Below are 57671 nucleotides of genomic sequence, written 5' to 3'. Positions count from 1 at the left end.
CTTATCCCACGGCGTCAGAAGATCGCTCAAGGAAATGAGGCAGGCGTCGGCAATGAGGGGCGCCCCCAAAAGAGCGGCACCGGCACTGGCAGCGGTGACGCCGGGAATGACTTCGATGTCAACGTCCGGCGTATCGGCAGCCACTTCGTGCATGATGCCGGCCATGCCGTAGATGCCGGCGTCACCGCTGGAAACGATGGCCACCTTCTGCCCCTCAAGGGCTCGTTCCAAGACCAAGCGGCAGCGAGCCACTTCCTGAGTCATGCCGGTGACGACAAATTCCTTGTCAGGAAAATAGCTGCGAATCAAATCGATGTATGTATGGTAGCCGACGATGCAGTCGCAGCCTTCGAGGACAGCCTTGGCCTCCAAGGTCATGCCCTGTTCAGAGCCGGGACCGATGCCGACGACGTAAATATGTGGTTTCATGAAATCACATCCTTCTAAACATTTAAAAATCGGAGTATATACGATTCACAGGCAACGGCCACGGTGATACCCTGACCGGCCTTTTTGGAAACGACGAGCTTGCCGCCGCCACTTGCCTTGACGGCCGATCGTTCACAGACATTGTCCGTCCCGACGGCCTGTCGGACAAAATCCGAAGCCGTAAACGTGCCCGGCACAGCGTTGAGCTCGTCGGCCGTAAAGAAGCGGATAGGCCATGACCGCTCTTTAGCAAAGGCCAAGAGCCCCGTTTCATCCCGCTTGACGTCGAGGCTGCTGACGTCCGCCACGGCCTCTTTCGAGAGGTTGGCCTCTTTAAGGGCCGATGAGACGGCATTTTCAATAGCCGAGGATGAGGTTCCGCGGCGGCAGCCGATGCCGACATGGAGAATAGCCGGTCTTACCATGACGGAAGTTTGAAAAAGGGACAGGTTCTCTTTCGTCGTCACAATCAACCCCGTTTCACAATCCGTCGTCATGACCAAGCCCGGCGGCAAAGGACCTTCAATGGGAAACTCACTGTACAAGCCAGCCCTTCCCCTTTCCAGAAGACCCGCAGCAAAGGCCTTGGCCTCCGTCAGAGAAGACAGGCGCAGACCGGCCTTTGCGGCCCATTCATCGACGGCAAATAAGGCATTGACGTCGGTTGCCGTCGTAATGACGGCCTGTCCCCCTATGGCCTCAGCCACTTGCCGGGCCCATTCATTGGCTCTGCCAATATGACCGGACAAGATGGGAATGACGAACTGCCCTTTTTCGTCGATGACGATAACCGCCGGGTCCTGATCCTTTTTACGGATAAAAGGCGCAATAGACCGCACGGCGATGGCCGCTGCCCCGACGAAAAGGAGGAGCCGTGCCGATTGAAAAGCCCGGCCCGTTTCTTCCCGCAGAGACGGGTCGAAGGAGACGGCCGGCGGTATGGCAAACTTCGCGAGCGTCGCCTGACGGACCTGCCAGCCATTTTGCTGAAGGAAGGCTGCTGCTCTGCCGCCAAGGGCCGTTCCGGCTTTGGTAAAGGAAAAAACAACTGCGTTCACGACCTGTCCCCCTTCTAAAAAAATCGGTGCCTCTGCAATCCGTTAATATAAACCAAAGATATTATACCATATTTATACCGATATCGGTGTATGGTGTGTACCGATATCGGTATCGCACCCCCTCTTTCCCGGCACATCCTTTCCACCAACGAAAAGCCTGAGATTCTATGTTTTGGCAACAAAAAATTCCGAGCAGCCCGTCGAGGTTGCTCGGAACAAAAAATCTCTTTTTTTATTATCTTTTCCCTAAGGAATCGATTTATTCCTGCCGGATTTTTTCTTACTGCTGCTGCAGCCAGTTCAAGACGTCGTTGTCGCTGGCCCCGCCATTGAAGCGGACACCGGTCTGCCAATCGCCGGTGCCTGCTGCCTTGGCCAGGTTCTGACCGCTGTCACCGAGGGAGCTTGCCGCTGACGTGCAGAAAGGAATGACCTTTTTGCCGCTGAAGTTATGACCTTCCACGAAGGTGTAGACGACATGCGGCGCCTGCTGCCACCACAGGGGGTAACCGATGTAGACCGTATCGTAGGAATCCCAGTCGGCGACGTCGCCTTCATAGGTCGGCCGCAGCTGAGGCTGGGCGTGTTCGCGAACGACGCGGCTGTTGTCGTCGCGGTAGTTGAGGTCGCTGTCGGAATACGGCTCGGTCGGCTTGATTTCAAAGACCGTCGCATTTTCATGGTTGGCAATCGTTTCGGCTACGCGTTTCGTATTGCCCGTTGCCGAGAAGTAGACGACTAAGACCTTTCCTTGAGAAGCGGCAGCCTTAGCCCCGTCCGATGCCGGCTGTGCCGCCGTCGTCCCCGTACTGCCGCAGGCCGTAAGGGTCACTAAGGCGACAGCCATCAATAAACCGCTCATGATTTTTTTCCACATACCAAAATCCCCCTTGTCCGATAATAAAATTATTTATCTAAACCTTGTTTATGGAGCCAGGCTGCAATGGCGTCGGCCACTTCCTCGTTATTGAGGTCGGCCATCATGAAATGGGTGTTACCCTTAATGCCGATGTCGGGCAGGCTGACGACTTCCACATGGCCACCGTACTGATTGACCAGGGCTTCCCATTTTTTGGCCAGATTCCAGCGGACGCGCCAATTGTCTTCGCCCCAATTGGCAACCGTGGTATCGCCTTTCGGGATGTTGTCGCCAAAGTAGACGACGATGGGAATCTTGGTCAGCTTCATGAACTCATCCATAGAAACAGCCGTGCCTCTAGCAGGGAAAGGACTGGTCGTTTCTTCCACAGGCGGAACCATCCCTTCCGGGAAGGGGAAGGTTCCCGGTTCCAAGGCGATGACGCCCTTGACATGAGACGAGGCCATGGCCGTTTCCCAGCCGGGACCGCCGCCGGCCGAATGAGTCATCAAGACGCCGTCGCCGACCTTATCAAAGACAGCCGTCATGGCGGTGGCGATGACATGGCTGTCAAAAGCCCCCGTGTCCGGTGTCATAGCCCGGAAGAACTGGTCCTGTGAAGCGGCGTCTTTGGGGAAGGCTACGTTATCGTTATAATCAGGCCACTGGCCGATGCGGAAGTTGTTGAACCAAAGTTGGTCGTCCGGACGGGCGCTGATTGAAGTCGGGACGGTAGAACGGCCGGCCCGTCCCCGCCGCGGTTCGTCGACGAGATAGGTCTTGTACCGTTTTTCCAAAAAGATATTCTGGAAGCCGTCGCGGCCGTCGGGTGTCGTTTCCCAGGTCTTGGCCGACTGACCGTAACCGTGAAGGAAGACGAGGGCCGTACGGCGGGCATTCTTCGGTTCCTGATAAAAGACGTAGGCATGGTCACCGTGCAGGGTTTCGCCGGCGTTGTTGGTCGGTTCCGTCGTCCCCTTATACTCGCCCGGTGCCGTAACCACGGTCCCTCCGGCCAAAAAACTTCCCTGGTCGACGATAGTCACAGGCTTCATGGCAAAAGCCGAACCGGTAATCAGTGTCGCAGCCAAGATAGCTGCCGCAGTCATTCTCATCTTCATGAGGTACCTCCTTTTAGTGAATAAAATTCGTGAAAATCGGTTCTTCCCGTTCCGGAAGGGCTACACCGGCCTGGCGGGCCGCTTCCTGACAGCGCAGCATATAGGCCATATTACGGCCTAAGACCCGCATGGTATACAGGCCTTCCTTATCCTCCAAGACTTCTTCCGGCGCCGCGCCGTGGACTTCATTCCAGTAGCGCGACGAGACGATAGGCATTTCCTGCAGGGTGAAGTATTTATTCATCTGGTCAAAAGAGACGGTCGTCCCGGCCCGGCGTGCCGAAATGACGGCTGCTGCCGGTTTCAAATAAAAGGCCTTATTGCCGTTTCCGTTGGCTTCGGCATAAAAGACGCGGTCCATGAAGGACGTCATATTGCCGGCCAGAGCCGCATAATGGACGGGTGAGCCGAAGACGAAGCCGTCGGCCGACAAGGCCTTTTCCCGAAATTCATTGACGATGTCGGGAATGACGCAGCGCCCGATTTCCCGGCACTTATGACAGGCCATGCAGCCGCCAATCGGTTTGACACCGATCCAAAAGAATTCCGTTTCAATGCCGAGGGTTTCCAAAGTCCGGGCCACTTCCTGAAGGGCCGTATAGGTACAGCCTTCTTTATGAGGCGAGCCGTTTACCAATAATACTTTCATGGTCATATCCTCTTTCCATCACCTCAACCTGACTCCATTATTATACTATAAACCTTGGTGTCGAGTCCAAGTCAAGGGAACATATGTCTTTTTTATTATAAATTGAAAAATTCGGTCTTTCCGACGAACCGTCGGAAAGCGATCAGCCCCGAACGACCGTACCGCCAAAGACGGACGACATCTGTATCTTATCCAGGGCTTCATCAATTTGGCGTACTTCATCAGCCGTCAGTTCGATGTCCGCGGCTGCCCCGTTTTCTAAGAGACGATTCGGGTTGGTCGTTCCCGGAATAGGTACGATCCACGGCTTTTTAGAAATCATCCAGGCAAGGGACAATTGTGCCGGCGTAGCATTCTTGGAGGCAGCCAGGTCCTGGATCCACTGCAAAAGGGCCTTGTTTTCTTCGATAGCATCGGCCTGGAACTGGGGCATATTCCGGCGGTAGTCCGTATCGGGATCAAATTGAGAATTCGCATCGTACCGAGCCGTCAGGAAACCGTTAGCCATAGGCGAAAAGGCAACTAAGCCGACCTGCAGTTCTTCGAGGACCGGGAACATCTTTTCATACCAGCGGGCCATCATGGAATAGCGGTTCTGTACGGCCGTGACCGGGCAGACGGCATGGGCCCGGCGCAGGGTGTCTGCGTCGACTTCGGACAGGCCCCAATGAAGGATCTTCCCTTCCTTCATGAGGTCAGCCATGACGGCAGCTACGTCTTCGACGGGAACCTTGGTGTCCTGGCGATGCTGGTAGTAGATGTCGATATGGTCGGTCTGAAGGCGTTTCAAAGAGTCTTCGACGGACTTGCGGATAAGTTCCGGACGGGCATCGGGGACGATGGGCTTATTGGGCTCGGGCGACGTCATATCGAAGTGGATGCCGAATTTGGTGCCGATCTGGATGCGGTCGCGGAAAGGCTTCAAGGCTTCTCCCAACAAGGTTTCGTTGGCGTGGGGATCGTCCGGTGTCCCATAGACTTCGGCCGTATCGAAGAAGGTATAGCCGGCATCGACGGCCTTGGCCAATAATTCTGTCATTTCATGGCGATCCTTGGGCTTGCCATAACCGTGACTCATGCCCATGCAGCCTAAGCCGACGGCCGATACGGTAAAATCTTTTCCTAAGGTGCGAGTTTTCATAAAAATCCTTCCTTTCCAAATAAAAACGAAGTGTCATGAAATCGATATAAGCTAAGGTTTCCCCTGATCTCAACCAAGGCCGGTGACGACAGCGACGATTGGCATGGTAACCACGGCAGCAGCCGTCGTCAAGGCAATGCCCTCTACGGAGACAGGATAGGCGTCTTTATTATAAACGGCTGCCAAGAGGGGAATGATGTTCCCTGACGGCGTCGCCAGTGCCGCCATGCAGATGGCCAGTAAATACGTATTATCCACGAAGCGGCCGAGAATTAGGGTCAGGACGATGGGAATGACGACCATCTTGAGGATCGTAAAGGCGATGATGCGGCCGTTTATCATGCACTTCCACGCCGTATCGGTCAGGAAAGAACCGAGGAGCATCATGGCCAAAGGCGCCGTCATACTGCCGAGCATGATAATCGACTGGGCCAGTATATACGGCAGCTCGATGCCGCTCAGGTAAAGGATGATGGCCAGGATGCAGGCGCCCATGCCGGTATTGGCCAAACTCTGCCAACGAAAGGGTTCTTTCTTGTCAGAACTGCCTTTGATGGTCTGAATAACATAAGAGAAAAAGAGAATATTAAAAGGAATCAAGAGGACGGTCATATAAATGAGGGCATCCTTCCCGTAAATGCCGTCGATCATGGGAACGCCCATGAAACCGATATTGGTGAAGATGACCATGACATTGACGATGCCGTAGTGTTTCTTGGGATAGCGAAGGATCCGCGGCAGGATCCAGGCACAGGCCATGAGCAAAACCAGCATGGTCAGGATGACGCCGAAGGCATAGGCCAGTTCCGCCCCTTCAATGCGGGGGCCCTTGCCGGTAACGCCCGATAAGATAATGGCCGGATAAGCGATGTTGACCACCAATTTCGTAATCTGCGGCTGATTGGCCGGCGTCAGGATTTCATAACGACGGGCCAAGGCGCCAACGGCCATGAGCAGGACGAAAATAATCATTTGTTGTAAAATAAGCATCGGTTCCTCATTATCCTTCCTACCAGGCTTCTTCAAAGATGGCCAAGATTTCATCGCCATCGAGGTGCTTGTAGCTTCCCGGCGAAGCGACACAACCGGAAGCTATACGGGGCAGCCAATCTTTTTGGTCGTCCGTCATGCCCAGTTCCCGCAAGGTCGTCGGCAGGCCGATTTCCTTTACAAAATAGGCTAAGGCTTCGACGCCGTCGTTAGCAAGTTCAGCTGTTGTCTTCCCTTCCGGGGAAATGCCCCAAACTTCGCTGGCAAAGCGGGCGAATTTTTCCGCCCCTTCAACTTTAATGTGGCGGTAATAGACCGGCAAGAGGACGGCCAGGCCGCAGCCGTGGTTGCAGTCCGTAAAGGCTCCCAGGGAGTGCTCTAAGATATGGCCTTGGAAATCGCCTTTCTTCCCCAATTTGAGGATACGGTTTTCAGCCATCGTCGAGAGCCAGACCAGGTTGCTGCGGGCTTCGTAGTCTTCAGGATTTTCAATGGCCTTACGAAGGTTGCGGACGACGCTCTTCATGAGGGCTTCATTAATGCTGTCCGACACATTATCAACATCGGGGGCGCTGAAATAGGTTTCCATCATGTGCGTAAAGGAATCAAAGGCGCCGGAAATCATCTGCAGCTTGGGAACGGTGTAGGTATAAAGCGGGTCGAGGAGGGCAAATTGAGCGTTGAGGGCCGGGTAATCGCGGCCGGTCTTAATCTTTACGTCTTCGTTGGTAATGACGGCGCCGCCGTTCATCTCACTGCCCGTCCCCGATACGGTCATGACGATGCCTAACGGAATAGGTTTGACGTCGATGGTGCCGGCCTTAGCCCAAAAATCAGTCCACACGTCACCGTCATAGACGGCAGCCAGGGACACGGCTTTGCAGCAGTCCATGACCGAACCGCCGCCGACAGCCAAGATGAGGTCCACGTCCTGTTCTTTGGCGATTTTCGCCCCTTCGAGGACCTTGGCATAGGTCGGATTGGCCATGATGCCCGAAAATTCGACGACGGCCTTTTCGGCCTTGGTCAAAATCGCCATGATTTCATCGTAAATGCCGGTCCGCTTAATGGAGCCGCCGCCATAGGCCACCATGACCGTCTTCCCGTAATGGGACAAGAGTTCCGGCAAGTATTGACCGACGCAGCCTTTTCCAAAATAGGCTTTTGTACTATTTTCAAAAACAAAGTTTTCCATTTCATCGTCTCCTATCCAATATCTATCTATAAACAGCCAAGAGGCTGTGTAAAAGCAACAAAAAGTATCGAACCTTCCAAAAGGGCTTACAAACGGGGCTGTCCCGGCCTTCACCTCAGGTACAAATTTATCTTATCATTCGGTATTAACTACCGGTCAAGTCTTTTTTGAAAACTTTTTCTAAAAACATGCCTTCGGCCGAAAAGCCAGTTGAAACCTCTGGCAGCCGTTCCTATTCTCTTGTCAGTCGGAGCGGCTTTGAACGCCCTCTCCCGAAACAGGGACGGCAGATGATTTGGGAGAAACGGAAAGATTTTCCTTATGGTCATGACTTCCGAATAGAACTTGAGGTTCGGTGTAAAAATAAGGTATAATAATTATGTATTTTATGTAAAAAAAGGAGACTACACGCTATGTCAAAAAAAATGATGTCTATTGCCATCCTAGCCTCCCTGGCAATGGCCCTGCCCATCGGCGCAGATGCCAAAGAACGTTTTTCCAGCAGCCATGAACCCTTCTCAGCAGAGATGGCCAGCCGATCCGAAATGGACGCCTATCGGAAAGATTTGGACACCTATGTCCGCGACGTCGATAAACAGATTGACGAACTCCTGGCCCGGCGAAGAGACGCCGTCGACCAGTACAATAAGGCCGTCCACACGTACAATACGGAAACCTTCTTCCATCAGGATACCCTGCCTTACTATCCCCATTACCGCCAAGCCGGCCGTCGCGGAACCTACCATCACCACGGCCCGTGCTATGCTGCCCCGCGGGAAAAAACTCCGGAAGAGCGCCAACGCGACCGGATCGACACCTTTATCGACCATATGATGGACTGGGGCGACTGACAAATCGGCGTATCGATTCGTACCGGATAGATACTGATTTATGTATCCGAAATCCGCCTTCTGATTTTTTACGACAAAAAGCCACTGATTTAGTCATCAGTGGCTTTTTCAGATGCCCGTAACCAACGGACCAAGAACTCTATCTGTGGAAAAGGATGTTTCACCGATTCCCCCTGACTCAGTCTCCATGACGGTGACAGAAAGCGTTCCCGCTTATCTAGGGGCCGGGCTCAGCCATTTTTCTCTGTTTGACAGTATGTCCCGGAGGGCCCGACACTTCGACGGTAATAACCGTCGATTCGCCTGTCGGCACCCACTCGATGACCTTTACGGACCCGTTGGGAACTTCTTTCTGCCAGTCATTGAGCCATGACAGGATCGAGGCAAAAGGACCTTCCATCATCAGGGTCTGGCCGTCGCCCTGTCGGGCCTGGTGCCACGACAAGAGGGTCAGTCCATGACTGTCGATCAGATTTGAAACAGCCCCTTCCATATCGACAGCACTCCCGTCCAGCACCGCTGCGGAAGCCGAAAAATCTTTATGGGCATAGACTTGAAGCTGGCTGCGAAGACTTTTCCATGCTGTAAAAGATTGATACGACATCCAAGCATACCCCAGAGAGAGCCCCGCCAATAGTAAGGCCGCCAGGATCCACGACGGTGACCACACCCGCCCTTTAAGAATTTTTTTCATGACAACTCACTTCTAAGGAAAAAGGGACGGCTTCGCCGCCTTTAGGCTGCATACGGGTCACAGCCGCTTGATACCGCCCGCCGGCCTGTAAATAGCTCTGCCATTTTCGGGCCCCGTCGGGAGTCGCTGTCAAGCCTTCGATGACGGCTCCCCTGTCTCGGCCGCTGACCTTGGTGACAACGACCGTATCCGGTTTGGAAAGGGCCAGATCCACGAACAAGACAGGCCAGGAAAAAGACGTCTCCTGCCGTTCTTTGGCCTGTCGTTCGGCCAAGGCCTGCCCCTCTCGGATCCGGTCGTTATGGCCTTTGATTCTCTCTTGGATCGGATAAAGTACCCTTTCATAATACATTTTCTCTTGGGCGATTTGGTATTGAAAAAAAGTTCCGCCTGCCAAAAAGAGTCCGGCCAATCCCAAGAGTCCCAGCGTAAGGGGCTTTCCCCAAAGGCATCGAGGCTGCCGGTATGCCGGCGGTATCAAGTTGCATTTCACGCTCACCACGCTCCCTTACAGCAGAATCAAGGACGCCGTCGCCTGAGACAGTCCATACTGTTCCATGACCTGAGCAACGGCCTTCGACGGCGACAAGGGGCGGCCTTCCGTCTCCCCGTCTTCCTGCCACATAAAAGGTGAAGCCCCTTCTGAAAGAGGCGCACCTTCTTGCAGCTCATAGGCCAGGGGCCGGCCGTTTTGCAGATGTACCGTATGGAGGACCCTTTCATCCCGAAACGATAGGAGGCCTTGCCCCTCCGGTTGGATCCGTCCCAAAAAAGCAGGCAGCAGGTCCAAGGAAGCAAGGACGGCATCGGCATCGACGACGGATTGACACAAAGCCTCGATACAGTCGGCCGGATAGGCGCCGACGATCCAGTCATAGAGCCCGTCTCGATTTTTTTCAGGACAAGCAAGGTCAAAGCCATAGGGCTTCCCATCTTCGTCGAGCAAGCCGGCACCCCGAATGAGTTCCCGGGCTTCGGCCGCATCTGCTGTCGCTAAAGGAATAGGCTTCCATATCATATTCGGTCCGCCGACGACGATATGGATACGCCAGCCGGACAGGCCGTAGCGATCCAGTAACAGCGGCATTTTGGCCCGAATTTCATCGGGAGAATCAAGCCAATCCTTCTTCCATTGCCGCTCACACTCCGTATGCCCTTGACAAAAGGCGACGGGACCATACCATTTGCGTGTTTGTTTTAAAACGCGAATCGTCTGCCCCATCAGCCACAGACAGGCATTTCTGTACTGCCGCATACCCTCACCTCTCAATCCCGATAATGAATCGGCTGCAATTCATACTGACCGTCTTCATGCCGTACTACTTCAAAGAAAAGGCTGCTCGTTTGTTCTAACGATGCCGCTTCATCGACGGCAAGGGCCCGCAAATACCCGCGGTCGCCCTGAACTTCGACAGTGACGGCTTCTCCCTTTTCGGCCAGCTGCGCCGATTGAGGCACGGCCACGGCGTGACGTTGAAAATAAGGAAGTGGATTTTGTTGTACCTCCTGCCATCCTTCTCGGACGGCACTGTCCGCCAAGTAGTGCAGGCGGACTTTCTTTTCATATATGGCAACCATCTGCAGGCTGCTCACGGCCAACAAAGCCGTCGTCATGGCCAGGGACAAGGTCAGGACGGCCATGGCCGTCATCGAAAAAGAAAAGAATCCGTTTCGCATCTTCATCGCCTTCCTTCATTCAACGACGTTACCATAAGCGTAATCGGCAGGGACAGCCCGCTTTCTTCCTCTACGAGAAGAAGGGATACGGCAACGGCCTGCCCTTCTTGAGAAAAGAAGGGCCTTTTGTCGTAAGGGTAAATCAGAATCCGACAGCCCTTGACCGTACCGACACCGCCGGTCAGTGGCTGATACGTCCCGTCATTGAGGCGGACAAAGAGGACGTCCCCGTGCACCAGAAAGCCTTTGCGCCTCCCCTGCGGTGTTGTAAAGCGAATACTGTCGAAAGACACGTCCCATTCCTGACCGTAGACCAATTCTTGGAACAAGGTCGCTTCAATGCTCACGGCCTGACGCAGTAAGGCCTCTTGAATATGGGCCCTTCTATCAAAGCTCACGGTCTGACTCATCAGGGGCAGGAAGGCTGTCACAGCCAATACGACGAAGGTCATGGCCAGCAGCATATCCATCATCATCCAGCCGTTCCTTCGGCGGAATCGGCCCCAGGCGCCGACAGAAAAACGGTTTGCCACCTTCATCGTCCACCTCGACTTCCCATACCGTATACCCTCGTTGCTCGCCATACTGCCGATGCCGGATTCCATAACGATGTCCGGCCACTTCTATCTCATCCGGCAAAGGCAGTCCGGCCTTCCACCGTTCCATGGCCTGACGGCCGACCATGACCGCCTGATAGCGAGAGGCAGCCCGCCGGTGCAGCTCCAGGGCTTGGACGGCAAGGGCTCCGGCGGCAAGCAGCAGGACGGCTCCGATAAAAAAGGCTGCCATGCCGTCAGCCAGGAAGAAAAAGCCGTTCTTCCTACTCGATGCGGATGCGCCCGGTCTGAGCCGCCACGACGATGCGCCGCTCATAGCGCTCATCGTCTGCCGAAACGACGACCACCATTTTATACTTCGGACGGCCGTAAACATCAAACTGCACCACTCCTTTCGTCACCCGTATCCCCGGCGGGTAAGGCCTTTTTTTCTTCACTCGATAGCGATGCTGCAAGACATACCGATCCTCTTGCAGCATCAACTTACAGTAATCTTTACCGACGTTGTTGCCAAGGCTGTGCTGGCGGGCGATTTCCATATCAAAGACCAACTCCCGCACGAGGCCGTCAAGGGCTTGATGACGGCTGAGGGACTGGCTGCTGCTCAGAGCCAAGGCCAAATAAAGGCCGAGGAGGAACACAGCCGTCAACAGGCCTGTCAGTTGAATAAATCCATTGCGTCGTTTCATAAGCCGAGACCGATACGGAGCCACTGAAAGTGAATCTCCTGTGAAAGCCACCAGCCAAAGAGGAGGAAGGGCCCAAAGGGAAGGATGGTCTTCCCCTTTAGGCTCCAACAGAGAAGGGAGATGACCGTCGCGGACAAGAAAGCCGTCACGGTCATCAGCCAGGCCCCTCCCGCCGGACAGCCGATAGAGAGGGCTAAGGCCAGTTTAATGTCACCGCTGCCGATACTGTTCGGCCAGAGGACGTAGAGGAGGAGAAAAAAGAAAATCGTCGCACTGACGGCCATGACCGATGGTCGGACGAGGCCAAGGGCCAAGGACAGGATATTGCCGACTGCCAGGACGACAACGGGAGCATCGGGAATCCAATAGGCTTTGACGTCGGTATAGGTAATGGCGGCCGTAGCCCCAAAAGCCAAGCCGTACCAAAGTCCAAAGAGCTCCATGGCTTAGGTTCCGGCCGGCACGCCTGCATCGGAATCAGAGGAATAATGCTTATCGTTATAATCAGCAGAAACGACGCCATTTTCGATGCGGTACTCTTCTTTATCCGGCGTCAGCGGCTTAAATTGCAGGTACTGCCGTCCTTGGCCGTCCACCTTGACCAGCTCGTCGACAGTCGTCGGGAATTCACCGTGGTCGATTTCATAAAGGGCGGCAGCATTGCTGATAGTGCGGATATCGGCCTGTACCTTGGCTTCCTGTGCCGTCTTCGTTGCCGACGTGAACTTCGGTACGGCAAAGGATGCAAAGACCAGGATGATAGAGACACAGATTAACATTTCTAACATAGAAAAACCATTTCGCATAGTCATGATAAGACTCCTTTCAAGAAGTAACGACGGAAGATGCCATATCGAGCAGCGGCAAGAGCAGCGAAAACATCAAAAATCCCATAAAGACGCCGACAATGATCAGGACAAAGGGCCCCAGCCAGCGCTGCAGGCCGGCCGCCCACCGACGAAGGCGGCTGTCATAATAAACGGCGATGGCCGTTAAGGCATCGTCATATTTCCCGGTCATTTCACCGACGGTGAGCATGGTCTCGATATAGGCCGTGCCATAAGGACTGTCGTGAACAGCCTGGCTGAAGGTCTGTCCCCGTTCCAACCGAAAACGGAGGCAGCGGACGTAGTTCTGAAACGAGAGCGACGGTACGACGGAGCCGGCGCCGGACAGACATTCCAATAAGGGAATTCCACCGGACAACTGGACGGCTAAGATGCGGCTGAAGCGCTGCCAGGCCCACGCCAAAAATAAAGACTGAACACCGGGAACACGAAGGACGGCTTTTTCCATCGCCAACCGATACGTATCGTCCCGCCAGGCCCGCACCAGGAAGAAACTCATCAGGCTTATTCCCAAAGGGATATAGATGCCATGCCGGCGGAGCCAGCCGCAAACCGAAAGGAGGTACTGCGTCCCCTTGGGGACAGCTACGTTCATCTGCGCCATCATGTCGACGAAGACGGGGATGATGAAGAATACGGCACCTGTCATCAAAAGCAAGAGACAGGCCAATAAGAAGGCCGGATAGGCTAGGGCTCCAAAGAGGACGCGACGGTCTTTCTCGGCCCGGGTATAAAAATCAGCCAGGACCTGACAGATGGTATCGAGATTCCCCGTCTGTTCCCCTGCTTCGATGAGTCGGCAGGCCAAGGTGGGAAAAGCCTGGCAACGGCGCATGGCCAGCGATGGACGGATGCCCTGCTCCATGTGAAGAGCCGCCGTATGCAGGGCTTGTCGGCGCTTTTTCTTCATATCCGACGTCAATAGTTTCCAAGCTTGGACTAAAGGGACGCCGCTGGTCAAGAGCATCCCCAATTGGCGAAAGAAAAAAGCCAGGCTTTTCCCGTCGAGGCGCGGCGATGGTGAAAACATCGTCACCCTCCTTTCGTCAAACGGACCAAGGCCTGATCCATGGTCCTCATGCCAAGGGCCGCTCCGGTCTGCATGACCGTCGGCAGCTGATGCTCTTTCCCGCTGCGAATGAGCTGGGAAACCGCCGGTGTACGAACCAGGATTTCCCGAGCCACACCCAAGGTTTCCCCGCAGGCAACCAAGCGCTGGGAAAGGACGGCCTGAAGGACCATGGACAGGCGATGGCGGACTTCTTCCTGCCCGTCGGACCCGTAGGCACTGGCAATGCGGCTTACCGTATGGACAGCCGACGGCGTATGGAGTGTCGAAAAGACGAGGTGCCCCGTTTCAGCTGCCGTCAAGGCCGCATCCATCGTTTCCCGATCGCGCATTTCCCCGATGAGGATGACGTCCGGATCTTGCCGCAGGGCCTGACGGATGCCTTCCTGAAAGGACGGAAAATGGCGGCCCAATTCGCGCTGGGTAATGAGTGCTTTGTCCCCTCTTTCCACGTATTCAATAGGGTCCTCCAAGGTGACGATGTGACAGCGTCGCCGCTCATTAATGCCGTGTAAAATCCGCCACAAGGCTGTCGTCTTACCGCTGCCCGTCGGCCCTGAGACCAAGACCAGCCCGCTCGACAACGTTCCGAGACGGGTCAACAAAAGCTGATCCCGATCTTCCGGGAGGTCTGCCAAAGGATAGAGGAAGCGAATCGCGAGGTGCAGCCCGGCCTCTTCCCGACAGACGTGGAGGCGGCAGCGAAGGGACGAATTCCAGGAAAAAGCCCCGTCACCGTCGCGTTCAGACGACCAGCCGATGGTGTGAAGGGCTCGGTCCATCCCGAAGCGGTCTACGGATTCCATAGAAACCGAGGAAAGCCCTGCAGCTACCCGCATCATAGGCGGCCGTCCCTCTTGGAGATGGAGGTCCGAAGCCCGACCGGCAATGGCCCGTTCCATAAGGGCGGTCATGTCCATAGGCCTCGTCCTCCCTCGCAGACACGGCGAAGTTCTGCTTCGTCAGTCAACCCGCTGTCAAGGGCCCGCTGTATGACTGCCGGTAACAAGACGGCGCCGTCACCTTCTGCCGCTGCCGTCAAGGAGGGAAGATCGACACGCCGCCGAAGAGCGTCTTTAAAACAGGGCCCGGCCGGCACGACTTCACAGAGGCAAAAGCGCCCTTCATAATCCCCGGAAGCTGTCTTACGGCGAACGAGGCGCTGAGATACGATGCCCGTCAAGGCATCGGCAGCTAAGTAGGCCGGAACGCCCATATCGCTCAAGCGGACGGCCGCTTCGACGGCACTCGGCGCATGAAGGGTAGTGAACACGACATGTCCCGTAAGGGCCGCCCGGACGGCAATCTGCGCCGTTTCCCCGTCGCGGATCTCGCCGACGACGAGGACGTCCGGGTCCTGACGCAAGAGGGCCCGCAGCCCGTTTTGAAAGACCATACCGCCTTTTGGCTGCACCTGGCTCTGAGACAGGCCGTCGATCAATATTTCTACCGGGTCTTCTAAGGTAGCAATGCTGAGATGCTCATCGTGAATATGGCGAAGGGCGGCGTAGAGGGTCGTCGTCTTGCCGCTCCCCGTCGGTCCGCAAATCAGGATCAGTCCCTGCCGGCGGCAGACCAGTTTCTCTAAACAGGCCCGGGCTTCGCCGTCCATGCCAAGAGCTGACAACTCCAAGGGCATCCGCTTGCCGTCGAGGATGCGGACGACGATTTTCTCCCCGCGAACCGTCGGCAAGGTGCTGATGCGAAGGTCGAGACGCCGACTTCCCTCATGCCAAACGATGCGCCCGTCCTGAGGCAGGCGCCGATTGGCAATGTCGAGACCGGCTAAGACCTTGATGCGGCTGACGAGGCTGTCAAGGCGCTGGCGAGGCAATTGCCCTGCCGCATGGAGGACCCCGTCTTTTCGCCAGCGGATGCGGACGAATTCATCCAAAGGTTCGATATGAATGTCACTGGCACCGGCCGCGACGGCTTGTTGAAATAAGGCGTTCACATCCATAAAAAAATCTCCTTTCCCTGCCAGCATAGCATGAAAAGGAGATGGTCTAAGGTGATTTAATTGTTTTTTAACGGAAAGGTTTCCGTCCACAGCACATTCTTACCAAGGCTTACCAGCGGCGCCAGACATAACTGACACTGTGCTGAATGACCAGCAGGGCGGGAAATATTTCAATGCGGCCTAAAATCATTAAAAACCCGCAGTATACCTTCGTCCACGCCGGTAGCGATGCCACATCGGTGACACCAAAGAGGGCCATCGTCGAACCGACACTGGAGAGACAGCCGACGGCCATGGCCATGGCCTGAATCGGGGTGACGCCGGCTAAGGAAATGATCAGCATCGATGCAAAAAAGGTCATGATGACTAAAAAAAAGTAACTGAGGACGCGGCTGACAATTTTCATATCGACGGGAACGCCGTCTATTTTCAAAGAAACGACCATATGCGGGTGAAGGGTCCGCTGCAATTCCCGGGAGGTCATTTTAAACAGCACCATAAAGCGCATGACCTTGAGCCCCCCTGTGGACGATCCGATACAGCCGCCGATAAAGGCCAGTAAAAACAGGACATACTTATCAAATTCCGGCCAGGACTCCATCGACGTCGACGCAAAACCACTGGTACTGATAAAGGATAAGACCTGAAAAAAGCCGTAGCGCAGGTTATCCCAGCCATCATAGACGCCGTAGTGCCAGAGGTGAAAGGATACGACGGCACTGACGCCGAGGAACATCATCAAAAAATACCGCAGTTCGGCGTCGTGCAGAAAGATTTTCAAACTGCGCCGTTCCCAGCCCTTCCAGTACAAGAGGAAGTTGCCGCTGGCCAGGAGCATGGAAAGGGCCGCTGCCCCTTCGAGGGCCCGACTGTCATAGCGGAAAAAATCGAAGAGCGAGTCGCCGCCGCTCGTCGACAAGGTCAGAAGGGCTTGATTGACAGCTGCCGTCGGCGAAAGGCCGGCCAGCCAATAGAGAAAGATAGAAAACATCGTAATGGCCAAATAGATGCATCCTACCTTTCGGGCTGCGTCCTGCATACTGGCCACCATAGGACTGAAAGACACGCTTTGATGGACCGATAAGGTCAGGCCGAAACAGCCGCTCACCAAGGGCATGACCGAAACCAGCATGAGGATAAAGTTTAAGCCCCCCAGCCAACCCATGAGACTGTGCCATAAGAGGAGCGACGACGGAAGGGCGGCACCGCCGTCGGCAAGAACGGACGTCCCCGTCGTCGTAAAGGCTGCTGCACTTTCAAAGAAAGCATCGGCCGGCGAGGTAAAGACCCCGGCAATAAGGTACGGCACCATCCCCAACAGGCTCAATGCCAGCCAGACGAGGACCATATACCAGGCACCCTCGCCGGCCCCGACCTGGCGCTTATGATGGCGGCCGCGATAGAGGCAAAAAAACGCTAAGGCCACGGCGGCGATGAGGGAAGGCCCGAAGTATAAGAGTCCCCTTTCGCCCCAAAGAAGGCCGGCTGTCAAAGGAATGATCAGGCTCAGTCCGTTGACCAGGATGATCCTGCCGACGAGATAGAACAAGATATGTCTGTCCATGCTACTCCCTGCCTTTAAAGTACTGCATGACCTTTTGCGAATGTTCTGTCTGACTGAAGAGGATGATGCGGTCGCCTTCCAAGAGGACCGACTGGCCGTTCGGAATGTACGCTTCCCCGTCGCGGACATAGGCGCAGATCAGGCATTCCTTGGGCAGGTTGAGATCCATCAGTCGTTTGCCGATGACCGGTGCCCCTTCCTGGACGATGACTTCGACAGCTTCAGCCTTGGCTCCTTCGAGGAGAGAGACTGATACGACGCCGCCCCGGGCAAAGGCCAGGACTTCACCAGCCGACAAGAGCCGCGTCGATAAGACGATATCGACGCCGACTTTTTCCATAAGTCCGCCGTATTCGATACGGGATACGCGGACGATGGTCTTCTTAGCTCCCAAGTGCTTGGCAATGAGGGCCAGCATCAAATTGAGGCGATCGTCGTCGGTCAGGCAGATGACGACATCGGCATCGGCAATCCCTTCCTGCTCTAAGAGGTCGATATCGGTCCCGTCGCCGTGGATAGCCAGGCCGTCATCCATCAGTTCAGCCACTTGCAGACACCGTTCATGATCCTTATCGAAAATCTTGACCTGGAAGCCTTCTTTATCCAGCATGGGCGCCAAAAAACGGCCCGACCGGCCGGCCCCGATGATGATAACTCGCTCGATGGTCTCGATATTGCTGGGCACAAAATTTTCACTGAATTTTTCAATGGCCTTGGCATCGCCGATAAAATAGGCATTATCGTGCGGATAGAGGCGGTCGTCCCCGTGAGGAATGATCATGCGCTGGTCGCGGAAAATCATGCCGACCAGGACTGACGGCGGCATATTCATATTCTTAAAAGGCACGTTGACCAGCGGCGAATGGCGGGTGATCTTGGTTTCAAACAGACGGACCTTGCCGTTGGCAAAATCTTCGACATTGAGGGCTGCCGGCGTCAGGAGAATCCGGTTGATTTCACGGGCCGTAATCATTTCCGGATTGATGACCAGGTCGATATCAAAATTCTTTTTCAGATAATCCTTGGCCCCGGTCAGGAACTGCATGTCGCGGATGCGGACGGCCGTGTATTTAATGCCGTGTTTCTTGGCTAAAATACAGGTTACCAGATTGACTTCATCCGTCGCCGTGCAAGCGACGAGGAGGTCCGATCCGTGAATATCGGGATCATCCATCGTAACCGGACTGGCACCGTTGGCCAGAATGGTCAATACGTCGAGGGTGTTGCGGACGACCTCCAGTCGTTCTTCATCATGGTCGACGACGACGATATCAAATTGTTCATGCGATAACAGCTCGGCAATGCTGTAGCCCAGCTTGCCGGCCCCTACGACAACTATGCGCAAAGGAAAAACCTCCTCCTAAGAATCACATTAACAGCCCGGCGAAAGACGAAACGTCGGAAAGGGACAGTTGCTATATCTGCCCTCTTTCCCTTCAGCCTAGGCTGTACCGGCCATGGCCAGAAGCGCCAAGATGGGCGTCATCTTTTCGGTATTCATGGTCATGGAAAAGGCCGAACGGACGGCGCCGCTCTGTACGTCGTACCACACTTCTTCATAGGTCATGACAAAATCATAATCCTTGTCCTTCGCTCGTTTTCCCGTAAGGCGGCGGACTAAAACAGCTTCACAGCCCTTATCCCGAGCCGATTTCAAATTCTCTGCCAAGGATTTTCCAGAAGACCCGTATAAGGGATGGATGCGATAGGTCAACTGATCGTCGGCAGCCTGCCTCATATACGGCACATCGCCGGAAAGAGCGGTATCGACGGTCACGGCCAGTGGCAGGACCCACGCAGAAGGAGTCGCCGCCCGGGCCTCATCGGCCGCCAAGGGATGCCCCAAAGAGGCTTCATAGGCCCCTTTAGCATCGTAATAATGGCGCAAAGCCGCATCGGCATAGCCGACAATGTCATGGGCAAAGCGCTGCACCGACGGCGCACTGTCCCATACCGTTTCCTTGGAAAATTGGCTGTATGTCCCATCGACGGTCTGTAAAATGCCCTTCACGGGATCACCGGCCATGACGATGCGGTCCACGTGAAGGAGGGGTTCATACGTCTCATTAAAGGCTGAATTGCCCACTGCCGGCGCACCGAAAGTGACAACCTGAATCTGCGGCAGGCCTTCATCATAGAGGCGGGCTGCCGCCAAGAGGGCCGCTGCCCCGCCGAGGCTGTGGCCGGTCAAAGTCACGTTTTGCGATGCCGCGTCGGCTTTTAAAGCCTGTTTCAGCGTCGTCCCCTTATACGGGGTATCGAGGAGGCTCGTCGTATAATAGGAAAATCCGGCATGGACTTTCCGCAAATCGCCCGTATCCCCCTCTTTATAAGGAATCGAGTGGAGATTCAAGTCGGATTTGACGTCAGCCAAACTTTCCGTCCCGGTGACGGCGACGAACGTGTCCCGGCCCTTACGAGCCAGGCTAAATTTCGACTCGGACTTATCGTCTTTTTGTATCCGAGAGTCAATATCCCAACCGCGGCGGATCAATTCCTGACGGGCAGCTTCACCGGGCTTATCGTCATAAGAGGCCATAGACAGCCAGGCTGACAGGACTTCTCGGCGTGCCTGTTCATATCCTTCCTGCGGCGACGACGCCAGAACCGACAAGGCCGTCAGCACGAAGCAAAGCGATAGGATGAATACTTTTTTCCCAAACATGGCCTTCCCTCCTTTTAGGTCGCCTAAGCCCGCTTTTTATCACGGTGCATACGATAAAATAGAGAATACTTCCCGATTGGGATGATCTGAGGCTTCAAAATAGAGGGTCCGCTTCAATTCCCGCTCCCATTCGGCCTTGCGCTTCTTATCCTTTAAGAGGGCCAAGACGTCCGGATGGGCTTCGATGAGGACGTCGCCGCGAAGCTGGTGATTCGCCGCCATATGACGCAGGCGGCGGATGATCTGGAGGACCACCGTTTCAGCCGAATAGAGGTATCCCGATCCGCCGCAGACGTCGCAGGGATCGAACTGTACTTGGTACAAGCTTTGGCGAGCTTTTTTGCGGGTGATTTCGACGAGGTTCAAAGCCGTCATGCCGAGAACCCGAGTCTTGGTGCAGTCCATAGCCGTTTCACGGATCAAAATCTGCAAAATCTCATCGCGTTTCAAAGGCTGGGCCATGTCGATGAAGTCGATGATGATGATGCCGCCGATATCGCGCAGGCGCAATTGGCGGGCGATTTCGATGGCCGCTTCTTTATTGACGTGAAAAATCGTATCCTGAAGAGTCGTCCCGTTGCCCGTATACTTGCTGCTGTTGACGTCGATGACGGTCAAGGCTTCCGTATGATCGATGACCAAGTTGCCACCCGACGGCAGGGGTACGATGCGTGACATCAGGCCTTTGAGACCTTCTTCGATGCCATAGTGTTCAAAAACCGGCTCGTCCCCTTCGTAGAGGCGGATACGGCTTTGCCACTGCGAACCGGGAAAGACCTGACAGATGCGTTCATAGGCTTCACGGCTGTCGACGACGACTTGTTTGACGTCGGCCGTAAAATGGTCGCGGACCATGCGCATGACCAAATCGGCTTCGCGGTACAAGAGAGTCGGCTTCTTAGCCAGGGCGTAACGCTGGCGGATACTGTCCCACGTCCGCAGCAAATACTGAAGGTCGCCTAAGAGTTCTTCCCGTGATACGCCCTTGGCGACGGTGCGAATGATAAGGCCCATGCCGTCCGGCTTTATTTCAGACACGATGTCGCGCAGGCGGTCCCGCTCCTGTTCATCGCGGATTTTTTTCGATACGCCGATGTAGTCGACGGTCGGCATCAGTACAGCATAGCGGCCGGCCAAACTGACATTGGCCGTCGCCTTCGGTCCCTTAGATCCCTGTTCGTCCTTGATGACCTGGACTAAGACCGACTGGCCGACAGACAGATGCATCTGCTGGATTTCTTCTTTCGTCGCCGCTCGAGGAAACATATCCCCCATATAAATAAATGCATTTTTACGGCGGCCGATATTGACGAAGGCAGCCTGAAGGGACGGCAGAATATTTTGGATTGTGCCTTTATAGATATGATTGACGATATGCATGTCATCGTCGCGTTCCACCGCGAAATCGCGAAGACGACCATCTTCGAGGATAGCCATGCGCGTTTCTTCGGGCATGACATTGCCAACGATCGTTTTCATCGTGTCACTCCTCCTTGTAAATGACTGCCGAAACGTCCTTCTAAGGCCGATTATTTCACCAATAAGACGGCGAAATACCCGGTCGCTTCTGCATCGGCAGCCTGTTCATATATTTTCTCGCCGGAAAGTCCGCAGCGCTCGATCATCGCCGTCCGCTCGAGGAGGCCCAATTCTTTCAGTTCATCCTGGATGGGTCCCAATTTTCCCGACGGTTTCATGATGACCTTACTGCCCGGGAGAGCCAGCAGCTGCCGGCGGTTTTTATGGTTGCCGGGAATGATCAGCAAGGCCTCGTCTTTTTCGCACAACGGCTGCTGCAATTTAGCGGCCACGGCACAGAAGCTGGGCACACCGGGGACGATGGCCGTTTCATAGCCGGCGTCCCGAACGAGGCGGTGAACGTAAATGCTGGTCGCATAGACCGTCGGGCAGCCGAGGGTAATGAGGGCCACGTCCCGGCCTTCATCGAGTTCAGATTGAATCGATTGAGCCGCTTTTTCATGGGCCCCGGCCAGGACTTCATCCTTACGGGTCATGGGAAAATCTAAGGTGATGACTTTTTTCTCGGACAGGCTGAGATCGCTGCCGTCCAAGGCTTTAAGCAAGATATCTTTGGCCGTCAAAGGGCCGCTGCCACTCTTGGGAACGGCCAAGACGGGACAGGACCCGATCGTTTTCAGCGCCTTTAAGGTCAACAACTCCGGGTCCCCCGGGCCGATGCCGACGCAGTACAGTTTACCTTTCATCATAGCCCTCAAAAAGAGACGCCGTCTTGCCGTCGTCTTTACGAACGAAGATTCCCGTCCGCCGGGCCAGCATCATATCGGCATGAACGGGAAGATTAAAGTCCTTTTCAAGGACTTCCCAAACCTGAACGGGTTTGATAGCCCCTTCACTGGTCTGATAGATGCCGACGGTCAGATAGACGTCGCCGTCTTTGACATTCCCATGAATGGCATCGATGACGTGATTTTTGACTTCGATGGTCCGCACGCGATGCTTTCCCTTATGGGACACCTTTTCATAGAGGACCGATGGGGCCTCGTTGAAGCGCTGCAAAATCGCATTCAGCCCGTCTTGGCTGAGGTCTTCCTTCAAAGGCCCCCGCAGGGTATAGACAGCGTAATTGGCAATGGCCATCAACTTCGGCGCCTTAGGGTCGACATAGCGGCCGTCGAGGACGGCAAAACCTTGGGGCGACATGGCGTTCATCCGTTCCATGACGTCGGGAACGGGAATCTTTTCGGCAAGTTCCATGTCGAGATATTCAATATCGGCCGACACACCGACGCCGAGGGCCGAGGCAAAACTGAGTTTCATATGGGGGTTGAAGCCTTCGGAATAACAAATGGGAAGCTTAGCCCTGATGATGACGTAGCGCACGGCCCGGGCAAAATCGAGGTGCGACAAAAACTGCAGGGCCCCGTCTTTCTTAACAGCTAAACGTATTCTTGCCATGAGCGTCCCCTGCCTTTCTATCGATAATCGAAACGCCCAAATTGGGGCAGACACCGCAGCCCGTACAGGACAGACGGCGGCAGTCATGGGTCAGTTCGGCTCGTTCGGCCCTTCTCCATTCCTGCTTCAAATAATTTTTCGCAGCTCCGCTGGTCAGGTGATCCCAGGGCAAGGCCTCATCGAGGCTGCGGTTTCTGGCCGCATAGTAATCTGGATCGATGCCGGCCAATTCAAAGGCCTTCATCCAGCGGTCATAGTCGAACATTTCCGTCCAGCCATCGAATTTACAGCCCAGTTTCCAAGCTTCGTAGAGGACCTTCCCCATGCGGCGGTCGCCGCGGGCAAAGGTCGCTTCCAGGCGGCCCGTCTTGGCGTCGTGGTAGTGGTAAGAAATGTGCTTATCGCGAATGAGTCCCTTGATGTACTGCTGCTTGCGTTCGATTTCCTCAATGGGCAGCTGTCCGAACCACTGGAAGGACGTGTGCGATTTGGGTACGAAACTCGAGACGGAGACCGTCACCTTGCCGTTATTCTTATGGGTCACAGACCGGTATAAGTTCAGGACTTTATAGGCGAGATCGGAAATGCCGGCCAAGTCTTCATCCGTTTCCGTCGGAAGGCCCATCATGAAGTAGAGCTTTACCGTCGACCAGCCGTTTTGGAAGGCATTCTCACAGGCCGAGAGGAGATCTTCTTCAGTGACGCCCTTATTGATGACGTCGCGCAGGCGCTGCGTCCCCGCTTCAGGGGCAAAGGTCAGGCCGCTCTTACGGACCTGCTGGACTTTCTTGGCGATGTCGACGGAAAAGCTGTCGACGCGGAGCGACGGCAGGCTGACGCTGACCTTCTGGCCCTTAAAGGCGTCGAGGAGCTGATCGACCAGTTCCGGCAAACAGGAATAGTCGGCCGAACTCAGGCTCATGAGAGAAATTTCATCGTAGCCCGAGTTGGCCACGATGTCTTTGGCCAGTTTTACCAACTGTTCCGGCGTCTTTTCCCGAATGGGACGGTAGAGCATGCCGGCCTGACAGAAACGGCAGCCCCGGCTGCAGCCGCGGAACAATTCGAGAACGGCCCGGTTATGGACGATGTCGATGTTGGGCACGATCGGTTTGGTCGGGAAAAAGACGTGTTCCACGTCGGCGACGACGCATTTTTCGATTTCGGCCTTGGCTTCCGGTTCCGTCGGCACCAGGGCTTTGAAGTTCCCCTCTTCGTCGTACTCGGCGTCATAGAAGGACGGAACGTAGTTTCCCGGCTGCTGAGCCAGTTCTTTCAAGAGGCCCTTCTTGCCGCCGGGCTTTCCGCCTTCTTTCCAGGCGATGATCGTATCGGCCAAGAGCTGTGTCGATTCTTCCGATTCGCCGAGGAAGAAGATATCGATGTAATCGGCCAAGGGTTCTGCATTATACGCACAAGGACCGCCGGCGGCCACTAAGGGCATATCGTCGCCGCGGTCTTTGGAAAAAATCGGCATTCCGGCCAGATCGAGCATATTTAAGATGTTGGTAAAACTCATTTCATATTGCAGGGTAAAGCCGACCATGTCGAAATCGCGGACGGGCGTCTTCGTTTCCAACGAAAAAAGCGGGTAGCCTTTGGTCCGCATGAGGTCTTCCATATCCGGCCAAGGCGCATAGACCCTCTCGGCAGCCACATCAGGCCGTTCGTTGAGCAGGGCATAGAGGATGCGCAGGCCTAAGTGGCTCATGGCCACTTCATAGACGTCGGGAAAACAGTAAGCAACGGTCAGTTTGACCCGGTCGTGGTCTTTTACGACGCTGTTCCATTCCCCGCCGACGTAGCGGGCCGGTTTACTGACTTTGCTCAATAAAATCGGATCTATCTCCACAGGATGTGACAATTCATTTCCTCCTTCAGGAATCGCTAAAAGATCATCGTCTGCTGACGCATGTAAATACTCAATAAAATACCCATGCCCATCATATTCGTCGTCAAGGCGCTGACGCCGTAACTCATGAAGGGCAGCGGAATCCCCGTGACCGGCATAATGCCGCAGGTCATGCCGACATTGACCAGGATCTGGAAGGCCCACATGGATACGACGCCGGTGGCCAGCATCATGCCGAAGGTGTCCTTACATTCCTTGGCAATCATGATACCTCGGTAGATGAGGATAAAATAGAGGAACAAGAGAAAAATACAGCCTAAAAATCCCAGTTCTTCCCCGATAACGGAAAAGATGAAGTCTGTGTGATTTTCCGGCAAAAAGTTCAATTGGCTCTGCGTCCCCTGGAACAAGCCCTTACCAAAGAGCATGCCCGAACCGATGGCAATCTTGGACTGGATGATGTGGTAGCCGGCCCCGAAAGGATCGGCGTTAGGGTTGAGAAATACCGTAATACGAGACTTTTGGTAGTCCTTCAGAAAGTGCCAGCCCACCGGTGCCAGGACGATGCCGGCCAAAAAGACGTTGCGCAACAGGGACATCTTGATGCGGCCAACAAAGAGCATGCCTAAAGTAATGGCCAAAAAGACGAGACTGGTCCCCAGGTCAGGCTGTTTCAAGACCAAGAGGAAGGGAATCCCGACGTAAAGGCCGATGGGAAGCACCTGCCGCCACTTATTAAGCTGGCCGACGCGGTCGCTGAGAATAGCCGCCGTGCAGATGATCATGATGAGTTTCGAAAATTCTGACGGCTGCAGGGTAATCGGCCCTAACTGGATCCAGCGCTGGGCCCCGAGAGCCGACGTGCCGACGAACATGACCGCCACCAGCATCAGTAAATTAATGACATATAAGGGTTTGCCGTACTTCTTTAACTTGGTATAGTCAAAGCGGCTGAAAAAGATGACGATCATGAAATCGACGACGAAGGCTACGCCTTGTTTAATGACGAAATCATAGTTGATCGCCCCTTTATTGATATGCGTCGCACTGCCGATAATAGCCAGGCTGATGCAGACGATGAAAAAGCTCACCAGGAGCATAACTTTATCTAAATTCTTCCATTCACGTTTAATAAACATTTCCCTCTCCTATCGACGATGATGGCGCCAATTCCGGCATTCCTGCCGGCGGCGCCGCACCGATAAGCCTGATTCGTCAGCGTCTCCGACAGAGCGCCGCGGCAATAGGCTTGTCAGCCCGGCTTCATCAATAGCCGTCCCCTGTTCAAGCCAGTCTGCCGTAGCCGACAAGGCCTTCATGAAAGGCAGGCTGTCTGAGGCTTCGTGAATCAGGCCCTGACTGGCCGCCTGATCGATGCCCTCGTCGTGAGGCAGGATCCCGGCGACGGTCTTTACGCCAAGCGTCGATTTCGCCGAGGCTGCCGAAATGACACCGTCGGCGTAAAAATTATTGAGAATGACGTCGTAGTGAAAACGTTTCTGTTTCGTGCAATACTGCATGACCCGTCCGGCATCGTGGAGTGACGACGGCGACGGTTCGACGACGAACAGAATCTGGTCGGCCAGGGCCGTCGCCGCCCGATAGGCCTCATCGCGGCCCGGCGGGCAGTCGACGAAGGCGTAGTCGTATTCACCGGCCAAGGATTCCAAGACGTAGTGAAAAGACGGCACATCGACCTTTTCCCAAGTCCGCTTCTGACTGGCCGGCAGGACGTCGAGGCCGGGACAGACCGATACCAGGGCTTGCCTGGGCAGGCATTTTCCCCGGGCAGCCTGACTGGCGTCGTAACGGACGGCATCGCCTACGCCAAAAAGCAAATCGAGGTTGCGCAGTCCCATGTCCGCATCGGCAGCCAGCACCCGATAGCCGCGGCGCTGGAGCAGTACGGAAAGAGAAGCTGTAATCAAAGTTTTGCCGACGCCTCCCTTACCAGAAGCAATCGCGATGAGTCGAGACATGGAATTACCACCCTTCTAAAAGTATCCTTAGTTATTGTTTGGGTCAGCCGTCTGGCCGCTGCTGTTGGCCTGATTCGACGCTGCCGGCATACCGCTTGTATTCTTCGCTCCGTCGGCATAAGTACCGATGTGGAAGAATTCTTCCAGCATGGAACGGACAATCGGGCCTGCCGAAACGGACCCGAACCCGCCTTGTTCTACCAATACGGCAATGACGATACGCGGATGTTCATACGGCGCATAGGCGACGAACCAACCGTGGTCCGTACCGCCGAAGTTTTCTGCCGTCCCCGTTTTACCGGCGACCTGGATGGGGAAACCGGCAAACAACGAATCGGCGGTCCCTGATTCTTCCGTAACGTTGCGCATCCCTTCGCGGACAAGGTCCAGCGTCGATTTGGAAACCGACAAGGTCCCTATCTGTTCCGGCGCAAAGATCTTATACGGTGTCCCGTCGAGATTATCGATACGGCTGACGATAAACGGCCGGTACTGAATCCCGCCGTTAGCCACTTCACTGACGATCATCGCCGCCTGAAGGGGCGTAACCAACTGGAAGCCCTGGCCGATAGCGGAGTTAAATGTATCCCCTAAGTACCAGTCTTCGTGGAAGGTCTTCATTTTATATTCTTCACTGGCGACAAGACCCGTCGCTTCGCCGCGAAGGGCGATGCCGGTCTTCTTGCCCATGCCGAACATGCTGGCGTATTTTGCCAATTCATCGATGCCGACGCGGCGGCCCATTTCATAGAAATAGACGTTATCGGACTTGGCCAAGGCTTCGACGAAATTGATCCAGCCCAAGGCTTCGCCGCCGGCGTTACGCATGTCGACGAGCCAGTGGCGCCCGCTGTCGAAGATCATTTCATCAGGCGTGACTTTTTTGAGTTCCAAGGCGGCCGAACCGATAATGAGCTTAAAGGTAGAGCCCGGCGGATATTCACCGGCAATGACCCTGTTTTCCATAGGATGGTTAGGATTATCGTTGATCATGGCCCATTCTTTTTCCGTAATGCCCCGCGTAAACCAGTTGGGGTCATAGGCCGGGCGGCTGGCCATGGCCAGAACGGCACCCGTATTGGGGTCAATGGCAACGGCGGCTATGCCGTGAGTACCGACGCCGTTGGCAATCTGGCGGTCCATAGCCTGTTCCGTCGCTTCTTGTAAATTAAGGTCCAAGGTCAGGTGCATATTGTGACCGGCCACCGGTTCTTTTCGTTCCATTTCCGTGACCGGACTGCCGGCCGCATCGACTTCGACCTGACGGCCGCCGTCCTGACCTCGCAGGAGATCGTCGTAATAGGCTTCAAGGCCGGCCCGCCCGATTTGGGTAATATTGGAGACGCCTTCCACCCCTTCGAGCCGTTTGGCATCTTCTTCGTCGATTTGACCGACGTAGCCGAAAACCTGCGCCGCCATCGTTTTATAGGGATAATAGCGAATCGGCTGGACTTCGACAGAAACGCCGGGCAAGTCGTTGCGCTGTTCTTCGATTTTCGTGACAATATCCTGCGTCAAATCATTGGCCAGGACTGTCGGCACGTAAGAACTCTTTACCTTTTGAATCTTATCGCGCAGCTTGTCTTCCGGTACGTTGAGGATACCGGCTAACTTGGCCAGTTCTTCGTCGCTCATGCCGCCCTTCGGCGGTACATAGGTCGCCATGAAACTGGGCCGGGACCCGACCAGAATCTGGCCGTTGCGGTCATACATGATGCCGCGCATGGCGGCAATGGGGATGGCCCGCAGGCGGTTCCCTTCGGCCAGGGAATGATAATATTCACCGGCAAAAAGCTGTAAATAGATAAGCCGGCTGACGAGAATCACAAAAATCGCAATGACCACCCAGTAAAGATACCGGAAGCGGCCGTCTTGATTTTTCTTTTTTAATAACGCTTCAAGCATGTATCTGTGTCTCCTTTAGTTACCAGCGATAACCCGGAAAGCCATAAAAGGTGTCGGACCGGCGCAGGCGCCAAACGACATGGTCAACGGGCAAGGCCAAGATTCCGTGATAAACGAGTACGGGTATACTGAATTCCAATAAGTACGCCGCCACATTGATGTACTGGCCGGCCAGAAACAGGAAGCCGCAGGTCAGGATGAGACCGGCTTCCGTCGCCCCGAGGACGATGAGCAGGGTCAAGATCCACTGATCCTTATCGATGTTGCGGCCGAGATAGCTGCAAACAAGGGTGACAATGAGATACACCAAGAGGTGCAGGCCAAAGAAATTGCCGATGATGACGTCCTGGCAAAAACCGCCCAAGAGAGCCGTTGCAATGCCGACGCGCTGGCCGTGATGGAGGCCCATGAGGACGACGAAGACGAAAATCAGATTGGGCTGGCTTACACCGTTAAAGATAAAAGGCAAGACCGCAGCCTGCAGGATAAAGACGATGAAGGCTGTGATGATGCAGTTCAATTTCTTCATAACGCAGCGGCTCCTTTAATGCCTTCCACCTTGTCGCGATTCGTCTGCGGAACGAGTTTCGGCGTGACGTCCGGTTTTTCATAAGAGCCGGTATCGGCCGATTTCAAGATGACGAAGACTTCTTCTAATTTCGAGAAATCGACGCCGGGACGAATGACGGCATATTTTACGAAATCATTTTCATTCTGATGGATCGATACGATGGTGCCGATATAGAGTCCCTTCGGATAAATGGAGCCGAAGCCCGACGTGACCAAGGTATCCCCTTCAAGGATATCGGCATCTTTGGCGATATTGACGAACTGCGGTTCCGTCGGCACATTGCCGTTACCGCGGACGACTGACGATACCCGCGATTCCGGCCGCTGAACGATGGCCCCGATACTGGTCCGGGGGTCGGTCATGAGCTGTACCCGAGACGAATGGGGGTAGACGTCACTGATGAAGCCGACGACACCGGCCGGCGTAATGACGGGCATATTCTTTTCAACGCCTTCGCCGCTGCCGACGTCGATGATCATGGTATTGGTCCAAGTACCGTAATCACGGGAAATGACCGAGCCTGCCAACAGTTGATACTGGTTATGGCTCGATTTAAAGTCGAGGAGCGCCCGCAGGCGGTCATTTTCAGCGACGACTTCATCGTAGTCGACGGTCCGGCTTTTCAGGTCGGCATTTTCTTTTTCCAGCGATTCCCATTCAATGCGGTTCTTCAAACTGACGTCGACGATGTGAATATTGGAAGCGAGGACATTCATGATGCTGCTGGCCCCATATTCAAAAGGCGACATGATCGTCATCAGAGGCTTCGTAATAAAAGGCAGGGAATCGCGCTGGCGCCAAGCCCAGCCTACGACAGCAATGATGATGAATAAGACGAGTACGAAGACGACGCTTCTTTTACCGAACGAAAACAATTTTAAAATCTCCTCCTATATATGCGCTGCGCCCCTTCAATGAGGGCCGATAACTTATCACGATCGTTGATGGCAATCCCCGTGCCCCTGGCAACGGCCAGTTCCGGATCGGCTGCCATCAGGACGGGAACGCCCAATTCCTGCGTAAAGAACTGATCCATCCCTTTGAGCTTGGCGCCGCCGCCGGTGAGGACGATGCCGTGTTCCATAATGTCGGCAGCAAGCTCGGGCGGGGTCTCGCGAAGGACGTCTTTGACGACGTCGAGAATCTTCACTAAAGGCTTGCCGATGACATGATAGAGTTCACTCGACTTGACGGCCACTTCACGCTGAAGCCCGTCGTCGAGACCGCGGGCCAGGAAATAATAGCCCCTATCTTCAAGGGGCAGGACGGCCGAACCGTTGGTGACCTTCATCTCTTCAATGGTCGTATCATCAGTGACGACGTCATACTGATAGCGAAGATAGTCACGGATAGCCGCATTGAAATCAAGGCTTCCCAAGTGAAGTGACTTGGAGACGACGATGCCGCCGAGAGACAGCATGGCCACATTGGTCGTACCGCCGCCGATATCGATGACCATATTGCCAACCGGATCATAGACCGGCAAATTGACGCCAAGCGCCGCTGCTGCCGCCGTTTCAATGACGAAGGCTTCTTTGGCACCGGCCTGATACACCGCTTCCATGACGGCTCTTTTTTCGACGTTTGAAGCCGCCGACGGCACGCCGATCATAATGCGCAGACGCTGAACGCTGCGGACACACTTACTGAGGATATAGCCCAGCATCGTCCGCGTTACACTGTAATCGGCAATGACGCCGTGTACGAGCGGCCGATGGAGCTTAACCGTCTCCGGCGACCGAGACAAGAGGTCCTCTGCCGACCTTCCGACGGCAATCATCTTGCTGTTTCGCTCGTCCGTTGCCATGACCGACGGCTCAGACAAGACGACGCCCCGGCCTTCCACATAGACCTGAACCGTAGACGTCCCTAAATCGATGCCTATATTTTTAGTTAATGGAGAAAAAATCGAAGCCATAACAAATAATCCCTTCTATTCCTTTCATATATGCTGTCATACGTAAACAGCCATTCATTGCTTATTTTACCACATAGCGCAAACTTTCGCATTAGCAAATTTCCATAGAATAGAGAAACGGGACCGCCCTTTGGGGGACAGCCCCGTTTGATTCATAACCCTTATATTTTGCTGTTACTACGCCTTTAACCCGGCACGCTGGAGGGCCATGACAATGGGCGTAACAATCAGGCCGGAAACGACGGCTTCGGGAATTCCGTTGACAGCCGTAATGCCGAGCATGATGTTAATGACGTTCATGAAGGGAATCCCTTGGGCTTCGGCATAAGGAACACCGACGAGGGCCGTAAAGGAACCCAGGAAGAGAACCGTATGAATCACCGTCGTCACGACAGCCGTCACAGCTACGCGCACCACTTCGCGCGTCTTCAAATGACGGTACAATTCATAAGCAATGAGGCCGATAAGAATTCGCGGTACAATACAAATAAAGGCGTCGGCAATGACGTTGTACTGCACGGCAAACAAGAGCAGCGCACTCGGTGCCTGCAAGGAACGGATAAAGGAAAAAATCCCAAACATAAAACCGACGATCATCCCGACCTTGCGGCCTGCCGACAGACTGCCGATAATCGTAGGAATATGAAGAATCGTCGCATTCATGATGACCAGCGGAATGAATCCGTACCCGGTAATTCCCAAAAAAATCGTAATAGCCGATAAAAAAGCGGCAATGGTCAGCTGACGAATCGACAGAAATGTCTGCTGGCCCGGTGCCTTTTGATGTACCATGATACTCCCCCGTTCTCGTTCTTTCTCCAAGATACAAGTCGCGCATATAAAAACACGGCCGGCCTCCGCCAGTATCAGTCCGATTCCGGTACCCATCCGACGTTAAAGAAGGACCTGCCTTTGTGTCATGCGTAGTATAGCACACTGGGAAGGCCTTGACAATAGGTTTTTCAAATATTGTGAATTTTTGCACGAATATCTCCGGAAGAGACAATTTCCAGTTGACCGACAGCCAAAAAACGTGATAAAATGGACGGGTACTTGCGAGTGTGGCGGAATGGCAGACGCACCAGACTTAGGATCTGGCGTCTTACGACGTAAGGGTTCAAGTCCCTTCACTCGCACCAATAGGACAACCATGCGGCTTTAGCGTGGTTGTCTTTTTTTGTTCGAACGCAAAAATAGGCAAAATCCTCACACAATCCTCACAGCTAAATATGGCTAAATCAGTTTAACTCATTTAGTTTTTATATCTTATATATACAATCATATATAAGATAATAGAGTCTATTCATGACGAACAAAAAGTATACTTTGAAATGAATAGCTCTTGTGAACGATCTGCCCACAAGAGCTACCCTTTACGGTTCAGGTCCGTACAGTCGTTCCATACCGTCACGGGTCACAAGCCATATTCATCCTGCTTTCCTTGCTTCATTTGAATTAAATCGCGGAAGAGCTTTCTTGTATCCAGAGCAGGCTTGTTGTATGGTAATGGGAGCTTTTCCCCATCTTTCTGCCGCTTCTGCCGCCGTCATAACCTCATCTAATGGATTCATCAAAATACCCCCACAACTTTAAAAAACGCTATTATTGAAATCACTAAGGCTATTATACTGATATATTTCGTTGCTTTCATTTTATCAGATGTGCTATACTGATATTAAGCAGAAGGCCCACCCTTCACGAGAAGGGCGAAGCCGTTAGCTTATTTCTCTAAACCTTGTATCAGTAATATAATCGCGGTTGCTAGCTGGATTATTGCTGTTATAAGGTTTATTTTTTTACTAGTACAACCCGCCGGTTAAGCGTGGTTGTACTTTTTGTCGCCCCATGGTTACGCAAAAAAGCAGAACCCATCTGCTGCATCCTAAGACGGGTACCCACCCTTTATATTACCATATTATATATCGACCCATTTTAATCAGAATTATGCATAACGCTTTTTAGGCTGCTTAGCCTGACGAAAAATTTCATCACAAATCAGAAAAACTTTTCGTCCCGTTACTTCTTTTAAAATTCCCTTCTTCTCCAATACCAAGACAGGTAATCCGGTTGGTATTCGCTTTCCATGCTTGTTTTCAAAGAGAGGCGTGTATACCGTATAGTCCTTCCACGTCCCTGTTTTTTCAGCTACATCAAATCCTATTTCTTTTACATATGCATTTACACGATCTAACGACATATCATCACCTCATTTTAATCGTCGTGAAAAACACGCTCACGATTCGGGATAAGCTTATTATCGATTCAACAAACAACGAATGCCCTTTTCATTCTGAGAAAACGCCTTTCACGACAGCATTTCCAGCATGAAGAAAGCGTTTTATGTTATGCGTGCTTTATTCTATTTTCATATACCATTGGCAGGGTCCGCCTTCATCAACCTCTTTTGGCTTCCCATAAGGATCTGGGTAGATGATGCAAGTACTAATCAATGGCTTCCCTTCTGAAAGCAAACAGGTAGGACAGTACTTATAATCCGGCTGCGTACAGCCGCACATAAAGGGTCCGGTCACATTTCCCGGCATAAGCAGCATCTCCATTCATGATAAATTCTTCTAGTCTATCTTCATGTACCATTCGCAGGGCCCGCCTTCGTCCACTACTTTCGACTTTATAGACGTACCCGGATACATCATGCAAGTGCTCAACAAAGGCTTACCTTCTGCAAATACACAAGTCGGGCAGTACTTATAATCCGGTGGCGTACAGCCGCACATAAAAGGTCCCGTCACATTTCCCGGCATAGGCACCACTCCTTTCTGTCCATAAGCCCGTCCCGTTCACAAAACAAAGGCAGTATAGCCACTCTGAACGGTCTCCAAAAGCGAAAGCACTACGTCTAACGTCAGAATACGCTCTATTCATGGCAAATGCTTTCATTCTATCTTCTGATACCATTCGCAAGGCTTACCGTTATACACATGATTCGGCTTGAGCATCATCCCTCCCGGATACATCATGCAAGTACTCAACAAAGGCTTCCCTTCTGCAAATACACAAGTCGGGCAGTACTTATAATCCGGTGGCGTACAGCCACACATAAAGGGACCGGTTACATTTCTCCCGGCATAGGCAACATCTCCTTTTGAATTACCTTAAGTATACTATAAAAATCCATGCTATGTTCATTAATGAAAAAATATTAATAATAAATATAGAACATTATTGATACATCATAACCACCTGTGCAGCCGGTAGAATACCGACTTCGCCATTCTGCTAGATAGACCTACCACCGCAACATTGCTGTTACGGTGGTAGGTCTAACTTTTTGGGATCACATCAACACGGGGCTCTTGTTTTGTCTATATGTCTTACTGCCCGTAATCGGGTCGATGTATTGTTCTCTTTTACATCATTTTCCTTGAATGTCGATGATCACATATTCTGACCGGGTTCCGGTCTTGAATTGGATGGCCCAATCGGAAATGCCGGAGGTCACGATAAAATTCGTGTTTCCTCGCTGCTCAAAGCCATAGACATTATCCTCTCCTCCGATATGGAACCAGCGCATGAGCTGCCCCATGGGGATCAGTTGTCCGCCGTGGGTATGGCCGGACAGCACTAGGTCTACGCCGGCTGCGGCCTCGGCCTCATAGTCACTGGGCTGATGGTCGAGGACGATGGTATATTTATCTTTGTCCAGGTTCTTTGTCAAATCGGAAATAGCAGCACGACCGCCGCCGAAATCTTTTTCCTCGGACGCATCCTGCCGCCCGACCAGATAAAAGCGGTCGTCGATCAAGACGCTTTGGTCCTGCAATACGGTCACGCCGTTCTTTTGCAGTTCGGCAATGAGGTCATCGCCGTCGTATCCGCGCTGCCCTTTGGCGTAGCGTCCCTTGTCATGGTTACCAAAGACGTAATAAACACCGTAGGGTACATCAATTTGGCCCAACGCACGGCTGGCAGCAATCATGTCTTCCTTACGGGTCCCCTCATCTACGAAGTCACCGGCAATGACAACGACATCCGGTTTCTGTTCTTGAATCCGAGCGATATGCGCTACCAGCCCTTCGCCGTCAAAGGTCGTTCCCACATGAGAATCGGCCAGCAGTGCCACGCGGAGGGATCCGACAGGTTTTGTCGTGGTCACGGTGTAGTCCGTCTGCCAGACATGATTGGCCTGGACAAAGCCGACTGCCAGATAAAGGACGGTAACAAGGACGGCAGCCGGGCCCGCATAATGTCCCTGAAAGGATTTCTTTCGACGTTTTTGAAGACCCCATTGAATCAGGGCCGCAACGCCCCAGAACACGGCCAGGTGCAGCAGCACAATGACGGTATTCATATAACCCCAGACTTCCCAAAGGAGGGCCGAGGGCACCAAAATCACAGCCGTGCTGATCAGCCAGCCTACGGCCTTGTTCCCACGGGACAGGGCTGATACGAATCGAAGTTTATGTACACTGTAGATCAGAAAGTATATCCCGGCGAGACACAGCAAAAACAGCCCGCCGAACAGAAGTCCCCAAAGCACAGTCAATCATCACTCCTTCACAGGTCACTCTCAGATATCACTGAATGTAATAGAAGGGCCCTTTCCAGGTCCTTCATGGCCGTCGCGCAGACCGTCACATAGCGCTCGGTCAGGGATAAAAGTTACTTTACTTAAGTCCTTCATCGCTTAGCGCTCGCTGTCCCGCACCTTAGGAGTATGCGCTGCGCCTCACGCCGCCCCTCGTCGGTAAAGTGGATGTCTTATTCCGCCGATTTCCCGGCATCTCCCACACCCGAATCCAGCCCTTTTATAACAGGCCGTTACAGCCGCATTGACGGTTTGAATGAGAAGAAAGCACGGCTCGCAGAACATCTTTGGAATACAGCTTTCGATTCCGTAAAGTGCGAAAAGATTAGTAATTTTCGTACTATTTTAAAATAGTGGACTTAATTTGTCAATAAATAGCCCTGCGCTTTCATAAGCCTTCTAATATCAGATATGAATGGAAATTTCTATAATTCGCTTACGCACAAGGAAAGGCAAAAGGGCCGACACCATGTCAGGTATCGGTCCTTTCTCGTTGCTACTTATACTGTTTCTTTCCGTCGAGGATCATCATGTTGTCCAGTTTCGGGAGGATTTCCAGTTCCCGGACTTTTTTATCGAAGTCTTCCGGCGGGAATTCTTCCACGGAGATGGTGATGGCTTCTTCCGGGCAGCCCCAGGTTTTTAACAGGACGTCTCGGATCTGTTCGACGACTCGTTTCTTCGTCTTTGGGATAGGCTTTGATAGCGATGTAAGGCATTTTTTCCTCGATTCTACAGTTATTTTAATCGTTCGCATGAACGTCAAAGGCACCGAGAAGCCTTTCGGCAACGCCGGGGGCATCGGGATCGTGACGGCCTTTACCCGTGTCGAGGGCGCGCATGGCCTTCATTTCTTCATCCGTAAGGGCAAAATCAAAGATGTCCATGTTGCTCTTCATGCGGGCCGGTTTGGTCGTCTTCGGGAAGATGATGGCTCCGTCCTGGTATTCAAAGCGCAGAATGACTTGGCCGGCATCTTTGCCGTGAGCTTCAGCAATCTTAGTAATGATTGGTTCGCTAAAGAGCTGCGGGTTGCCCTGTCCGAGGGGCGCCCAGGCTTCGAGATAGACCTTATCTTTGGCCATGATGGCTCTGATTTCTTTCTGCTGGAAGTAGGGATGAAATTCGACCTGGTTGACCGAAGGTACCGTATCGAACTGGGGTACGAAGGAGTTCCAGATCTTCGGCGTCATGTTGCTGACCCCAATGGAGCGGATCTTACCGGCCTTTTTCGCTTCTTCCATGGCCTTCCAGGCACCGGGGACGTCGCCGTAGGGCTGGTGGATGAGGTATAAGTCGATATAGTCCAAACCGAGTTTGCGAAGGGACGTGTCGATTCCCTTCTTAGCGGCTTCATAGCCATAGTCCTGGAGCCAGAGTTTACTGGTCACGAAGATGTCTTCCCGGGGAATCCCACTGTCGCGAACGGCCTTGCCGACTTCGGCTTCATTGAAATAGGCCGCTGCCGTATCGATGTGGTACAGTCCCAAGTTAAGGGCTTCCTTTACGGCCTGATAGGTGCTGCCGTCAGCCGGAATCTGGAAAGTACCGAAACCAAAGGCCGGAATTTTTACGCCATCATTTAAGGTTACGCTTTCAATCTTTGTGGTCATCATGATCCATCCTTTCTAAAAAAATATCTACAGTAAAGGAAAAGCTCCCACTCAGCCTGCCGTTAACAGACAAGGAAACTTTCCGTTTTTCTTATAACATTACGCCAAGTACGGCGCCATCAACCCAGGCAGGAAGATGCGGCAAAACTCTTTGGTCCGCCATTCGAGGCTGTACGCACCGCCGGACATATCCCAGCAGAGCATTTGACCGTAGAGGACGTCGACCAGGGTGTGTGCCAGGACAGCGACCGGTGCGTCGGCTTTGACCTCGCCTCGTTCGATTCCATCCAGAATGAGACCGGTTACGGCATCGATATCGACGTAGACCTTGGGTTTATCCTCTCCGTCGTCGACCAAATCGGGATCGACCGTATTGCGCACCCATTCCTGGCAGAGCTTCAGGCTGCTCTTTTCAATATAGCCTGAAAAATTAGTCATAAAAAATACCAACCGGGCCATGAAAGGTCCGTCAAAGGCCTTGGCCTTGTCTAAAATTTCTTGATACATCTCACGGCTCAAGGCATAGATGATATCTTCTTTTCGTTTAAAATGGGTGTAAAAGGTACCGCTGGCCACGCCGCAGGCCTTGGTAATTTCAGCCACTGACGTGTTGACCATCCCTTTTTCACAGATGATTTTCTTGGCCGCATCGAGGAGTTTTCGCCGTGTCTCAAGAGCCGCCATCTGTCGATTAGTCATACATATCACCTCAAGCTTTTTGGGATGAACTCATTGTATCATATACACTGAACTAAAGTCAATGAATTTAATTCAGTGAAATATATTCATTGACTTTAGTTCAGTTCTAAATATGGTCTTCCCCTTCTCTTCAGACAGACAGATTCCCAAAAGAAAACCTCCATCAGCTCCGTTTCAAATGCGAGCTGACAGAGGTTTTCGGCTGCAAAGCCGGTCAACTCGGCTTATTCACGATTCAAAAAAATATGAAGGGATTATACGGAAGCCAGGGAAATCATATAATCATCCGTTCCGCACGGTTCTTTCTTCAATTTTCCTTCCGAAAGATAAGGCGTTAACCACGACTCTAAAACCGCCTTCGATTCAAAAGAAAAAGCACAGCGAATCTCTTCCGCCGCCAGCCTTCGGTAATCGGTCAGCATCCGGTACAGGTGTTCAATAGAAGCATCGGGCTTTACAGGTTCTATCGTTCCCCCGCTCAACTTGCGAATGCGGGATACATAGTCGGCAAAGGTATAGTATCCGCCAAAGGTCTCTTCCTTACCGGAAACGGACAGGGTCACCGTCGGGAAAACCTGGACCTTGGCTGCAATGGCTTCGTCGACATCGCTCCAAAAGGCCTTTTCCGCTTCGCCGCTCTTGAGAGCTTCACGATAGGCATCCATGGGTAAGCCGAAGTCTTCTGCCAGTGTCTCTAAGACGGCATAGTCGCCGGTAACGGCACCTTCGGTCATGGTCGCCTCGCGGATGCGGCGCAGGAAATAATCGGCCTGGTCCGGTGCTGCTATCTGGGCCGCTTTGTAGGCGATGTTCTGGGGGAAGGACGAGTTGAAGCGTTCTGAAAACAAATGATACTTGTCGACGGCAACGGGCATATGATGGACCGCCGTCGATTCGGCCAGATGCTCGCGAAGCTGGGCGTTGATGACGTCGGCATCTCCGCCGCCGATACCGTTTTCTTCATCATTAAAGTCACTCAAATCGCGGACCATGCCGCCCATGACATAGCGAATGGAAAAGAGATTGGGATAATGGGTTTCCATGGCCCGAAAGACTGGCTCTGTGCCCCAGCACCAGACACAAACCGGGTCGCTGTAATTGGTAATCACAATAGGTTTCATAGCGTACTCCTTTCATCTTGTTACTCATCCATTTCCATCAAGCAGGATAAGTACCTCTATTCGCCTGCTGACAAGGATGATAAAAATCGTATAGATTCTCTTCTTAGGCCGATTATATATCGCCGCCTCCATAATTTCAACAGACGGCCATATCAATTAATCATTACGTTATGTTTTCTCCATGCCGAAAAAGCACCCCTGCCTCCCCGACGCTTGGCTACAAGGCCGGTTATGCAAAAACGCCGCCGTCTCAGCATCAGCACTGAAACAGCGGCGTTCCCCTTTATACGACTTGGAATAGGTAGAATTTTAAGTAATTCGTTTCCGGGACGTTCCAAAGAATGGGATGGTCCGGCGACTGCTGGCGGCCTTCGATTTGACGAAGGTGAACGCCGGCATCTTTCGCGGCATCGTGGAGCATCTGGCGGAAGAGGTCGTCGCGCATGAAGTGGGAGCACGAGCAGGTAGCTAAATAGCCGCCTCGGGGCAAGAGCTTCATGGCTTTCAAGTTGATTTCCTTATAGCCTCGAATGGCGTTGTGCACGGTATGACCGGACTTGGTAAAGGCCGGCGGGTCGAGGATGATGAAATCGTAGTCGCGATTCTTTTGTTCAGCCATCTCGGTCAAGAGGTCGAAGACGTTGGCCTGTTTGGCCGTTACGATCGATTCTAAGCCGTTGCGATGAATATTGGTCGTCGTCATGTCGACGGCTTCTTGAGACACGTCGACGGCGGTGACGCTGGCAGCGCCTCCCTTGGCGGCATTGAGGGCAAAGGCCCCGGTATGGGTAAAGCAGTCGAGGACGTGCTTGCCGGCAGCGATTTTAGCCACGGCCAGACGGTTGTATTTCTGGTCCAGGAAGAACCCCGTCTTCTGACCGTTTTCGACGTCGATGTCGTAGCGAATGCCATTTTCTTCGATGGTCGTTATGACGCTTCCCGGCTGAGGCAGGTAATCGGCTTCGTACCAGCCTTTGTACTGCTCCATGCCGTCCAGTTCGCGGACTTTGACGTCGTTTCGTTCGTAAATGCCGCGGATGGTGACGCCCATGGCCTTCAATTCATCGACCAGGGCCTTGAAGATGATGGGCTTCACCTGGTCCATGCCGTAGCATAAGGTCTGGGCCACGAGGACGTCGGAGTAGCGGTCAACGGTAAGGCCCGGCATTTCATCGGCATCGCCGAAAATGAGGCGGCAGCAGGCAAAGTCCGTTTCGCCCATGACCGTCCGGCGATAGTCAAGGGCGTATTTTACCCGGCGCTGCCAAAAAGCGTCGTCGAAGCGATCGTTGGCATTGCGCGATACGATGCGCACGCGGATTTTAGAGATATCGTTGGCAAAGCCCGTGCCGAGGTAGCGGTCTTTGTCGCTGTAGACGTCGACGATGTCGCCCGTCTTATAGGTCCCGTCGACGCGGGTCACTTCTTCACCATAGACCCAGGGATGGCCCGTTTTGGCAGCCCGTTCCCCTTTTTTGGTCAGATATAATTTTGCGTAAGGTCTCATCAGTCGCGTCCTTTATAAAATGTAATGGCTGAGGTCGACGTTCTGGACGACGTCGTGGAGTTTGCCGGCAACGAAGTCTTGGTTGATGACGATGTGTTTTTCATCGATATCGGGCGCTTCATAGGCTACATCTTCGAGGATCTTTTCCAAAATCGTGTGCAGCCGGCGGGCGCCGATGTTTTCCGTTTCGCGGTTGACGCGGTAGGCGTATTCGGCAATGGCATTGATGCCGTCGTCGGTAAATTCCAGGGTCAGGCCTTCCGTTTCGAGGAGGGCCGTATACTGTTTGACCAAGGACTGGCTCGGTTCGGTCAGGATGCGGCGGAAGTCTTCGACGGTCAGCGACTGGAGTTCGACGCGGATCGGGAAACGGCCCTGGAGTTCGGGAATGAGGTCGCTCGGCTTCGATACGTGGAAGGCACCGGCAGCGATAAAGAGGATATGGTCGGTCTTGACCGGACCGTATTTGGTATTGACCGTAGCCCCTTCGACGATGGGCAGGATGTCGCGCTGGACCCCTTCGCGGGATACGTCGGGGCCGTTGGTGCGGCCTTTTTCGGCAATCTTATCGAATTCGTCGATGAAGACGATGCCCGATTCTTCTGTCGCAGCCACGGCCTTATCGACGATGGTGTCCATGTCGAGGCATTTTTCGAGTTCTTCTTCTTTGAAGATTTCCCGAGCCTTGGCAACGGTCATTTTCTTCTTCTTTTTCTTTTTCGGCATGATGCTGCCCAGCATTTCCTGGAAGTTATTGGTCAGTTCTTCCGTCGAATTCCCCGTCAGGATGCCTTGAAAGCCCGGGCTCTGTTCGGCCACTTCGACTTCGATTTCCCGTTCGTCCATCTTATGAGCGCAAATGTCTTCGAGCATCTTTTGACGGCGGTCGGAGTTGCCTTCTTCAAGCTGTTTCGGTTCTTCCTTAGCTTCGTCGTCATCGCTGCCGAAGAAGACGTCCATCGGATTTTTGACCTTTTCGGCCACCGATTTTTTCGGCCAGAAAACCTGCAGGATCCGTTTGTTGGCTTCGGCTTCGGCCTTTTCTTCATAGCGCTGGCTTTCCTGTTCCTGGACCATGCGAATGGCGTTGGCCACGAGGTCGCGGATCATCTGTTCGACGTCGCGGCCGACGTAACCGACTTCGGTGTACTTCGTCGCTTCGACCTTGATGAAAGGCGCGCCAACGAGTTTAGCCAGGCGGCGGGCGATTTCCGTTTTGCCGACGCCCGTCGGGCCGATGAGGAGGATATTCTTAGGGATGATTTCATCCTGCATGGCTTCACTCAGGCGTTTGCGGCGCCAGCGGTTGCGCAGGGCAATGGCCACGGATTTCTTGGCTTCCCCTTGGCCTACGATATATTTGTTCAGTTCCGCCACGATTTGTTTTGGCGTCCATGATGCTTGTTCCATAAAGTACCTCTTTCTTAAATTTCTTCGACAATGACGTTGTGGTTGGTATAGACGCAGATGTCAGCTGCGATATGCAGGGATTTTTCAGCGATTTCACGAGCCGAAAGATCCGTATTCTGCATGAGGGCCCGCGCCGAAGACAGGGCGTAGTTGCCGCCGGAACCGATGGCCAAGACGCCGTCGTCCGGTTCGATGACTTCGCCGTTACCGGAAATGAGCAGGATGCGCTGGCTGTCGGCGACGAGGAGCAGGGCTTCCAGTTTATGGAGAACCTTATCAGACCGCCATTCTTTAGCCAGTTCGACGGCGCTGCGGACCAGGTTACCGTTGTGTTCGTTCAATTTTTCTTCAAAGTGATCAAAGAGCGTAAAAGCGTCGGCCACGGAGCCGGCAAAACCGCTGATGATCTTGCCGTGATAGAGGCGGCGAACTTTTTGAGCCGTCCCTTTCATGATGACGGCATTGCCCATGGTGACCTGGCCGTCGCCGGCGATAGCCGTCTTGCCATCGCGCTGAACGGCGCAGATCGTCGTGGCGTGAAATTCTGTAGACATTCCGTTAGACATGAGTCATGTCCCCCTTCATTTGTTCAATTTCATCGAGCGCCCGCTGTGCTAAGAGGGCGTTTTTTTCTTTTTTCTTCATGCGTTTCTTGATGCCCAGGGGCTCCATAATGCCGAAGTTGATGTTCATGGGCTGGAAATGCTTATTGGGGCCGCTGGAGATATACTGGCTGAGACCGCCCATGGCCGTCCGCTTGGAGAAGGTCAAGGGATCTTTCTCAGCGAGGAGGCGTGCGGCGTTGATGCCGGCTAAGAGGCCCATGGCCGCCGATTCCAAATAGCCTTCGACACCGGTGAGCTGTCCGGCAAAGAGAAGATTGGGTTGTTTGCGCAGCTGCAGCGTCGGCAGGAGGAGTTCCGGCGAATTGATGTAGGAATTACGGTGCATGACGCCGTAGCGCACGAATTCGGCGTTTTCCAGGCCGGGAATCATGGAGAAGACCCGTTTCTGTTCCGGGAATTTAAGATGGGTCTGGAAGCCGACGATGTTGTACAAGGTCGCACTGCCGTTATCCTGGCGCAGCTGAACGACGGCGTACGGGAGTTCCCCTGTATCGGGCAGTTCGAGACCGACGGGTTTCATGGGACCGAAACGCATGGTATCGATGCCGCGGCCAGCCATGACTTCGATGGGCATGCAGCCTTCAAAGACGCTGTCGTCTTTTTCAAAGTCGTGGAGCTTAGCACATTCGGCCGTCGTCAAAGCCTGCCAGAAGGCTTCATATTCTTCCTGCGTAAAGGGGCAGTTCAAGTAATCGGCGCCGCCCTTGCCGTAACGAGCCGCCCGATAGACCTTGTTCATATCGAGGGATTCGACGGTGACAATGGGCGCTGCGGCGTCATGGAAATGGAAGTACCCTTCCCCGGTCAATTTGGCGATGGTGTCGGACAAGGCGTCGCTGGTCAAGGGACCGCTGGCGACGATGCAGATCTGATCCGTCGGGAACTCGGTCACTTCTTCGTGGCGAAGGCTAACCAAGGGATGGGCGGCCAGTTTTTCCGTCACATACTGACTAAAGGGCAGGCGATCGACGGCCAGGGCCCCGCCGGCAGGGACGCGGTTGATATCGGCCGATTCCATGATCAGCGAGCCCAGGCGGCGCATTTCTTCCTTCAAGAGACCGACGGCGTTTTCGATATTGGCTGCCCGCAGAGAGTTGCTGCAGACCAGTTCGGCAAAATATTCCGTATGATGGGCCGGCGACGATTTGACCGGCCGCATTTCGACCAGTTCGACGGGAATACCGCGGCTGACGAGCTGCCAAGCCGCTTCCGATCCGGCCAGGCCGGCGCCGATGATTAAGACACTATTCTTCATTCACTACCTCACCTTTTTTATGGTTTTCACAGTCCCCGTTGCTGCAAAATAGCTTGTCGGGGCCTTTTTTATAATGTTTGACAATCATGATGCTGCCGCACAAGTCACATTTCTTGTCGACAGGCTGGTTCCAGAGGACGAAGTCGCAGTCCGGATACTGGCTGCATCCATAAAAGACGCGGCCACGCTTCGACTTGCGCTTGATGAGCGTCCCCTTGCCGCATTTCGGGCAGGTAATGCCCAAATCTTCGACGATGGCCTTGGTGTTGCGGCATTCCGGGAAGTTGGAGCAGGCCAGGAATTTGCCGAAGCGGCCGAATTTATAGACCATAGGTGATCCGCAGACTTCGCAGATCTGGCCCGATTCCTGACCGGAAATGGTGACCTTTTCCATCTTCGTTTCGGCCTCGTCCATTTCAGGCTTAAAGATGTCATAAAATTCCTGAAGGACGTGGGGATACGTATCGTCGCCTTGTTCTATGGCGTCGAGGGATTCTTCCATGTGAGCCGTAAAGCTGACGTTGATGATGCGGGCAAAGTATTTCTTGAGGAGGTCGACGATGATGACGCCGAGCTCCGTCGGGATGAACTGCTTATCCTTCTTTTCGACGTAATTGCGGTTCTGGATCGTATCCATAATGGGCGCGTACGTACTCGGCCGGCCGATGCCTTTTTCTTCGAGGGTCTTGATCAGGCTGGCTTCGGTGTAGCGTGCCGGCGGCTGCGTAAAGTGCTGCTGGGGCGTAACGGCCTTGTTATGGACCACGGTATTGGCCGAAATATGGGGCAGTTCGGCCAAGGTCTTATCCTTCTTGGCATCTTCATAGAGCTCCGTAAAGCCCTTGAAGAGGACCTTATAGCCGGCGGCCCGCAGTTCGTACTTGCCGCTTTCAATGACGATGGCCATGTGTTCCGTTTCGACCGATTCCATTTGGCTGGCCAAAAAGCGATTCCAAATCAAGGTATAAAGACGCAATTGGTCCCGCGACAGGAAGTCGGAAACCTTATAGGGCGTCAATTCCAAGGACGTCGGGCGAATGGCTTCGTGAGCATCCTGACTCGACTGCTTGGTCTTATAGACCCGCGGCTTTTCAGGGACGTATTCAGCACCGTAGTTAGCCGTAATAAAGTCCCGCGCCGCCTGGACCATGTCGTCGTTGATGCGGACCGAGTCGGTACGCATGTAGGTGATGAGGCCGACGTGGCCCTGGTCGCCCATATCGAGGCCTTCATAGAGCTGCTGGGCCAGCATCATCGTCTTCTTGGCGCCGAAATTGAGCTTGCCGACGCATTCCTGCTGCATCGTCGACGTCGTAAACGGCGCTTGCGGCTGACGTTTACGCTTGCGTTTTTCGACTTTTACAATCTTATCGGGGTCCTGCGTTTCGCCGCGGCTTTCCCAACTAAGGTCGTGAGCAATGGTCTTGGCCTCGTCTTCATGTTGTATTTCAGCCTTCTTGCCGTCGATTTTCGTCAGTTCCGTCGGAAGGGTCAAGCCGTCTTCCGTCTGATACGTCCCGCTGACGGTCCAATATTCTTCCGGTACGAAGGCTTTGATGGCTTCTTCTCGTTCGCAAATTAAACGGACGGCAACGGACTGAACGCGGCCGGCACTGAGGCCTTTACAGACCTTTTTCCAGAGCAACGGGCTTAATTTATAGCCCACGATGCGGTCCAAGATGCGGCGGGCCTGCTGGGCGTCGACCTTCTTAATGTCGATGGCTTCCGGCTTCTTGATGGCTTCAAGAATCGCTTTTTTCGTGATTTCGTGGAACATGATGCGGCATTTGTCCTTGGGATCGATGTCCAACAAATGGGCCAAATGCCAGGAAATGGCTTCGCCTTCGCGGTCCGGGTCAGTTGCCAGAAAGACTTTTTTCGACCGGACGTATTCTTCCTGCAAGTCGTCGATGAGTTTGCGCTTATCCCACATATTGGTATAGGTCGGCACGAAACCTTCTTCGATATTGACGCCGAACTGGTTGCGCGGCAAGTCGCGCAGGTGCCCGCGGCTGGCCATGACCTTATAGCCGCTGCCGAGGAACCGTTCGATCGTCTTGGCCTTGGCCGGCGATTCCACGATGACCAGGTTCTTAGCATTCTTAGGAAGCTTGTCGAGCTTCTTCAGAGGCTCTTTCTTGGGAAGGTTGACCGTGCCCCGGATGACGGTCTTTTCACCGTCGCCCTTCTTTTTACGGCCTTTCTTCTTTTTTGAATCGTCTATGATAATCGTGCGTTTAATGGGAAATTCTAACATCTATCTTTAATCCTGCCTCTCGCTGTACACGAAATTGTGAAAAATCTATTTAAACTATTTCTCATAATACACTATTCGCCGCGACCTTTCAAGCACCGGCCCCTTATATACATTATAATGGCGTAATGTCTTTGTAAAGAAATCCGCCGCTTCAGGCCGAATCCCCCTCTTTTCCACCCCTTTCGCCAACACGCAAAAAAGACAGTCCGGAGAGAAACTCACCAAGACTGCCTTTCTGTTCCTTCCTATGGTATGATACGGAGAGGATGGAAGGAAAAATTATTTTCTTGTGGTTCCGATGTGTCCGAGGACGGCATCGGTCATGGTCTTCGTATCGGCTTTTTTGAAGCCCTCTTTATAGAGGTCGGCCGTGCGCCAGCCCTCTTCGAGAGTAGCGTCGACAGCATCTTCGATAAGGGCTGCCCCTTCTTCTTCACCAAAGGAGTAGCGCAGCAGCATGGCCGCCGACAAGATGGTGGCGCAGGGATTGGCAATACCCTTACCTGCAATGTCCGGCGCCGAACCGTGGATCGGTTCGTAGAGACTGGTAAGTTCACCGATAGAGGCTGACGGCATCATGCCAATGGAACCGCCGAGGACGGCCGCTTCGTCACTCAAGATGTCACCGAAGAGGTTGCCCGTAACGATGACGTCGAACTGTTTCGGATTGAGAGCCAGCTGCATGGCGCAGTTGTCGACGTAAAAATGATTCAAGGCGACCGACGGATAATCTTTAGCCACGTCGATCATGGTGCGCCGCCACAGGCGGGACGTAGCCAGGACGTTGGCCTTATCGACGGAGGTCACCTTACCCCGCCGTTTTTGGGCGGCCTTCATAGCAAAGGTGCCGATGCGCCTAACTTCAGGGACGCTGTAATTTTCAAGGTCCCAGGCCCGTTCGACACCGTTATGGATTTCCGATTCGCAGCGGTCACCAAAGTAGATGCCGCCCACGAGTTCACGAACGATGAGGACGTCCGTGCCGGTGACGATATCGGCCTTTAAGGGCGAATATTCCGCTAAGACCGGGGGAACCTTGACGGGACGCAGATTGACGTAGAGACCGAGGGCTTTCCGAAGGCCCAGGACAGCCTGTTCCGGCCGCAGGGTCGGTTCGACGTCGTCCCATTGATCGCCGCCGACGGCGCCAAAGAGGATGGCATCAGCCTTTTTAGCCGCTTCTACCGTTTCCTTAGGAAGGGGAGTGCCGCAGGCGTCGTAAGCCGTACCGCCGGCCCTCTGTCGTTCAAAGGTCAGGCCCAACCGGCAGACCTCGTCTACTTTTTTCAGTACCCGCACGGCGCTGGCCGTGATTTCTTCCCCGATGCCGTCGCCGGGGATGACGACGATGTGTTTACTCATGAGCCTCTGCCCCCTTGATATAATTGATTAAGCCTCCGGCAGCGGCAATGTCCTGAATGAAGCCCGGCAGGGGCCGTGCCTGAAAGGTATCTCCCGTCGTCACATCGACGATTGATCCCTTGGCAATATCGACTTCGACGACGTCGCCGGCCTTGATGGCCTTTACGGCATCGCCGATTTCAAGGACCGGCAGGCCGACGTTGATGGCGTTGCGGTAAAAGATGCGGGCAAAGCTGGCGGCGATGATGACCGGAATGCCCGAAGCTTTAATGGCAATGGGAGCGTGTTCTCGCGACGAGCCGCAGCCAAAGTTGTGGCCGCCGACCATGATGTCGCCTTGCTGCACCTTTCCGGCAAAGGTTTCGTCGATGTCGACCATGCAGTGGGACGCCAATTCTTTCGGATCAAAACTATTTAAATAACGGGCCGGAATAATGACATCCGTATCAATATTATCGCCGTAGCGCCATACTTTTCCTTCTAACACCATCTTATCGTACCTCCTTGGGAGCGGCAATCCTGCCGAGAATAGCACTGGCTGCCGCAACCTGCGGACCTGCCAGATAGACTTCACTGTCGACGTGGCCCATGCGGCCGCGGAAATTCCGGTTCGTCGTCGAAACGCAGCGTTCACCGGCGGCGAGGATGCCCATGTAACCGCCAAGACATGGGCCGCATGTCGGCGTCGATACGGCGCAGCCTGCCGTAATGAACGTTTCAATATAGCCTTTTTTCATGGCCTCCATGTAGACCGACTGGCTGCCGGGAATGACGATGCAGCGGACGTCGGGATGAACGCTGCGGCCTTTAAAGATCTCGGCGGCAATGCGCAGGTCTTCTAAGCGGCCGTTGGTGCAGGAGCCGATGACGACTTGATCGATTTTGATGTCACCAAAGGTACCGACGACCTTGGTATTTTCCGGCAGATGCGGAAAGGCGACGACAGGCTGTAGTTTCGACAAGTCGATGTCTACAGTCCGGCAGTACTTGGCGTCATCGTCGGCCGTAACGACTTCGTAAACGTCGGCAAAGCGCCCTTTTTCATAGGCCATGGTCTGTTCATCGACGGGGAAAATGCCGTTTTTGGCGCCCCCTTCAATGGCCATATTAGCGATGGTAAAGCGGTCGGTCATGTCGAGAGAAGCTACACCGGGTCCCGTAAATTCCAAGGACTTATACAGTGCCCCGTCGACGCCGATCATGCCGATGAGGGTCAGCATGACGTCTTTCCCGGTGATGTCTTCCGGTTTTTCGCCGGTCAGGCGGACCTGAATGGCATCGGGGACCTTAAACCAAGCCTTGCCGGTGGCCATGGCGACGCCGAGGTCCGTCGAGCCGACGCCCGTCGAAAAGCCGCCCAGAGCCCCATAGGTACAGGTGTGCGAATCGGCGCCGACAGTCACCATACCGGGGCCTACGATGCCTTGTTCCGGCAGGAGGACGTGTTCGATACCGACGCGACCGACTTCAAAGTAATGGACGATGCCGTTTTCTTTGGCAAAGTCGCGGACAATCTTAGCCAATTCCGCCGATTTGATGTCCTTATTGGGCGTAAAATGGTCGGGCACCAAGGCGATTTTCGTCTTATCAAAGACAGGACGGCCGATTTTCTTAAATTCGGCAATGGCCGGCGGCGCCGTAATATCATTGGCCAGCACCATATCGACGTTACAAACAATTAAGTCGCCAGGCTCTACAGAGGGCACTCCGGCATGCTTGGCTAAAATCTTTTGGGTCATAGTCATTCCCATCATCTATACACTCCTTAAAAATCCTGTTTTTCGGGAAACGCTGTCATTTCTCGAAACAGATGAATATTCAAAAAAACGCGGAATTCTAAAATAGGATCAATGCTGGCTGGCAGCCGCCTTAAAGGCAGCTACTTCTGTTGGGGCCGAGGCGAAGTGACGAAAGCGAACGCGCTGATCCATGCCTTCCATGCGATTGACAGCCGTCACGAAGGCCCGAATGGAGGCCGTCATCGTATCGGTATCGATACCGGCGCCCCACGTCGTCTGCCCTTTTTTATCAGTCAAGCCGAAGTAGGCAATGCCCCGAGAATCGGAATCACCATCGAGGTCATGTTCGCTGTAGACGAGGTTTTCAAACTCGATGCCGTAGGCCTTACAGATGGCGTTGCTGACGGCATTTAATTGACCGTTGCCGTCGCCTTGGAGGACGATTTCTTCGCCATTGGCCCGGACCAGGACCGTGCCGATCCAGCGATTGCCCTTCTTCTGCAGAGAAAAATCTTCGACTTTCAGCGGGCTTTCCGTATTGAGGTAATGTTTCTGGAATACGTCATAAATTTCATGAGGCTTCAATTCCTGATGAGCATGGTCGGACACTTCTTTTACGAAGTAACTGAAGTCTTCGCGCATTTTCTTCGGCATGGCAATGCCATAATGCTGCTCCATGATAAAGCCGATGCCGCCCTTGCCGGACTGGCTGTTGATGCGGATGACGTCGGCATCATAGGTCCGGCCAATATCGTGGGGATCGATGTAGAGGTAGGGGCAGTTCCAGTATGGCTGATGCTGTTCGGCCCGATAATGCATGCCTTTAGCAATGGCATCCTGATGAGATCCCGAGAAGGCGGCAAAGACCAGCTTTCCGGCGTAAGGCTGACGAGGATGGACTTCCATGCGTGTCACCCGTTCATACGTATCGACGAGGTCGGTCATGTGAGAAAAATCGAGGCCCGGATCGACGCCGAGAGCATACATGTTCATGCCGATGGTCACGATATCGGCGTTGCCCGTCCGTTCGCCGTTGCCAAATAAAGTTCCTTCCACGCGGTCAGCCCCGGCCAGGATGGCCATTTCGGCATCGGCCACGCCGGTCCCCCGATCGTTATGGGGATGGACCGACAAGACGACGTTGTCGCGGTATTTCAGGTTCTGCGAGATATAGGCGATTTGCGAGGCAAAGACGTGAGGCATGGACATCTGCACCGTCGAGGGCAAATTGATGATGGCCTTGCAGTCGGCCGTCGGCTGCCAAACGTCGAGGACGGCGTTGCAAACGTCGAGGGCGTATTCCGGTTCCGTCCCGGTAAAGCTTTCCGGCGAATATTCAAAGCGGTAGTCGGCCCCGGCTTCTTCCGTCAGTTTTTTCAGCAAGGCCGCCCCTTCGACGGCAATCTGCTTGATTTCTTCCTTCGATTTATGGAAGACCTGCTGGCGCTGGGCAAAGGACGTCGAGTTATAGACGTGGACGATGGCATGCTTAACGCCCTTCAAGGCTTCAAAGGTCCGGCGGATGATGTGCTCCCGCGCCTGGGTCAGGACCTGGACGGTGACGTCGTCGGGAATCAAATTATGATCGACTAAGTAGCGCAGGAATTCGAATTCCGTTTCCGATGCTGCCGGGAAGCCGACTTCGATTTCCTTAAAGCCCATGGCGACCAAGACCTTGTAAAATTCAACTTTTTCTTCTAAACTCATAGGGATGATAAGGGCCTGATTACCGTCGCGCAAGTCGACGCTGCACCAGACCGGTGCCTGTTCCGGATACTCCCGCTGCGTCCAAGACATATCGACGACGGGCGGCATAAAATAACCTTTTTGATAATGTTCTACGTGTTCCATGGTCATCACTCCTATGATTATGAAATAAATTAAAAACAACTCATTACACAATCAAAATAAAAAAAATCTTCCACCTCCAAAGAGACGAAAGATTTCACTTGCGCGTTACCACTCTAATTCCTATGCTTCCATAGGCACTCTACAGGTACGGACTTTAGGTCGATACCCTCCTGTCTGTTAACGGCCAGGCCCCGGCTCCACCTACTCCTTTTGTTTCAGCGAGCTGCTTAGAGAGGAGTTCCGTTCCATGCCGCTGCTGCCTCGCACCTGCCGACAGCTCTCTGTAAGCTTTCTGGAACCTACTAGTTCTCTTCAACGCATTTTTATTTTGGATTGTTTTGTTGATGGTTCGTATCTTACCACCATCATGTCTGTTTGGCAAGGCTTTTTTCAAAATATTTTAAAGTTAAACGTCAAACTTATGTTAATAATTTCTAAATGATTCTAGTTTAACGTTTATCTTGAAACAAGTTGCTTAAAAGGTACCTTCCCGCCCGGAAACAAGACCGGCCCTATCTTTTTTCAATCATTAATGCTATAATAAATAAGTTACACAACAAGGAGGAAGTACATGTTAGAGAAATTCCAAAATTTAAATATCAGCGAAGTCATTATCCGTGCCCTGAACGAAATGGGTTTTGAAGAACCGACGCCGATCCAGTCCGAATCGATTCCCGTCGCCATGAGCGGCTCCGACATGATTGGCCAGGCCCAGACCGGTACCGGTAAGACCGCTGCCTACGGCATTCCTGTCCTGGAAAAAATATTGAAGGCCGAACCTTCCAAAGAAATTCAGACCGTCGTCTTATCCCCGACCCGTGAACTTGCCATGCAGGTCGCCGAAGAACTGAACCACTTGGCTCAATTCACCAACATTCAGGCCCTGCCTATTTACGGCGGTCAAGATATGGAACGCCAGCTGCGCCGCCTGCGGAAAAGCCCGCAGATCATCGTCGCCACCCCGGGCCGCCTCATCGACCACATGAAACGCGGCACCATCGACTTGAGCCACATTGCGACCATCGTCCTCGACGAAGCCGATGAAATGCTGGACATGGGCTTTATCGATGACATCAACCTCATCATGGCAGCTACGCCCAACACGCGCCAGACCCTGCTCTTCTCGGCTACCATGCCGAAACCGATCCGACAATTGGCCGAAACCTTCCTTCACGATCCCCTCATGATTCGCATGAAGACCAAAGAAGTCACCATGGACCTCATCGAACAGTCTTACATCGAAGTACCGGATCGCCAGAAGTTCGACATCCTCTGCCGTCTCCTCGACCTGCAGGAACCGGATTTGGCCATCATCTTCGTCCGCACCAAACGCCGCGTCGACGAAGTCTCAGAAGCCTTAAAGAAACGCGGCTACTCGTCAGAAGGCATCCACGGCGACCTGACCCAGGCTAAGCGCGACACCGTCATCCGCCAGTTCCGTGAAAAGACCATCGATATCTTGGTCGCTACCGACGTCGCCGCCCGCGGCCTCGATATCAGCGGTGTCACCCACGTCTTCAACTACGACCTGCCCCAGGACCCGGAAAGCTACGTTCATCGCGTCGGCCGTACCGGTCGTGCCGGCCAGAGCGGCGAAGCTACGACCTTCGTCATTCCCCGTGAAATGGAACACCTGCGCACTATCGAACGCCTCATTAAGCGCAGCATCGCCCGCCGCAAAGCACCGACCTTCTCCGAAGCCTTAGAAGGCGCCCAGCAGGCAGCCATCCGCAACCTGGCCGCTACCGCAGAAGAAGGCAACTTCGGAAGCTATAAAGAAAATGCCGAAGAACTCCTGGCAAACTACGACTCGGCGTCCCTCGTTGCAGCCGCTATCAAGCTGCTCACGAAAGAACCGGACACGACGCCCGTCAAGATTACCGAAGAAGCCCCTCTCCGCGTCCATCGCAGCCGCCAAGGGAAAAATAATCGCGACCGCAACTATCGCCGCAACGACCGCAATCGGAAAGACCGCCGCAACGGAAAAGAAGACGGCCAAGAACGAGGCGAACGCCGTCGTCACTTCGCTCCGAAAAATCGCGACTCCAATAACCACGGCACCTTCCGTAACAACCAGCGCTCCGAAAAAAAACAACATAAAGAACCGAATCGTTCCGTGTTTAAGCCTTACTTCAAAGACTGATTCGAGCATAGAAATACCCTCCCTACCGGTGTAGAGAGGGTATTCTTTTTGCCAGTTTCGATTCACGCGCCCATGAAGGGTGCGACCATTGACGCCATCAAGGTGTTCATCGGCGTAATGTTTCAATCCACGCACCCATGAAGGGTGCGACCGAAAACGACGCTCGATACGGTGCAGGAACTGTATGTTTCAATCCACGCACCCATGAAGGGTGCGACTATTTCTTTGGACAAGCACCGGTTCGGTATTTCAGTTTCAATCCACGCACCCATGGAGGGTACAACCGAAAAAAGAGAAGAAAAAGAACGACAGCTGCGTGTTTCAATCCACGCACCCGTGAAGGGTGCGACCATATCTCAGCTTTTCTGATATAGTGTTCTTACGTTTCAATCCACGTACCCATGGAGGGTGCGGCATTCTTGCTCATACCTTTTATCTCCCTTCAAAATGTTTCAATCCACGCACCCCTGAGGGTGCGACTAATTCCCACTTAATCGGCGATAAGTTTGTCGGTAGTGGGTCCCTGCACCTACATATTGCACGCGTCCCATCCCAGCAGATGGGCGCGTGCTTTAAAGTGGTTGGCGTATTGTCTGAGTCACAAAGACTCAGATATACTTAAGCAGCTCGACAAAGAGCTGGCTCTTTTAAAAGGATAAAAGTATTAGACCCCTTCGGGGGGCTTTTATTTTTTGCAAATACACGAAGAATTATATATTATAATGATAGCGAATATAGAATAATATTTTAAGGAGCGATGTGGCAATGAAAACTATTTCGGACTATACTGACTTCATTTCGGTAGCTTTTACTTATTTGAGTGATAAACTAATAAGCAAAGAATATAAGTATGAAATAAAGATATCTCCAGAGCATTCTCATGCAATAGCTGAAACTAGACCGTTTGGGACTATTGAGTTGTATGAGTCAAATATTAATATGTATTTGGCTAAATTTGGAGACGATGAAGTTCGTCGAAAGACTGCGTTACTGAATGTAATTGCCCATGAGGTAAGTCATGCAACGCAGAAAGTTAATTACTATATTATTGCCAAGTCCTCTAAAAATAATCCAGATTATTCGGATTACATTAAATTTATTGAATTAGCCAATATGAAGAATAGTCTAACGTTTATTCTAGACCATCGTAAGGAACTAGAATATGAGTTAAACTTTATTATGGATGTGGATTGGTTGGAAACAAAATTGGAAGATATATATTCTTCCAATGAATTCCATGACCGTAATTATAATATACAAGAAAACTGGGAACAAAACCTTTGTCTTGTATTCAAAGGAGAACAGTTTAAGAAGTTCTCCAATATTGGTCTATTTATTCCAACTAATAAACAGCAATTAATTGCCATAAAAGAGGAAGGTCGTTATATTACAAACAATATTGAACTAAATAGCATATTAGATAAACAAATCATTTCTAATAAGCTACTAATAGATTTAAAAGTATTTGAAGATAGAGACCTATTGGTTGTAGGCCCAACGTATATGGTCTAAATTTAAATACGGTAACGAGTAATATCGTACCGTATTATTTTTTATTGTTTCTCACCCTGAGGGTGCGACAACGACATGCTTCAAAATGGCACAGTTATCAATGTTTCAATCCACGCACCCGTGAAGGGTGCGACACGCCACACTTTATAACCTACAGAATCTGGCGGGTTTCAATCCACGCACCTCTTGCGAGGTGCGACTCTTACCACCATTACTTTCGTCAAAATACATCGGAGTTTCAATCCACGCACCTCTTGCGAGGTGCGACAGCAAAAGGACATTTTTACAGTCTCTTTTGCGTGTATCGATGGGGATATTTTCCCACGGATACAGTTTGTTATTACTAAATTTAGGGATTTGATTAAAATTTTTCTAGCTTACTCTAAGGTTTTAGCGGCTAATACGATGTTCACTATAGCTTCGCACCGAGTAATCCCTACTTTTACGCTGGTTCCGCTTTATAACTTTCAAAACATTATGTATTCGACATCATATTAGCCGACCAGAGGCAAAAGCCTCATTCCCCTTTCCAGCATCCCTTACTGGATTTTTTCGCCTTCTTGGTAGATTTCAATGGTGAGCCCTTCGATATTCTTCAAAGCGCTGTCGTCGATGACGTAGTCGTCAAAGGAATGGGCTGCTGTACCGCTTTCTTTTAAGTTAGCCGTGACGCTGTGATGGACACGAGCCGACGAGGCGTTACCTGTCTTATTGTTATGACGGACCCAATAGAATTTCGTCATTTCAATACTGCCTTCCGGGCGAGCCGACGAGGCATCGTTTTCAAACAAGGTAACGAGCGCTTCTTTGACTTTTTCCGCATCTTCTTCAGAGAAGCCCGTCTTTTCGGCCAACTGGACGTTGATGCTGCCGACGACTTTATAAACACCAAAGTCAACGCGATGCTTCATCCCCATCGTATCGGATCCCTTTTTCTTTCCGGGTTTACTGTTAACGCTCTTCGTGATCTGCATACTGGTAATAAGGATTGGATTCAAGCTAACCGCCGTATGGATGCTTACGGGTCCGCGTACACCTACCGAAACGGAATCAGAGTTACTGCCGGTATCATCATCCTTCTCCTTCTCCTTATCCTTAAAAGCAAAAAGTTGTCCAAAGGAACGGACATCAATCCAGGTACCGCAGGCCTTTTCTTCAAACTCTTTTCTTTTTTGAAAGTTATTTCCCTTTGCAGCCGATAAGGCCTGTTTCATTCCAGGTACACTCTCAACCCTTGTCAGGATACTATCACAGCCATCGTCACAACGGTCATTCGATTGGACCAAAATCGGTTCTCCCATGTCCTGCAGGCGGTTGCGAATTTTTCTCTTAATGCAAACATCTGAAATTTCGCCATAGCCGTCGTAGTCGCTGCGAGGCTGATTGCCGTTTAAAGGATCCCCATTGGGATTGGCATGATCTACGGTAATGAAGCCGATAAAGTCAATTTTATTTGCTAATATAGTCATGATACTTCCTCCCTATTCGTTTTCAGCGGACTGACTCGTTGTATTCTTGGTTGTACCCTTGCTTTTTCTCTCCGCTTTATCTTTCTTTTGCTTTTCAATGAGCTGCTGAAAGGCAAATTGCTGATTGTAGAACCCTAACAAAAATAGACTGCCCAAGGGTGTATTGGACTCAAAGTCTTCTTTTGTAAAGAGGGACGTGATTTGGCCCAAAAGCAGCCGTTCCTTGCCGCCATATTTTTCACGTTTCTGCATATATGGAAGCAGGCGGTTGTGAATAGTCCACCACGTCTTCGACGGTCGCATGGAAAAAGCTTCCATGTACTTCATCGCGTTCGTAAGCCGTGAGCCGTATTCATCGCCGTCAAAAGTAGATCGTTCCATATGGTCGGCTACGGCCAAAAGTCTTCCAAAGAGATAATCACGATTGCAGTTTTTTTCATCAAGTGCCACTTTATATTCTTCCTCCTTTGAATGAGTTCCATTCCATCGATTACAAATAACGGTACAAGCCGGTTCTACAATACCATGTCTCCACGGATAGTACTTATTGCCGGATGCAGTATTGGCCATCGTGACGACGCGCCGCACAATGCATCGTTCCATGTCGATGGGTAAGGGCCGTCCTTGTACGATACAATTGAAAATGCGTTCGAGCTCCATCTTCATTTTCGTATCACTGACATTTTCGCCATAGCAGGCCTTAATGAGGGTTCGTGGCGAAGGTACCCCCACATAGCCGAGGATTCTTTTTTTAGATTTACGGCTAATTTTATCCTTTTTTTCTTTATTATCCGTAACCTCTTTATGCTGAATCCAGCGGCCCGATTTATGCCATTTTTCAATACGCCGAATAAAATCCCTTCCCGAAAACTCATCGTAATAACAAATGGATAGTCGCCCTGATGTAATCGCATCGAGAACGATAACGTTCGCTTTCGCATTCGGATCTTTTTCAAAATTATGGTAATATCCCTTAATAGCACGGTCAAAGCTTTCTACCCATTGCGTTAATGTCTGCGGCTGTGTAATTTCTAAAGGAGTACTCCATTCATCACCAATAACATCGTTCGTAGCCGACAAAATATCGGGAAGCGGCGTTGAACTACTCCAAGCCAAAAAGACGCGGCCCTCACAATCATGACCTTGGTTCCGAATAAGCCAGGCCAAGGCATTGGTAGCTTTTTGCAAGGTTTCATGGCCGAGAGACAAACATTCATGCGCGTTTTTAAAACGACCGCGAAAGGTAAGTCCCTTAGTATCATTGGATGAAATGAGCTTAGACTTGTCCTTTGGCGAACGGATTCTCTTGCCTTGTTTGCCCGCAGGACGCATCATTTTTCCCGTTGCGTAACAAAGCTCCAAATCTTTAGAAAATTCATGCTT

Annotated in this window: 54 protein-coding genes, 1 tRNA gene, 1 pseudogene and 1 other annotated feature (2 of these 57 only partly in view); of the genes and pseudogenes, 4 read left to right on the top strand and 52 right to left on the bottom strand. The window is 52.7% G+C overall.

Going from position 1 to position 57671, the window contains the following annotated elements:
- From cobJ to TX77_RS04885, 8 genes are all read right to left on the bottom strand, one after another.
- Positions 1–429, bottom strand: partial view of a precorrin-3B C(17)-methyltransferase gene (cobJ, locus tag TX77_RS04920; RefSeq protein ID WP_044503711.1) — the 5' portion only. 303 nt of this gene lie to the left of the window's left edge; 429 of the gene's 732 nt are visible here — the first part of the coding sequence; its start codon is at positions 427–429; the stop codon falls past the left edge of the window.
- Between the two features lie 14 nt (positions 430–443).
- Positions 444–1487 carry a cobalt-precorrin 5A hydrolase gene (locus tag TX77_RS04915; protein WP_044503710.1) on the bottom strand — a complete coding sequence of 348 codons (1044 nt, stop codon included), beginning with the start codon at positions 1485–1487 and terminating at the stop codon, positions 444–446.
- Positions 1488–1767: 280 nt separating this feature from the next.
- Entirely contained in the window at positions 1768–2364 is a 597-nt protein-coding gene (locus TX77_RS04910) for a flavodoxin (RefSeq protein WP_044503709.1), read from the bottom strand.
- 29 nt (positions 2365–2393) lie between these two features.
- Positions 2394–3467 carry an alpha/beta hydrolase gene (locus tag TX77_RS04905; protein ID WP_044503708.1) on the bottom strand — a complete coding sequence of 358 codons (1074 nt, stop codon included), beginning with the start codon at positions 3465–3467 and terminating at the stop codon, positions 2394–2396.
- 13 nt (positions 3468–3480) lie between these two features.
- The gene (locus tag TX77_RS04900) at positions 3481–4116 is read right to left on the bottom strand and encodes a flavodoxin family protein (protein ID WP_044503707.1); all 636 of its coding nucleotides are present in this window, start codon (positions 4114–4116) and stop codon (positions 3481–3483) included.
- Positions 4117–4258: 142 nt separating this feature from the next.
- A complete protein-coding gene (locus TX77_RS04895; RefSeq protein ID WP_044503706.1) occupies positions 4259–5257 on the bottom strand; it encodes an aldo/keto reductase in 999 nt (332 codons plus the stop codon).
- 69 nt (positions 5258–5326) lie between these two features.
- Entirely contained in the window at positions 5327–6247 is a 921-nt protein-coding gene (locus tag TX77_RS04890) for an AEC family transporter (protein ID WP_044503705.1), read from the bottom strand.
- Positions 6248–6266: 19 nt separating this feature from the next.
- A complete protein-coding gene (locus TX77_RS04885) occupies positions 6267–7442 on the bottom strand; it encodes an iron-containing alcohol dehydrogenase (protein WP_044503704.1) in 1176 nt (391 codons plus the stop codon).
- A gap of 413 nt (positions 7443–7855) precedes the next feature.
- On the opposite strand from TX77_RS04885, the gene TX77_RS04880 reads away from it, so the two are divergent.
- The gene (locus TX77_RS04880; RefSeq protein ID WP_044503703.1) at positions 7856–8293 is read left to right on the top strand and encodes a hypothetical protein; all 438 of its coding nucleotides are present in this window, start codon (positions 7856–7858) and stop codon (positions 8291–8293) included.
- A 217-nt stretch (positions 8294–8510) separates the two neighbouring features.
- Here TX77_RS04880 and TX77_RS04875 read toward each other — a convergent pair whose 3' ends face one another.
- The 26 genes from TX77_RS04875 to TX77_RS04755 all read right to left on the bottom strand — a co-directional run bounded on the left by TX77_RS04875 (position 8511) and on the right by TX77_RS04755 (position 31970).
- Complete coding sequence (locus TX77_RS04875; protein ID WP_154651859.1) at positions 8511–8987, bottom strand: hypothetical protein; 477 nt, start codon at positions 8985–8987, stop codon at positions 8511–8513.
- Positions 8971–9480 carry a hypothetical protein gene (locus tag TX77_RS04870; RefSeq protein ID WP_044503701.1) on the bottom strand — a complete coding sequence of 170 codons (510 nt, stop codon included), beginning with the start codon at positions 9478–9480 and terminating at the stop codon, positions 8971–8973. The genes TX77_RS04875 and TX77_RS04870 overlap by 17 nt, the downstream gene beginning before the upstream one ends.
- Before the next feature lie 15 nt (positions 9481–9495).
- Complete coding sequence (locus tag TX77_RS04865) at positions 9496–10242, bottom strand: hypothetical protein (RefSeq protein WP_044503699.1); 747 nt, start codon at positions 10240–10242, stop codon at positions 9496–9498.
- 11 nt (positions 10243–10253) lie between these two features.
- The gene (locus TX77_RS04860; RefSeq protein ID WP_044503698.1) at positions 10254–10670 is read right to left on the bottom strand and encodes a hypothetical protein; all 417 of its coding nucleotides are present in this window, start codon (positions 10668–10670) and stop codon (positions 10254–10256) included.
- Entirely contained in the window at positions 10667–11137 is a 471-nt protein-coding gene (locus TX77_RS04855; protein WP_230198103.1) for a hypothetical protein, read from the bottom strand. Before TX77_RS04855 ends, TX77_RS04860 begins: the two co-directional genes overlap by 4 nt.
- On the bottom strand, positions 11052–11537 hold the full coding sequence (locus TX77_RS14030) for a hypothetical protein (RefSeq protein ID WP_230198044.1): 486 nt from the start codon (positions 11535–11537) through the stop codon (positions 11052–11054). The genes TX77_RS04855 and TX77_RS14030 overlap by 86 nt, the downstream gene beginning before the upstream one ends.
- The gene (locus TX77_RS04850) at positions 11485–11910 is read right to left on the bottom strand and encodes a hypothetical protein (protein WP_044503697.1); all 426 of its coding nucleotides are present in this window, start codon (positions 11908–11910) and stop codon (positions 11485–11487) included. The genes TX77_RS14030 and TX77_RS04850 overlap by 53 nt, the downstream gene beginning before the upstream one ends.
- Complete coding sequence (locus TX77_RS04845; RefSeq protein ID WP_044503696.1) at positions 11907–12353, bottom strand: prepilin peptidase; 447 nt, start codon at positions 12351–12353, stop codon at positions 11907–11909. The genes TX77_RS04850 and TX77_RS04845 overlap by 4 nt, the downstream gene beginning before the upstream one ends.
- Before the next feature lie 3 nt (positions 12354–12356).
- The gene (locus TX77_RS04840) at positions 12357–12722 is read right to left on the bottom strand and encodes a competence type IV pilus major pilin ComGC (RefSeq protein ID WP_044503695.1); all 366 of its coding nucleotides are present in this window, start codon (positions 12720–12722) and stop codon (positions 12357–12359) included.
- A gap of 13 nt (positions 12723–12735) precedes the next feature.
- Positions 12736–13788 carry a type II secretion system F family protein gene (locus TX77_RS04835; RefSeq protein WP_044503694.1) on the bottom strand — a complete coding sequence of 351 codons (1053 nt, stop codon included), beginning with the start codon at positions 13786–13788 and terminating at the stop codon, positions 12736–12738.
- Positions 13789–13790: 2 nt separating this feature from the next.
- Complete coding sequence (locus TX77_RS04830; RefSeq protein ID WP_044503693.1) at positions 13791–14747, bottom strand: type IV pilus twitching motility protein PilT; 957 nt, start codon at positions 14745–14747, stop codon at positions 13791–13793.
- Positions 14738–15787: a GspE/PulE family protein gene (locus TX77_RS04825; protein ID WP_044503692.1), complete on the bottom strand. Its 1050-nt coding sequence runs from the start codon at positions 15785–15787 to the stop codon at positions 14738–14740. The genes TX77_RS04830 and TX77_RS04825 overlap by 10 nt, the downstream gene beginning before the upstream one ends.
- A gap of 109 nt (positions 15788–15896) precedes the next feature.
- On the bottom strand, positions 15897–17351 hold the full coding sequence (locus tag TX77_RS04820) for a TrkH family potassium uptake protein (RefSeq protein ID WP_044503691.1): 1455 nt from the start codon (positions 17349–17351) through the stop codon (positions 15897–15899).
- A gap of 1 nt (position 17352) precedes the next feature.
- Positions 17353–18696, bottom strand: a complete 1344-nt coding sequence (trkA, locus tag TX77_RS04815) for a Trk system potassium transporter TrkA (protein ID WP_044503690.1) — start codon at positions 18694–18696, stop codon at positions 17353–17355.
- 96 nt (positions 18697–18792) lie between these two features.
- On the bottom strand, positions 18793–20016 hold the full coding sequence (locus tag TX77_RS04810) for a lipase family protein (protein WP_044503689.1): 1224 nt from the start codon (positions 20014–20016) through the stop codon (positions 18793–18795).
- 39 nt (positions 20017–20055) lie between these two features.
- Complete coding sequence (locus tag TX77_RS04805) at positions 20056–21495, bottom strand: Rne/Rng family ribonuclease (RefSeq protein ID WP_044503688.1); 1440 nt, start codon at positions 21493–21495, stop codon at positions 20056–20058.
- A 50-nt stretch (positions 21496–21545) separates the two neighbouring features.
- The gene (gene cobI, locus TX77_RS04800) at positions 21546–22241 is read right to left on the bottom strand and encodes a precorrin-2 C(20)-methyltransferase (RefSeq protein WP_081651697.1); all 696 of its coding nucleotides are present in this window, start codon (positions 22239–22241) and stop codon (positions 21546–21548) included.
- Positions 22231–22953, bottom strand: coding sequence for a TIGR03936 family radical SAM-associated protein (locus TX77_RS04795; protein ID WP_044503686.1), 723 nt, complete (start codon positions 22951–22953; stop codon positions 22231–22233). The genes cobI and TX77_RS04795 overlap by 11 nt, the downstream gene beginning before the upstream one ends.
- Positions 22928–24817 carry a TIGR03960 family B12-binding radical SAM protein gene (locus TX77_RS04790; RefSeq protein WP_230198043.1) on the bottom strand — a complete coding sequence of 630 codons (1890 nt, stop codon included), beginning with the start codon at positions 24815–24817 and terminating at the stop codon, positions 22928–22930. Before TX77_RS04790 ends, TX77_RS04795 begins: the two co-directional genes overlap by 26 nt.
- Positions 24818–24840: 23 nt before the next feature.
- A complete protein-coding gene (gene rodA / locus TX77_RS04785) occupies positions 24841–25944 on the bottom strand; it encodes a rod shape-determining protein RodA (protein ID WP_044503684.1) in 1104 nt (367 codons plus the stop codon).
- A gap of 9 nt (positions 25945–25953) precedes the next feature.
- Positions 25954–26784 carry an AAA family ATPase gene (locus TX77_RS04780; protein ID WP_044503683.1) on the bottom strand — a complete coding sequence of 277 codons (831 nt, stop codon included), beginning with the start codon at positions 26782–26784 and terminating at the stop codon, positions 25954–25956.
- 27 nt (positions 26785–26811) lie between these two features.
- Positions 26812–28689 (bottom strand): penicillin-binding protein 2, encoded by a 1878-nt coding sequence (gene mrdA, locus TX77_RS04775; protein ID WP_044503682.1) that lies wholly within the window; start codon positions 28687–28689, stop codon positions 26812–26814.
- A gap of 19 nt (positions 28690–28708) precedes the next feature.
- Complete coding sequence (gene mreD / locus TX77_RS04770) at positions 28709–29218, bottom strand: rod shape-determining protein MreD (protein ID WP_044503681.1); 510 nt, start codon at positions 29216–29218, stop codon at positions 28709–28711.
- Positions 29215–30135 (bottom strand): rod shape-determining protein MreC, encoded by a 921-nt coding sequence (gene mreC / locus TX77_RS04765; protein WP_044503680.1) that lies wholly within the window; start codon positions 30133–30135, stop codon positions 29215–29217. Before mreC ends, mreD begins: the two co-directional genes overlap by 4 nt.
- Positions 30136–30137: 2 nt before the next feature.
- On the bottom strand, positions 30138–31178 hold the full coding sequence (gene mreB / locus TX77_RS04760; RefSeq protein WP_044503679.1) for a rod shape-determining protein: 1041 nt from the start codon (positions 31176–31178) through the stop codon (positions 30138–30140).
- A gap of 177 nt (positions 31179–31355) precedes the next feature.
- Entirely contained in the window at positions 31356–31970 is a 615-nt protein-coding gene (locus TX77_RS04755) for an ECF transporter S component (protein WP_044503678.1), read from the bottom strand.
- Between the two features lie 263 nt (positions 31971–32233).
- Between TX77_RS04755 and TX77_RS04750 the strand changes: the two genes are divergently transcribed.
- A tRNA-Leu gene (locus TX77_RS04750) sits at positions 32234–32317 on the top strand.
- 234 nt (positions 32318–32551) lie between these two features.
- Here the strand turns inward: TX77_RS04750 and TX77_RS13815 are convergent.
- The 16 genes and pseudogenes from TX77_RS13815 to TX77_RS04675 form a co-directional block, all read right to left on the bottom strand.
- A pseudogene (locus TX77_RS13815) lies at positions 32552–32749 on the bottom strand (helix-turn-helix domain-containing protein).
- Positions 32750–33120: 371 nt separating this feature from the next.
- Complete coding sequence (locus TX77_RS04745; RefSeq protein ID WP_044503675.1) at positions 33121–33375, bottom strand: hypothetical protein; 255 nt, start codon at positions 33373–33375, stop codon at positions 33121–33123.
- A 1176-nt stretch (positions 33376–34551) separates the two neighbouring features.
- Complete coding sequence (locus tag TX77_RS04740; protein WP_154651857.1) at positions 34552–35487, bottom strand: metallophosphoesterase; 936 nt, start codon at positions 35485–35487, stop codon at positions 34552–34554.
- 733 nt (positions 35488–36220) lie between these two features.
- Positions 36221–36481, bottom strand: coding sequence for a tautomerase family protein (locus TX77_RS04735; protein WP_044503672.1), 261 nt, complete (start codon positions 36479–36481; stop codon positions 36221–36223).
- Complete coding sequence (locus TX77_RS04730) at positions 36468–37340, bottom strand: aldo/keto reductase (protein WP_044503671.1); 873 nt, start codon at positions 37338–37340, stop codon at positions 36468–36470. The genes TX77_RS04735 and TX77_RS04730 overlap by 14 nt, the downstream gene beginning before the upstream one ends.
- Positions 37341–37436: 96 nt before the next feature.
- Complete coding sequence (locus TX77_RS04725; RefSeq protein ID WP_044503670.1) at positions 37437–38036, bottom strand: TetR/AcrR family transcriptional regulator; 600 nt, start codon at positions 38034–38036, stop codon at positions 37437–37439.
- Positions 38037–38290: 254 nt separating this feature from the next.
- Positions 38291–39157 carry a DsbA family protein gene (locus TX77_RS04720; RefSeq protein WP_044503669.1) on the bottom strand — a complete coding sequence of 289 codons (867 nt, stop codon included), beginning with the start codon at positions 39155–39157 and terminating at the stop codon, positions 38291–38293.
- A gap of 283 nt (positions 39158–39440) precedes the next feature.
- Entirely contained in the window at positions 39441–40664 is a 1224-nt protein-coding gene (locus tag TX77_RS04715; RefSeq protein WP_044503668.1) for a class I SAM-dependent rRNA methyltransferase, read from the bottom strand.
- A 12-nt stretch (positions 40665–40676) separates the two neighbouring features.
- A complete protein-coding gene (hslU, locus tag TX77_RS04710; protein ID WP_044503667.1) occupies positions 40677–42074 on the bottom strand; it encodes an ATP-dependent protease ATPase subunit HslU in 1398 nt (465 codons plus the stop codon).
- A 14-nt stretch (positions 42075–42088) separates the two neighbouring features.
- The gene (hslV, locus tag TX77_RS04705; RefSeq protein WP_081651730.1) at positions 42089–42628 is read right to left on the bottom strand and encodes an ATP-dependent protease subunit HslV; all 540 of its coding nucleotides are present in this window, start codon (positions 42626–42628) and stop codon (positions 42089–42091) included.
- 4 nt (positions 42629–42632) lie between these two features.
- Positions 42633–43955 (bottom strand): methylenetetrahydrofolate--tRNA-(uracil(54)-C(5))-methyltransferase (FADH(2)-oxidizing) TrmFO, encoded by a 1323-nt coding sequence (trmFO, locus tag TX77_RS04700; RefSeq protein WP_044503665.1) that lies wholly within the window; start codon positions 43953–43955, stop codon positions 42633–42635.
- A complete protein-coding gene (topA, locus tag TX77_RS04695; protein ID WP_044503664.1) occupies positions 43945–46212 on the bottom strand; it encodes a type I DNA topoisomerase in 2268 nt (755 codons plus the stop codon). The genes trmFO and topA overlap by 11 nt, the downstream gene beginning before the upstream one ends.
- A gap of 279 nt (positions 46213–46491) precedes the next feature.
- Positions 46492–47574 (bottom strand): 3-isopropylmalate dehydrogenase, encoded by a 1083-nt coding sequence (gene leuB, locus TX77_RS04690; RefSeq protein WP_044503663.1) that lies wholly within the window; start codon positions 47572–47574, stop codon positions 46492–46494.
- Positions 47567–48064, bottom strand: coding sequence for a 3-isopropylmalate dehydratase small subunit (locus TX77_RS04685; RefSeq protein WP_044503662.1), 498 nt, complete (start codon positions 48062–48064; stop codon positions 47567–47569). Before TX77_RS04685 ends, leuB begins: the two co-directional genes overlap by 8 nt.
- 1 nt (position 48065) lies before the next feature.
- On the bottom strand, positions 48066–49325 hold the full coding sequence (leuC, locus tag TX77_RS04680) for a 3-isopropylmalate dehydratase large subunit (RefSeq protein WP_044504769.1): 1260 nt from the start codon (positions 49323–49325) through the stop codon (positions 48066–48068).
- A gap of 96 nt (positions 49326–49421) precedes the next feature.
- A complete protein-coding gene (locus TX77_RS04675; RefSeq protein ID WP_044503661.1) occupies positions 49422–51164 on the bottom strand; it encodes a 2-isopropylmalate synthase in 1743 nt (580 codons plus the stop codon).
- 77 nt (positions 51165–51241) lie between these two features.
- Positions 51242–51489, bottom strand: a binding site (T-box leader).
- A gap of 246 nt (positions 51490–51735) precedes the next feature.
- Between TX77_RS04675 and cshA the strand changes: the two genes are divergently transcribed.
- Complete coding sequence (gene cshA / locus TX77_RS04665; RefSeq protein WP_044503659.1) at positions 51736–53307, top strand: degradosome RNA helicase CshA; 1572 nt, start codon at positions 51736–51738, stop codon at positions 53305–53307.
- A gap of 765 nt (positions 53308–54072) precedes the next feature.
- Positions 54073–54819, top strand: coding sequence for a hypothetical protein (locus tag TX77_RS04660; protein WP_044503658.1), 747 nt, complete (start codon positions 54073–54075; stop codon positions 54817–54819).
- A gap of 539 nt (positions 54820–55358) precedes the next feature.
- Here TX77_RS04660 and cas7c read toward each other — a convergent pair.
- A complete protein-coding gene (gene cas7c, locus TX77_RS04655) occupies positions 55359–56288 on the bottom strand; it encodes a type I-C CRISPR-associated protein Cas7/Csd2 (protein ID WP_044503657.1) in 930 nt (309 codons plus the stop codon).
- Positions 56289–56300: 12 nt separating this feature from the next.
- On the bottom strand, positions 56301–57671 hold the 3' portion of the coding sequence (cas8c, locus tag TX77_RS04650; RefSeq protein ID WP_044503656.1) for a type I-C CRISPR-associated protein Cas8c/Csd1. The gene runs 657 nt beyond the window's last position; 1371 of the gene's 2028 nt are visible here — the last part of the coding sequence; its start codon lies beyond the right edge, outside the window; it ends in the stop codon at positions 56301–56303.

This window comes from Megasphaera massiliensis, from assembly GCF_000455225.1.
Taxonomy (GTDB): domain Bacteria; phylum Bacillota; class Negativicutes; order Veillonellales; family Megasphaeraceae; genus Megasphaera; species Megasphaera massiliensis.
This window is presented reverse-complemented; position numbering and strand designations above follow the sequence as displayed.

Coding starts and splice junctions, on each gene's coding strand:
- TX77_RS04910 (WP_044503709.1), bottom strand. CDS start 2,364: ATGTGGAAAAAAATCATGAGCGGTTTATTGATGGCTGTCGCCTTAGTG.
- TX77_RS04905 (WP_044503708.1), bottom strand. CDS start 3,467: ATGAAGATGAGAATGACTGCGGCAGCTATCTTGGCTGCGACACTGATT.
- TX77_RS04900 (WP_044503707.1), bottom strand. CDS start 4,116: ATGAAAGTATTATTGGTAAACGGCTCGCCTCATAAAGAAGGCTGTACC.
- TX77_RS04895 (WP_044503706.1), bottom strand. CDS start 5,257: ATGAAAACTCGCACCTTAGGAAAAGATTTTACCGTATCGGCCGTCGGC.
- TX77_RS04890 (WP_044503705.1), bottom strand. CDS start 6,247: ATGCTTATTTTACAACAAATGATTATTTTCGTCCTGCTCATGGCCGTT.
- TX77_RS04885 (WP_044503704.1), bottom strand. CDS start 7,442: ATGGAAAACTTTGTTTTTGAAAATAGTACAAAAGCCTATTTTGGAAAA.
- TX77_RS04880 (WP_044503703.1), top strand. CDS start 7,856: ATGTCAAAAAAAATGATGTCTATTGCCATCCTAGCCTCCCTGGCAATG.
- TX77_RS04875 (WP_154651859.1), bottom strand. CDS start 8,987: ATGAAAAAAATTCTTAAAGGGCGGGTGTGGTCACCGTCGTGGATCCTG.
- TX77_RS04865 (WP_044503699.1), bottom strand. CDS start 10,242: ATGCGGCAGTACAGAAATGCCTGTCTGTGGCTGATGGGGCAGACGATT.
- TX77_RS04860 (WP_044503698.1), bottom strand. CDS start 10,670: ATGAAGATGCGAAACGGATTCTTTTCTTTTTCGATGACGGCCATGGCC.
- TX77_RS04855 (WP_230198103.1), bottom strand. CDS start 11,137: ATGATGGATATGCTGCTGGCCATGACCTTCGTCGTATTGGCTGTGACA.
- TX77_RS14030 (WP_230198044.1), bottom strand. CDS start 11,537: ATGAGCGGCGCATCGTCGTGGCGGCTCAGACCGGGCGCATCCGCATCG.
- TX77_RS04850 (WP_044503697.1), bottom strand. CDS start 11,910: ATGAAACGACGCAATGGATTTATTCAACTGACAGGCCTGTTGACGGCT.
- TX77_RS04845 (WP_044503696.1), bottom strand. CDS start 12,353: ATGGAGCTCTTTGGACTTTGGTACGGCTTGGCTTTTGGGGCTACGGCC.
- TX77_RS04840 (WP_044503695.1), bottom strand. CDS start 12,722: ATGACTATGCGAAATGGTTTTTCTATGTTAGAAATGTTAATCTGTGTC.
- TX77_RS04835 (WP_044503694.1), bottom strand. CDS start 13,788: ATGTTTTCACCATCGCCGCGCCTCGACGGGAAAAGCCTGGCTTTTTTC.
- TX77_RS04830 (WP_044503693.1), bottom strand. CDS start 14,747: ATGGACATGACCGCCCTTATGGAACGGGCCATTGCCGGTCGGGCTTCG.
- TX77_RS04825 (WP_044503692.1), bottom strand. CDS start 15,787: ATGGATGTGAACGCCTTATTTCAACAAGCCGTCGCGGCCGGTGCCAGT.
- TX77_RS04820 (WP_044503691.1), bottom strand. CDS start 17,351: ATGGACAGACATATCTTGTTCTATCTCGTCGGCAGGATCATCCTGGTC.
- TX77_RS04810 (WP_044503689.1), bottom strand. CDS start 20,016: ATGTTTGGGAAAAAAGTATTCATCCTATCGCTTTGCTTCGTGCTGACG.
- TX77_RS04805 (WP_044503688.1), bottom strand. CDS start 21,495: ATGAAAACGATCGTTGGCAATGTCATGCCCGAAGAAACGCGCATGGCT.
- cobI (WP_081651697.1), bottom strand. CDS start 22,241: ATGAAAGGTAAACTGTACTGCGTCGGCATCGGCCCGGGGGACCCGGAG.
- TX77_RS04795 (WP_044503686.1), bottom strand. CDS start 22,953: ATGGCAAGAATACGTTTAGCTGTTAAGAAAGACGGGGCCCTGCAGTTT.
- rodA (WP_044503684.1), bottom strand. CDS start 25,944: ATGTTTATTAAACGTGAATGGAAGAATTTAGATAAAGTTATGCTCCTG.
- TX77_RS04780 (WP_044503683.1), bottom strand. CDS start 26,784: ATGTCTCGACTCATCGCGATTGCTTCTGGTAAGGGAGGCGTCGGCAAA.
- mrdA (WP_044503682.1), bottom strand. CDS start 28,689: ATGCTTGAAGCGTTATTAAAAAAGAAAAATCAAGACGGCCGCTTCCGG.
- mreD (WP_044503681.1), bottom strand. CDS start 29,218: ATGAAGAAATTGAACTGCATCATCACAGCCTTCATCGTCTTTATCCTG.
- mreB (WP_044503679.1), bottom strand. CDS start 31,178: ATGGCTTCGATTTTTTCTCCATTAACTAAAAATATAGGCATCGATTTA.
- TX77_RS04755 (WP_044503678.1), bottom strand. CDS start 31,970: ATGGTACATCAAAAGGCACCGGGCCAGCAGACATTTCTGTCGATTCGT.
- TX77_RS04745 (WP_044503675.1), bottom strand. CDS start 33,375: ATGTCGTTAGATCGTGTAAATGCATATGTAAAAGAAATAGGATTTGAT.
- TX77_RS04740 (WP_154651857.1), bottom strand. CDS start 35,487: ATGAATACCGTCATTGTGCTGCTGCACCTGGCCGTGTTCTGGGGCGTT.
- TX77_RS04735 (WP_044503672.1), bottom strand. CDS start 36,481: ATGCGAACGATTAAAATAACTGTAGAATCGAGGAAAAAATGCCTTACA.
- TX77_RS04730 (WP_044503671.1), bottom strand. CDS start 37,340: ATGATGACCACAAAGATTGAAAGCGTAACCTTAAATGATGGCGTAAAA.
- TX77_RS04725 (WP_044503670.1), bottom strand. CDS start 38,036: ATGACTAATCGACAGATGGCGGCTCTTGAGACACGGCGAAAACTCCTC.
- TX77_RS04720 (WP_044503669.1), bottom strand. CDS start 39,157: ATGAAACCTATTGTGATTACCAATTACAGCGACCCGGTTTGTGTCTGG.
- TX77_RS04715 (WP_044503668.1), bottom strand. CDS start 40,664: ATGAGACCTTACGCAAAATTATATCTGACCAAAAAAGGGGAACGGGCT.
- hslU (WP_044503667.1), bottom strand. CDS start 42,074: ATGGAACAAGCATCATGGACGCCAAAACAAATCGTGGCGGAACTGAAC.
- hslV (WP_081651730.1), bottom strand. CDS start 42,628: ATGTCTACAGAATTTCACGCCACGACGATCTGCGCCGTTCAGCGCGAT.
- trmFO (WP_044503665.1), bottom strand. CDS start 43,955: ATGAAGAATAGTGTCTTAATCATCGGCGCCGGCCTGGCCGGATCGGAA.
- topA (WP_044503664.1), bottom strand. CDS start 46,212: ATGTTAGAATTTCCCATTAAACGCACGATTATCATAGACGATTCAAAA.
- leuB (WP_044503663.1), bottom strand. CDS start 47,574: ATGAGTAAACACATCGTCGTCATCCCCGGCGACGGCATCGGGGAAGAA.
- TX77_RS04685 (WP_044503662.1), bottom strand. CDS start 48,064: ATGGTGTTAGAAGGAAAAGTATGGCGCTACGGCGATAATATTGATACG.
- leuC (WP_044504769.1), bottom strand. CDS start 49,325: ATGGGAATGACTATGACCCAAAAGATTTTAGCCAAGCATGCCGGAGTG.
- TX77_RS04675 (WP_044503661.1), bottom strand. CDS start 51,164: ATGGAACACGTAGAACATTATCAAAAAGGTTATTTTATGCCGCCCGTC.
- cshA (WP_044503659.1), top strand. CDS start 51,736: ATGTTAGAGAAATTCCAAAATTTAAATATCAGCGAAGTCATTATCCGT.
- TX77_RS04660 (WP_044503658.1), top strand. CDS start 54,073: ATGAAAACTATTTCGGACTATACTGACTTCATTTCGGTAGCTTTTACT.
- cas7c (WP_044503657.1), bottom strand. CDS start 56,288: ATGACTATATTAGCAAATAAAATTGACTTTATCGGCTTCATTACCGTA.